Raw genomic sequence first — 57,671 nt, 5'->3', positions numbered from 1 at the left:
AGAGATTTTACGTACGTTTCGCAATAAATTATTTATCTTTTTCTCATTATTAATGCCAGTTATGTTTTATTACATCTTTACAAATGTAGTTCAAGTGCCACAGAACGGAGAAGCTTGGAAAGCACATTATTTAATTTCAATGGCAACTTTCAGTATTGTAGGGACTGCACTTTTTAGTTTCGGTGTGAGACTTTCTCAGGAAAAAGGGCAAGGGTGGACACATCTTTTAAAAATTACACCACTTCCAGAGGGTGCGTATATAACAGCTAAAATTATTGCTCAAACAGTGGTGAATGCTTTTTCAATCTTAGTTATTTTTATAGCAGGAATATTAATTAATCATGTTGAGTTAACAGTAGGACAATGGATTGGTGCTGGGTTATGGTTATTATTAGGCGTGACACCATTTTTAGCGCTCGGAACAGTAATAGGTTCAATTAAGAAGGCAGATGCAGCTGCTGGTCTAGCGAATATTTTAAATATGTGCTTAGCAATTCTTGGTGGCCTATGGATGCCAATTGAAATATTTCCAAAAATATTACGATCTATCGGTGAATGGACACCAACGTATCATTTCGGAAGCGGTGCATGGGATATTGTAGCTGGAAAGTCAATTGGTTGGGAAAATATCGCGGTACTAGGAGGTTATTTCCTTATATTTGTTGTAGTATCAATATATATAAGAAAAAGACAGGAAGCGGTATAAATGATAGAGAAGAAGAGGATTGAGATTTTTCCAAAACATATGGGGTTCTTCCCGTATATGTGGCTTGTGTATTTGTTATTCCCACTTTACCAGTTAACGCAAGTATCCGGCTGGAAGCTTGCGATAGGGAGCGGTATGTTGATACTTTTTATTATCACATACCGTCAACTTTATTTTGTAAATAAGACGTTCGTTTTATGGGCATGTATCCAAATGCTGCTCACCTTATTATTTGCTTTTTATTATAATCCTTTCATGATCTTTTTTGGATTTTTCACGGCGAGTGCGATAGGGTTTGCTCCTAGTAAAAAAGTATTTCGAGTGCTGTTATCTCTGTTAATTGTAATGCTTGGAACTTTTATATTTGTAAACCTTAATCACCTATCAACTACGGATTTAGTGAATATAGTTCCGATGTTTATTTTAATGTTGCTTACACCATTTGGTATGCGCAACTTTAATCAAAAAAAGATGTTAAAGAATCAACTAAACGAAGCAAATGAACAAATTAAAGATTTAGTAAAGCGAGAAGAACGTCAGCGAATTGCAAGAGACCTTCATGATACGTTAGGGCATACGTTATCTCTCATTACTTTAAAAAGTCAGCTCGTTGAGAAGTTAATTGTGAAGAATCCAGAACGCGCAAGTATAGAAGCGAAGGAGATTACACAAACATCTCGCACCGCTTTAAAACAGCTGAGAGAATTAATTTCTGATATGCGTATGATTACAGTAGAAGAAGAGTTGGAGCAAATAAAAGCGATCTTACAAGCGGCTAATATTGAATTAGAAGTGAAGCAAGAAGCTAATTCTAGTTCGTTATCACCAATTGAACAAAATATTGTAGGAATGTGTTTACGTGAGGCAGTGACGAATGTTGTAAAACATAGTAAAGCGACGCGGTGTACAGTCTCTGTATTAGAATCGCAAGGTGAGCTGATTTTGAAAGTAGAAGACAACGGTATCGGTTTAGTGGATCAAAACCATGATGGAAATGGTATCCGTGGTATGAAAGAGCGAATTGCTCTTATTGATGGATTCGTTGAACTAGATACGATAAATTCAGGGACATTGTTAACAGTGAAAGTTCCAATTGTAATTAGAACGGGAAAAGATGAGGTGAGGGCATGATTCGAATTATTATTGCAGAAGATCAACGGATGCTTCGTGGCGCATTAGGAGCCCTACTTGATCTAGAGGATGATATTGAAGTAGTTGGGCAAGCAGCGAATGGGGAAGAGGCGTTAAAATTAATCGAATCGCTAAAGCCTGATATAAGTATTATGGATATTGAAATGCCGATTCAAAGTGGTTTAGATGTTGCTGAAACGTTGGAGAAGGAGAAATCATCTTGTAAAGTAATGATTTTAACGACATTTGCGCGTCCCGGTTATTTTGAAAGAGCGATGAAAGCTGGTGTACACGGATATTTATTAAAGGATAGTCCGAGTGAAGATTTAGCCTCAGCAATTCGAAATGTCATGAAAGGGAAGCGAGAGATTTCGCAGGAGCTAATGTTTGGGTTATGGCAGGAGCAAAATCCGCTATCAGATCGTGAAAAAGAAGTACTTTTACTTGCGAAAGAAGGAAAGACGGCAAATGAAATTGCGAAAGCACTTTATCTTTCACCTGGTACAGTGCGTAATTACATTTCTGAAGTATTAGCGAAGCTCGATGCGAAAAATAGGATTGAGGCAATTACAATTGCAGAAGAGAAGGGCTGGATATAAAAAAGAAGTTTACCTATAAGTGGTAAACTTCTTTTTTTCTTATTTTCCTTGTTGTACTTCTACTACTTTATTAATTTTTGCTAGAGCCTTATATCCATGTGCTTGGAAAGCCTTTTCGAATTCTGTTGATGTCGTATTACCATATAAATCTTTTGCAGCCTGTACAATGTGAGATTGAAGTGATTCAAAATCTTCCGCTGAAGTTGCGTAGTTTTGCAATGCACGCATAACAACTTTGCTTACTTTTTCATTTCCTTGTTTTTGAACAAATATACCGTTATACGTTTTACCTTCAGCTAATTGATATAATACATGGCTAATGATTCCGGAATTTACGTGAGATTCTTGATTATTTCCGTCATTATAGAAATCTTGTAAGTTTGTATATAGTTTGTTGCCACCGTCACCAATTTCCCTTGGGATGTCACGAATTGTTAGGCCACTCAACGTATCGCCCATAATCCAATTTCCTTTATCTTTCTTTACGTAATATTCTATTTGTGTACCCCAGAAATCTGCCAGGCCTTCATTTAGTGCAGATGTTTCAGCACTTGGATATCTCACAATTTTATTTTTTGTTGTACCACTAAATACAGCATGTCCAAATTCATGTGCAGTCACGTCAAGAGCAGAGGTTAATTTTCCGTTTAGGCCGTCACCAAAGACCATTTGATTCCAAGCCGGATGCCAAAATGCATTTACATAGTTTTCTTTTATGCCATCACTAACTTCTGTAGAATCAAATCCGTGGACGCTAGCAACAACTTTTGAGTCTTTATTATCGTAACTTTTTAGATTATGTTCTTTCTTGAAATAGTCGTAAATATAGCTCATGTTTTTCATAACACCAGCTGCTTCTTTATCTGCAAAATTAGGAGTATTACTTGAAATGAGCGTTCCTGGATAGCCAACTTGGCTATCTCCGCCGAGGGAATCAGCATAGTTTGCGTTATAAATATAAATACCACTTCCGCGGGATAGATCAGCTAAATAAAATTTTCCGTCAGAGCCCTTTGCAATATTAAATAATACATTTTCTTGTAGAGCATTTTTTCCAGTTCCTTGCTCTTTAGCTAGGGAAAGGCTAGGTGGTGTTACTTGATTAATAGTTTTATTTTCTTTATTTTTAATGAACTTTTCTTGGAAAAGTACTTTACCTGTTTTTAAATCGATGATGGCATTTCCATTTATCACTTGGTTACTGTTTTCATAAGTAAATGTAAGGATAGTTGCAAACGTATAATGGCCATCTTTTTTCTTATAAACAACGGTTTCATTAGAGAATTCAGTTTCTGTTGCATCGCTTGGAATTTGAAGTGTATTACGTAATGTAGATTTTACTTCATTTTTCGACAAAAAATTTGTTATAGTAAGATTAGGTTGTTGGTCTAAATTTTGGACAACTTTACCACTAACAGTTGTAATTACTCCATTTTTATCTACTTTTACAATGAGATCTTGACCATATACTTTATAGTTTTTGTAAGTTTGTGCAAGGCGTACTTCGGTTTGATTTTCTTTTGTTTCTTTATCTGTAGGTTGAAAATCTACGTTTTTTTCAGTAGTGACTTGCTCTTGTTGAGCTTTAGCCCCGTTTACCTCACCTTTTAAATACTTTTTAGCAATATTCTCTTTCGTATCATTTTGAGGTTTTGTTAATTTCCCGATTGTTAAACCAGGCTGAGCAATTTCAACTTTTACTTCATTTGTATCTAATTCTTGAGCGTGAATAGCTTCTGTTGATAAAGGACAAAGAAGACCGAATGTAACGAACGCACTAGCAAGTTTTCTATAATTCATCTATAACACTCCTAATCTATTGTATGTGAGATGAATTGTATGAGAAATTTGCCGAATTTTATATATATTATGCATTATTTCATATCAAAAATTGTCGAATGCACATTATTGTAGTGGTATGACAACTTAAAAAAATTAGATTGTTATAATGGGATGGTGAGTAAGTATGCACGCAGAAAAATTAGGAAGCGAAATCAAAAAAATTAGGGTTATGAGAGGATTAACACAGAAACAACTATCTGATAATGTATGTCATCAATCGGAAGTGAGCCGAATTGAATCGGGCGCGGTATACCCAAGTATGGATATATTGCAAGGGATTGCGGCGAAGTTACAAGTTCCCATTATTCATTTTTATGAGGTACTCGTTTATTCTGATATTGAAAGAAAGAAGCAGTTTAAAGATAAGATTCAAGTATTGAGTAAGAAGAAACAATATGCTGAAATTTATAAAATCATTTCAAATGAACTTAAGAAAGAAAAGTTCCATCCAGAATTTAATCAGTTCCTTCTTTGGTACTATTACTTATCAGCATATGTTTTGCAAAAAATTGATTTTGAATATTGTATTTTAGAGTTAAAAAAAATTGTACACCAATCATATGGAGGGGTAGATGTATTTCAAAACTTGTATATTGAAAATTCTATTGCAAGTATTTATGCGGAAAATAATCAATTGGATAGGGCAATAACATCATTTCGGACTATTTTAGAACAATTAGAATCACTACATAATGATGAAGCATTTACAGTTAAAGTTCGATATAATTATGCCAAAGCTTTATATTTGAGTGATCGGTTTGAAGAGGCATTGTATCAAGTAAATGAAGCGATTGAGGCTTCTTGCCATATGGGAAGTATGGAGTTAATTGGACAATTATATTACCAACAGGGTGAGTGCCTGGAGAAATTAGATTATTCATCAAATGATATTAAAGAAGTTTATGAAAAAGCGTCTTTCTTTTTTGATTTATTAGATTTACATTCATATAAAGAAACTTTATTAAAGAAAAAGAAATATTTAAATTAAATTTAGTCGGAATATGCATATTTGCATATTTTGTAAGCGTGTTTTTATGGTATATTTACAAAAAAAGAAAACATAGGGTGATAAATATGAAGAAGTTTCTTGCTTGTAGTTTAGTAGTAGTTACAATGCTGGCAGGTGTTGTATTTGGGGTAAGTCAAGAGCAAGCGCAGACAAATCAACAAGAGCAAGTACAGTTAGCTTCAGATTTACCGTTTGAACATTAAAAAAACAACCGTCTGACTTAGACGGTTGTTTTTTCATGGAGTAACATCCACACATCTTTACTAGAAACAGGTTTGCTAAAGAAGAATCCTTGAATGTGGTCACAGTTTTGCTCGTGTAAAAACTTCCATTGTTCATCTGTTTCTACCCCTTCCGCAATAACCTCTAAATTTAATTCTTTTGATAGTGTAATAATGGAAGCGATAATCGCTTCTTCTAACGGGCTATTTGTAATTCCACAAATAAATTCTCGAGCAATTTTTAATGTATTGATTGGATATTTGGTTAAATAAGCTAAAGAACTATAACCAGTCCCAAAGTCATCAATTGAAATTTGAATACCGAGATTTTGAAGTTGTTCTAGTTTAGCAATTACAGAATGATTTTGATTAATCGCGATACTTTCCGTAATTTCAATATCTAGTGCTTCCGGTTTTAGTTCTGTTTCTTCCAAGACTTTTGAAATAGTCGGGATTAAATCTGCACGGTTAAATTGAACAACAGATAAATTTACACCAACCTTTAAGTGAGAAAATCCTTGGTTATGCCACTTCTTTGCTTCTAAGCAGGCAGTGCGTAAAATCCAATTACCAAGTTCAATAATAAATCCTGTTTCCTCCGCGAGAGGGATGAATTGGGCAGGTGATACAACTCCAAGTTTCGGATGTTTCCAACGAATTAATGCCTCAAAACCGATAATTTGTTTTGTTTTTGTGTTTACTTGTGGCTGATATTCAAGGAAAAATTCATTTTGTTGCAGTGCTTTTGAAAGTTCACCTTCTAGGAAGTGTATTTCGTTTTGCGCAATACTCATTTCCTCTGAGAAGAAAACAAATCTGTTTTTTCCATTCGCTTTTGCTCGATACATAGCCATATCTGCATTTTTCATTAATTCGGTTACATCGGTTCCGTATTCCGGATACATTGCAATTCCGATACTTGGTGTAATAGAAAGCTCTTCATCTTTAATGAAGAAGGGCTTATTTAAGATAGTTAAAATTTGTTCGGCTATAAAAGTAGCGCTTTTTTCAGAGTACATATCTGGTAATAGAATTGTAAATTCATCTCCGCCTTGACGAGCAACTATATCTTTTGAACGCAAACATCCACGTAATCTTTTTGCTACTTCAATTAATAATAAATCTCCGACATCATGGCCGAGTCGATCGTTAATTTTTTTAAATCGGTCTAAGTCAAGGAACATGACCGCAACGTCATTTGTGTTATTTTGAGCTGTATTTAAAATCATTTTTAAATCTTTTTCGAATTTTCGACGATTCGGTAGTCCTGTAAGTGCATCATGGAAAGCCAAATGTTCTACTTGTTTTTGTTTTTCATATAAAGTTGTAATATCACGTGCTATACCAAACATCCCAACAACTTCTTTATTTATAAAAGTAGGGATAAGTGTAATGTGCAGGTAATAATAATAGCCCTCTTTTTCTTTTGTACGAACTTCTAGGGTTTGTGGTCTACCTTCTTTTGTAATTTGTAAAGATTTCTTCAATAATTTATGATCTTGCGAATCAATGAAGTGTAGAAGAGAATAGCTTGTTACTTCACAATAGTAGGCTGTAAATAAACTTTCGCAAGCCTTATTAGATTGTTGAAAAATCCCGTTCATATTTAAAGAAAAAACGGCATCAGGATGATCTTCGAATAAAGATTTATAACGTTGTTCACTTTTTGATAGTGCCGATGCACCTTCTTCAACTTTGCCTTCTAGTTGTGTAGTCAACTGTTCGTATGTATCGATTAATACTTGATTGTCTTTCCACATGTAAAGTTGTCGTAGGAATAATAAGATGAGTGATAATATGAGACCAATTAACATGAACTTATCATCCCAAGGCTGAATGACAATAAAGGAAAAAGTAATGATTATACTAAAATAAGGTAGTATAAAGCGTACATAATCGAATCGATAATATTTTGTTTTAGTTTCATGTTTCATTGGTTTATCCAAAATGTACAGTATGGATGATAAACCAATTAATAAAATCGAGGCAGTATGTATTAAATAAGAGACTTCAGAAGAAGTTTCCATTCCTAAGTTTAACTGAAATAGGTGTATATATCCGTAAAAAAGTATGATAGTGAAGCCAATAATTAATGAGATTCTACTAGAAGAATACCGTTCTCTTCTATATAGGCTAATAACGGCGTAAATTACTAATGATTGTGCAATAAAATACCCAATCAAAACCCACGTATCCTTCGTTAACGTACGAAAGCTTGAAATATCTAAAATAAAGGTTAAGGTAAAATAAATATTCATAATAACGATAAAGACGCTATCGAATGAAAATTGAGCAATACCTCTAATGGAGTAATGTTTTATGAACTTTATAGCAAAGCCAGAAAAGAGCAAAATATATTGTATGATGAAAAAAGGTAGTGCTTTATATGAGAATATGCCTTGATCATAAATGGAAAGTGAATGAAGAAATAAAGTTATTTCCATTGTTAGTCCACATAGGCAAGTACATAGTAATAAAACCCAAAATAGTTTATCACCGCTTTTCATCTTCTTAATTGCTTTATATAAACAATAGCAAGAAAAGATTGCTGCAAAACAAAATAAGAATAGAATTCCAATTTCTTTTATATTTAAGTCCCTAGGGATAAGGAATATCCAAAGAGAAAATATAATAATATACATCATGACAAATTGTACATATTTTTTTTGATTAATCATATTATGACTCCGTTTCAATAAAGTTGAATCACAGGTTGAAAATGCTAATTTAAATAATAGCATATAAAATGGAATGTTTTTCATTGTGAAAATTACTTTTTTTGAAAAAAATAGCGCAATGTTACAATTTACCATTGTAACGTTGCGCCGTTTTTTCTTTTTATTCCCCTTATAGAAGAGATTTCATCTATTAATTGAAGAAGTGCTAAATCTTTTTGTTTGCTTTCAATCATAATATCGAAATTATGATCAATTTTTTTTGCAATGTGTAAAAAGGGTTTAATAAACTCTAAATCAATATAATCTGCGTGGGCCCTAAATTCTTTTTTTGATTTAGGAGAAGAGATATGAACTTTAGGAGGGACGTTTGTATGTGACCAAGTTTCAAAAATCGCAGGAAGTAACTCTTCTAGCGGTTCACCACAAAGATTTGCTATGTGATGATGATAATCGAATACGAAAGGGATGGTTTCTTTTTGACAAATAGCCAAAGTTTCAGAAGTGGTATACGTTTTATCATCATTTTCAAGAGTCATTTGTTTTTTTATATGTGAAGGAAGTTTTTTTATGTTTTCATGAAAACGTCCAATTGCACTTTCCTTATTTCCATACGCGCCGCCTACATGAATATTAATGTAGGAGGAATCTGCAATTCCTATAGCGTCTAATACGTTATAATGATAGATCATATCTGTAATTGCATTAGTTGTAATATGTGGTTTGTCGCTTGTAAATAGCGTAAATTGATTTGGATGGAAACTTACGCGCAAATTGTGTTCCTGAATTAATGCCCCTATTTTACGCCAAAGCGGTGCAAATGCTTGAAGATAATTAAATTCGACTTCGGGATGTGTTGCAAGCGGAACGATAGAAGATGATAAACGATATAATGGAATTTCATGTGCAATATTGTAATGAAGGATACGTATTGTATGTTCTAGATTTCGTAGTGTAACATTATATAATTTATCCTCACGCTCTTGTTTTTTGAGTTTTTTCCAGCTTGTAAATGTCATTGTTTTGGCAGGAGAACAGTCCCACAATGCCATAGCATGTGAGACATATCCAAATCGCATTATCATATGTGATGCACCTCTTTAGCTCTTGAAATTTTCCTATAAGAAGAAAGCGAGTATCGTTCCTATCCACTCTTTTCCCCGATCAATAATAGAGAGAGGGCTAACATCTTCAAAGGAGAGCAAGGAGGAGCTTTTCAAATCTTCCTCGAATTTGTTTTTTACTTCTTGTATGAAATGTTTATCATATAAAAGGCAGTTGATCTCATGGTTAACATATAAACTTCTCATATCAACATTAGCGGTTCCGATATCACAAATACAATCGTCTACTATAATAATCTTGGCATGAAAAAATCCTTGTTGAAATGCGTAAATATTACAACCGGCTTGTATTAACTTTCGGCAATATGGAAACTTTGCTTCTCGAACGAGGGCGTGATCAGCCTTTTGTGGAACGAGAATCGTTATTTGAACCCCACGTTTCCGTGCTTTTAATAAAGCGTTCATAATTTCTTTACCGGGAATGAAATACGGTGTACCGATAAAGAGCTCTTCTTTTGCACTTTCGATTAAATGTAAAAATGTATTTTGTAAATAGGCACCATCAGTCGGAATAAAGCGATGTAGAATAGTGCCACGTTGTTGTTCTGGAAAATAAAGAGATGAATCTAATAAATTTTGGTTCGTATCATCAAACCAGTCATGTAAAAACTGTTTTTGCAAATCTTGTATCCCTTCTCCTGTAAGACGTAAATGATAATCCCGCCATAACCCTAGCTTTTGATTGTGCCCTAAATATTCCTCGCCGATATTAAATCCACCAATATAACCAATCTTCCCGTCAATAATTGTAATTTTTCTATGATTTCTTTGGTTTGCAGAAAAGAAAAGAAAAGGAAATTTCACTTTGTGACAAAATGAAAAAGAGACACCATGTTTTTGTAGGGAGTACATCGCCTCTTTTGATAAAGAATGACTTCCAAACCGGTCGAGTAAAAGTCTTACTTCAACCCCCTCTTGTGCTTTATCGATAAGTAACTTTAAAAACTTACGACTTATTTCATCGTTTTTTACAATAAAAAATAAAACGTGCACATGGTGTTTGGCTTGTTTAATATCAGTAAATAGAGCATCATACAAATCTTTTCCATATGTATAAAGGTGAAAATCACTTTGACGCAAAGGGAATGAACGAGAACGTATACGCTTTAAATGAAGAATTCTCCCGTATGAAAGGTCAATTGTAATCCAAAGAGTGGCGCCTATTAACAAGAGAGATAAGAAGAACATGAGTAAATTCCCTCCTTCGCATTCTTTTCACCTTCAGTTTGTTACAAATTAAATTTTCACTTTATAGTTTCACCGAAATAAACAGCTTTATTAAAAAATGTGTTGTTGTATAACAAAAAACTGTTGACTGAATGCTCACTCATTATATAATGGTGGTAGGGGATATAATTCAGAAAATTATATATTTTCGAAGATTCTAAAAAGAAAGAGGGCTTACAAAGAGAGGGGTAGCATAAAAATGAATAGCTTACTAATTATTAATTGGCTGGCTGCCATTGCTGTTATTGCTTATGCGGGATATTTGTTTGTATATCTTATACGAACGAGGATGGCCTACATACAATTAGGAAAAAAGATAGAATTTGACCGTCGTTTTAAAGAGCGTTGGGATCTTCTTAAGGTCAATGTTTTCGGTCAGAAAAAGCTGTTGAAAGATAAAAAGAGCGGTATCATTCACGTTATGTTCTTTTACGGATTTATTCTTGTCCAATTTGGAGCAATCGACTTCGTTTGGAAAGGACTCGCACCAGGATCACATCTTCCACTTGGACCACTATACCCTGCATTTACATTCTTCCAGGAAATTGTCACACTCGTTATTTTAATTGCAGTCTTTTGGGCTTTTCATAGACGTTATGTTGAAAAGCTTGTTCGTTTAAAACGTAATTTCAAATCAGGCCTTGTCCTTATTTTTATCGGTGGTTTAATGCTTTCAGTGCTACTTGGTAACGGGATGGGAATTATATGGCACGGCGAGGAATTTTCATGGAGTGAACCAATCGCTTCTGTAATCGCTTACGTTTTCTCAGGAGTAAATGAAACCGTAGCCATTTCAGTATTTTATTTCTCTTGGTGGGTGCATTTACTAATTTTGTTAACGTTTTTAGTTTATGTACCGCAATCAAAACATGCGCATTTAATTGCTGGACCAGTCAACGTATTTTTTGGACGTCTTTCAAATCCAGGGAAACTTGAAAAAATCGATTTTGAAGATGAAACACAAGAAACGTTCGGTGTTGGTAAAATTGAAGACTTTAGACAAAATCAGCTCGTTGATTTATATGCTTGTGTAGAGTGTGGCCGTTGTACAAATATGTGTCCGGCAACAGGAACAGGAAAAATGTTATCACCGATGGATTTAATTTTAAAACTTCGTGATCATTTAACTGATAAAGGGGCAGCGGTAACATCAAAGGCACCGTGGGTTCCAGTTGTTGCTTTTAATAATACACAAGGCAATCAGTTGGCGATGATGGCAGCTGGAAAAGGACAACAAGAATCAGCGGCTACAGCGTTAGCTTACGATCCAAGTTTAATCGGAGACGTTATTACAGAAGAAGAGATTTGGGCATGTACAACGTGCCGTAACTGTGAGGACCAGTGCCCAGTTATGAATGAGCATGTTGACAAGATTATTGACTTACGCCGCTATCTCGTTTTAACAGAAGGAAAAATGGATGCAGAAGCGCAACGTGCAATGACAAACATTGAACGTCAAGGAAATCCATGGGGTCTAAATCGTAAAGAGCGTGAAACATGGCGCCAAGGTGATGATGAGGTGACCGTTCCAACTGTGAAGGAGAAATCAAAAGCTGGTGAGGAATTCGAATATTTATTCTGGGTTGGTTCGATGGGATCATATGATAATCGCAGTCAGAAAATTGCGATATCGTTTGCGAAGTTAATGAACGAGGCAGGCATCTCATTCGCGATTCTTGGTAATAAAGAAAAGAACTCTGGAGATACACCACGCCGCCTCGGAAATGAATTCGTATTCCAAGAGATGGCGACAAAAAATATTGAAGAATTTGAAAAAGCAGGAGTGAAGAAAATCGTTACGATTGACCCTCATGCTTATAACACCTTTAAAAATGAGTATCCGGACTTTGGCTTGCAAGCAGAAGTCTATCATCATACAGAATTGTTAGCTCAGTGGGTGAAAGAAGGGCGCTTAAAACCTGTTCACCCTATTGAAGAAACAGTTACGTACCATGATTCCTGTTACTTAGGAAGATACAACGAAGTATACGAAGCACCGCGTGATATTTTAAAAGCAATTCCAGGCGTTAACCTTGTGGAAATGGCACGTAATCGTGAAACGGGAATGTGCTGTGGTGCAGGTGGGGGGTTAATGTGGATGGAAGAAACGACAGGCTCTCGTATTAACGTTGCTCGTACAGAACAAGCGCTAGCTGCTAAACCATCAATTATCGGTACAGGATGTCCGTATTGCTTAACGATGATTAGTGATGGTACGAAAGCAAAAGAAGTGGAAGAGCAAGTTCAAACTCTTGATGTAACAGAGATTTTAGAACGCTCTGTTATTGGACAGAAGAAAGAAGCAATGTAGTTTGTAGGAATGCATACAACTTTAGAGAGAGGTGCAATAATTGCACCTCTTCTCAACGTAAGAATACCGAACGAGCGCTCAGCGCTAACAAATGAAATGGGGGAAATGGACATGAGTAAAACAGTTATTTTAAGTGCTGCAAGAACACCGGTTGGAAAATTTGGAGGAACTTTAAAAGACGTAAAAGCAACAGAACTTGGAGGAATCGCAATTAAGGCAGCGCTTGAAAGAGCAGATGTTTCCGCTAGCGATGTTGAAGAAGTTATATTCGGAACAGTTATCCAAGGAGGGCAAGGGCAAATTCCATCACGCCAAGCAGCGAGAGCAGCTGGAATCCCTTGGAAAGTGCAGACGGAAACAGTGAATAAAGTTTGTGCATCAGGGCTTCGCGCGGTTACTTTAGCAGATCAAATTATTCGTACTGGTGACCAATCGCTTATTGTAGCTGGTGGAATGGAATCGATGAGTAACAGTCCTTACATTTTACGAGGAGCAAGATGGGGATACAGAATGGGTCACAACGAAATTATCGATTTAAACGTTGCGGATGGTTTAACATGCGCATTTTCAGGTATACACATGGGTGTTTATGGCGGAGAAGTTGCAAAAGAAGACGGAATCTCTCGCGAAGCACAAGATGAATGGGCATATCGTAGCCATCAACGTGCGGTGTCAGCGCATAAGGAAGGTCGTTTTGAAGAGGAGATTGTACCAGTAACAATTCCGCAAAGAAAAGGCGATCCTATTGTCGTTGCTAAGGATGAAGCGCCACGTGAAGATACAACGATTGAAAAATTAGCGAAATTAAAACCAGTATTTGATAAGACGGCAACAGTAACAGCTGGTAATGCTCCAGGATTGAATGATGGCGGTGCTGCACTTGTATTAATGAGCGAGGACAGAGCGAAGCAAGAAGGAAGAAAGCCATTAGCGACAATTTTAGCGCATACGGCAATCGCGGTAGAATCGAAGGATTTCCCAAGAACGCCAGGTTATGCAATTAACGAATTGCTGAAAAAGACAGGTAAGACAATTGAAGAAATCGATTTATTTGAGATCAATGAAGCATTTGCAGCGGTAGCAATTGCGAGTACAGAAATTGCTGGGATTGACCCGGAGAAATTGAATGTAAACGGCGGCGCTGTAGCGATGGGACATCCAATTGGCGCGAGCGGAGCACGTATTATCGTTACTCTTATTCATGCTTTAAAACAACGCGGCGGCGGCATTGGAATCGCTTCGATTTGTAGCGGTGGTGGTCAGGGCGACGCAATTATGATTGAAGTTCATTAATCAAACGGTGCTGTAAGAGAACGGGTTCTTTAGTCATTAATGATTTGCTTTATTAAAAAGGAGGAAGAAAGAATGGACGTACAAAAAATAGTTGTAATTGGTGCAGGACAAATGGGTTCAGGTATCGCACAAGTGTGTGCAATGGCAGGCTATGACGTGAAAGTACAAGATTTAAAGCAAGAGCAGTTAGACCGAGGATTGGCTGTTATTACGAAAAATTTAGCTCGTCAAGTAGAAAAAGGTCGTATGAAGGAAGAAGAGAAAGAAGCTACATTAAATCGTCTTACATGGACACTCGATTTAAATAGTGTAAAAGAAGCTGATCTTGTTATTGAAGCAGCTGTTGAAAAAATGGATATTAAAAAGAAAATTTTTGCGAATCTAGATGAAATCGCCCCAAAACACGCAATTTTAGCGACGAACACATCATCTCTACCAATTACTGAAATTGCAGCGGTAACGAAACGCCCGGAGAAAGTAATCGGCATGCATTTCATGAATCCAGTTCCAGTTATGAAGCTCGTTGAAATTATTCGCGGTTTAGCAACAGATGATGCGGTATATGAAACGATTGAGGATATTACGAAAAAGATTGGGAAAGTTCCAGTTGAAGTAAATGATTTCCCGGGGTTTGTATCTAACCGTATTTTATTACCGATGATTAACGAAGCGATTTATACGTTATACGAAGGAGTAGCGACGAAAGAAGCGATTGATGAAGTAATGAAACTCGGTATGAATCATCCGATGGGACCTCTTACATTAGCTGATTTTATCGGTTTAGATACGTGTTTATACATTATGGAAGTGTTGCATGAAGGATTAGGAGATAGTAAGTATCGCCCATGTCCATTATTACGTAAGTATGTAAATGCAGGATGGTTAGGACGTAAAACGGGTCGTGGCTTCTACGTTTACGAGTAAATCCCTCCTTATTAATAAAGTAGTGGTCTTACCAAATAGTTAAAAAGATATATAGCAAATGGGGGCGAAGTACATGAATTTTCATTTTACTGAAGAGCAACAAATGATGAGGAAAATGGTTCGAGATTTTGCACAGAAGGAAATAGCGCCCTTTGTTCCTAGTATGGAACAAGGGGTATTCCCAAAAGAAGTTTTACAGAAAATGGGTGAACTTGGCTTAATGGGTATTCCGGCACCAGCGAAGTATGGTGGTGCAGAAATGGACTTTATTTCTTATATTTTAGCTATTGAAGAGCTTTCGAAAGTGAGTGCGACAATCGGTGTTATTTTAGCTGTACATACATCTGTTGGAACGAACCCGATTTTATATTTTGGAACAGAAGAGCAGAAGCAGAAATATGTTTCTAAGCTTGCGACTGGTGAATATTTAGGTGCCTTCGCCTTAACAGAGCCAAATGCCGGATCAGATGCAGGGAGTTTGAAGTCACGTGCTGTAAAGAAAGGCGACCACTACATCATTAATGGATCGAAAGTATTTATTACAAATGGTGGTGAAGCAAGTACATACATCGTCTTCGCATCTACAAATCCAGATGCAGGGAAAAGTGGTATTTCTGCATTTATTGTAGAGAAAGATACACCAGGTTTAATCATCGGAAAAGATGAGCATAAGATGGGGCTTCTTGGCTCTCGTACAGTGCAACTTACGTTCGAAGATATGAAAGTGCCAGCTGAGAATTTACTTGGTGAAGAAGGGCAAGGATTTAAGGTGGCAATGGCGAACTTAGATGTTGGACGAATTGGAATCGGAGCACAGGCATTAGGGATTGCGGAAGCAGCGCTCAAATGCGCAGTTGATTATGCAAAAGAGCGTGAGCAATTTGGAAAGCCAATTGCGGCGCAGCAAGGAATCGGCTTCAAACTTGCAGATATGGCAACAAGTGTAGAAGCAGCGCGACTACTCGTATATAGAGCGGCATCGCTTAGAGCGCAAGGGTTACCATGCGGTAAAGAAGCATCTATTGCGAAGTTATTCGCTTCTAAGACAGCTGTTGAAGTTGCGATTGAAGCAGTGCAAGTATTTGGTGGTTACGGTTATACGAAAGATTATCCAGTGGAGCGATTTTTCCGCGATGCAAAGATTACGCAAATATACGAAGGAACGAGTGAAATACAAAAGCTTGTAATTAGTCGAGCTTTATAAAAAGGGTAAGGGGGAGACTGGAATGCATTTTAAATTATCAGAAGAACATGAAATGATAAGAAAAATGGTTCGGGATTTTGCGAGAAATGAAGTAGCGCCGACAGCAGCTGAGCGTGATGAGGAAGAGAGATTTGATCGAGCTTTATTCGACCAAATGGCAGAGCTTGGTTTAACAGGTATTCCATGGCCTGAAGAGTATGGTGGGATTGGAAGCGATTACTTGGCGTATGTAATTGCCGTTGAAGAATTATCCCGCGTCTGTGCTTCTACAGGCGTAACGTTATCTGCGCATACTTCACTTGCTGGATGGCCGATTTTTAAATTTGGAACAGAAGAGCAGAAACAAAAGTTTTTACGCCCAATGGCTGAAGGAAAGAAAATTGGTGCATATGGTTTAACGGAGCCGAGCTCTGGATCAGATGCTGGCGGAATGAAGACGACTGCAAAACGAGATGGAGACCATTACATTTTAAATGGTTCGAAAATCTTTATTACAAATGGCGGCATTGCTGATATTTATGTTGTTTTTGCATTAACAGATCCTGAGTCAAAGCAGCGCGGCACGAGTGCATTTATTGTGGAGAGTGATACGCCAGGATTTTCGGTTGGGAAGAAGGAAAGTAAGTTAGGAATTCGCTCTTCGCCAACGACTGAAATTATGTTTGAAGACTGCCGTATTCCTGTAGAGAATTTACTAGGAGAAGAGGGCCAAGGATTTAAAGTTGCGATGCAAACGTTAGATGGCGGCCGTAACGGTATTGCGGCGCAAGCGGTCGGCATTGCACAAGGAGCTTTAGATGCTTCCGTAGAATATGCAAGAGAACGTCATCAGTTTGGGAAGCCGATTGCGGCGCAACAAGGGATTGGCTTTAAACTTGCGGATATGGCAACGGATGTAGAGGCGGCACGTCTTTTAACATATCAAGCGGCTTGGCTTGAGTCTGAAGGGCTTCCGTACGGGAAAGAATCAGCGATGTCAAAAGTATTCGCAGGTGATACAGCGATGAAGGTAACGACTGAAGCAGTACAAGTATTTGGTGGTTATGGATATACGAAAGATTATCCAGTAGAGCGTTATATGCGCGATGCAAAGATTACACAGATATATGAGGGAACACAAGAGATTCAAAGGCTTGTAATTTCTCGTATGTTAACGAAATAGGAACAAAAGCGTAGGTATTTTCCTACGCTTTTTCCTTCCAAAAATAATAGAGAGAGGTGAAGGGGATGGTTAAACATAATGTACATGCGTCAGTGAAAGATGAAAAATTAGTTGCGTTAAGGCGTGAACAAATGATTAAAGGTGCAGTGCAACTTTTTAAGCAAAAAGGATTCCCGCGTACAACAACGAGAGAAATTGCGAAAGCGGCTGGATTTAGTATTGGAACACTTTATGAATACATTCGCACAAAAGATGATGTATTATATTTAGTTTGTGATAGTATTTATGAACATGTAAAAGAACGTTTAGAGGAAGTAGTGTGTACAGAGAAGGGGAGTATAGAAAGTTTAAAGATAGCGATAACGAATTACTTTAAAGTGATGGACGAATTGCAAGAAGAAGTATTAATCATGTATCAAGAAGTACGTTTTTTACCGAAAGAATCACTCCCATATGTATTAGAGAAAGAGTTTCAAATGGTAGGGATGTTTGAGAATATTTTAGAACAATGTACGGAAAATGGAACGTTCATATTAAATAAAAAAGAAATACAGCTTCTTGCACATAATATTTTTATACAAGGACAGATGTGGGGATTTAGACGCTGGGCTTTACAAAAACTGTATACGCTCGAGGAATATACAGAAATGCAAATTAGGTATGTGTTGCAAGGGGCACATATGCTTCCGGAATAAGGAAGGGATAAATTATAATTTTATCACCATATAAAAGTTTCACGTTTTTTTTGTAGCATATTTGTGCGACTTTTGTTTATAATGAATAGTATGGATTTTTTTAAGCAGACCGTTATATATAAGGTTATATTTGAAGAAAGGAAGTGCCGCATAAGTGGATTTTAAGCAATATTCACCAGAAGAGCTAAAAGAATGTTCCATGATTGAAGTTGTACATAGTGTGTTAGGGGATAAAAGACAAGCAACGACATTCAACGAGTTGGTTCAAGAAATCGCTCAAGTGCTGGGACTATCTCAAGAGCAAGTTAATGCGAAACTCGCACAATTTTATACAGATTTAAACATCGATGGACGTTTCATTAATTTAGGAGAAAATCGTTGGGGGCTACGCAGCTGGTACCCATATGAGCAAATTGATGAAGAAATCTTACCTCAGCCAAAACCGAAGAAGAAACGTAAAGTTGAAGAGGACGGTTTTGACGACTACATCGAAGAAGATGAAGATGACTTCGACGATGCAGACGGAAATGCAGAAGAAGATGAAGATGATGTAGAAGATTTGGACAAGGTTCTTGAAGACGAAGACGCAGATGATGAAGATGATGATCTTGATGATTTAGAAGAAGATGAAGATGACTTCGCTGAAGAAGAACTTGAGTACGATGAAACTGAAGAAGAAGAAGAGGAAGAATTGTAGTTCTTGACTTTTCATTATCGTCCATGTAGAATCATTTTTGGGCTCTTTAAAAAAGGACGATAATACTTTTTAAGTGTAAATATAAAAGAAAATTGCTCCCTACTTATTACTTTATGTGATGAGGGGAGCAATTTTCTTTTTTGTTTTTTGTTTAGAAAATAAAAAGAGTCTAACAATAAGATAGATACAGTGTTATCTACATACGTTGCGCTTTGCAACGGTGATTATATAACAACAAGGTAGAAGGGAGTATTTTCATGACTAAGTATATTTTTGTAACAGGCGGTGTAGTATCGTCTTTAGGAAAAGGTATTACAGCAGCATCTCTTGGAAGACTTTTAAAAAATCGTGGTTTAAACGTAACTATTCAAAAGTTTGATCCATACATTAACGTAGACCCTGGGACTATGAGCCCATACCAACACGGTGAGGTATTCGTAACAGATGATGGTGCAGAAACGGACTTAGACCTTGGTCACTATGAGCGTTTTATCGACATCAACTTAAATAAATACAGCAACGTAACAACAGGTAAAATTTACTCTTCAGTTCTTCAAAAAGAGCGTCGTGGTGAATATTTAGGAGGAACAGTTCAAGTTATTCCTCACATTACTAACGAAATTAAAGAACGTGTATATCGTTCTGGTCGCGAAACAAACGCGGACGTTGTTATTACAGAAATCGGTGGAACTGTTGGTGATATCGAGTCTCTACCATTCCTAGAAGCAATCCGTCAAATTAAGAGCGACATCGGTCGTGACAACGTAATGTACATTCACTGTACGTTAATCCCGTACTTAAAAGCAGCGGGTGAAATGAAAACAAAACCAACGCAACATAGCGTTAAAGAGCTTCGCAGCTTAGGTATTCAACCAAACATTATCGTTGTTCGTACAGAACTACCTGTTTCTCAAGATATGAAAGACAAGCTTGCATTATTCTGTGACATCGATACAAAAGCAGTTATCGAAGCACGCGATGCAGATACTTTATATGCGGTTCCATTATCTCTTCAAGAACAAAACATGGACCAAATCGTTTGCGATCACTTAAAATTAGACAATCCAGCTGCAGATATGACAGAGTGGACTGCGCTAGTTAATAAAGTACGCAACCTTTCTAAGAAAACAAAAATTGCTCTTGTTGGTAAATACGTAGAGCTTCAAGATGCATACATTTCTGTTGTAGAAGCACTTCGTCATGCGGGCTACTCATTCGACACAGATGTAGAAGTGAAATGGGTAAATGCTGAGCACGTAACAGCAGAAAACGTAAAAGAATTAGTTGGTGATACAGATGGTATCCTTGTACCAGGTGGCTTCGGCGATCGCGGTGTAGAAGGTAAAATCGTTGCAATTCAATATGCTCGTGAAAACAAGGTTCCATTCTTAGGAATTTGCTTAGGTATGCAACTTGCATCAATCGAATTCGCACGTAACGTATTAGGATTAGAAGGAGCTAATTCTTCTGAAATTAATCCTGACACACCTTATGCAATCATCGACTTATTACCAGAACAAAAAGATGTAGAAGACTTAGGTGGTACACTTCGTCTTGGTCTATACCCATGTAAGCTTGCTGAAGAAACAAATGCTTACAATGCTTACAATGAGCCGGTTGTATATGAGCGTCATCGTCATCGTTATGAGTTCAACAATCAATTCCGTCCGGATATGGAAAAAGCAGGATTTGTATTCTCTGGTACAAGCCCAGACGGTCGTCTAGTTGAAATCATTGAGTTAAAAGACCACCCTTGGTTCGTGGCGGCACAGTTCCACCCAGAACTTGTATCTCGTCCAAACCGTCCACAACCATTGTTCCATGATTTCGTAAGAGCATCTATTACGAATAAAGAGAGCAAGTAATAAAAAAAGCGCCTGAAATAGGGCGCTTTTTTTAATATTCATTTAACATTTCATCAATTGTAAACTTCAATCCGTGATAAGCAAATAAAGCTACAATTAAACTTGGGAATCCGTAGCGGTTACCTTCATCGTCTGGAATAAGACCTTTTAACAGTTTTGTATCAATATGTACATCTGTATATTGTTCCAGTGATTCCGTACCTTCTTGAATAGCAGAGATTCCAACGATAGATTGACCTTCTTCTTGAAGATTTTTCGCGATTTTTACAATTTCTTCGTCAGTTGAAAAGCGGCTAATAAGAAGTACACGGTCCGCTGAAGTCACTGTTTCCAGCTCTCCGTTTTCTATTAAACGTTTTGCTTGTTTCATTGGTTCAGCACCGAACAACGCCTCTGAAATAATGCCCTCCATTTCGTTTGTACCATGCAAGTAAATAAAGCCATCGCCAACTAATGCTTGAGCGAGTAGACGGGCGCTATCTTCTAAGCTCATTTCTTCTTTTTGAGAAATTCTAGAGAAATATCCACTTAATTGAGTTGAGAAAATTTTTAACATGTTGTTGCTCCTTTCTTTCGTGTTAGCCGGTTCCCATTATAGCTTATTTTTTTTAGAAAGGGGAAATCGTAGGGTGGCATAACAAAATGGGAAACGGTAAAATAAGAAAGAATAGGAAGGAATTTGGCAAAGAATAGCGAAAATAAATCGATAAGATATAAGAAGCTTTAAATCTTGTATTTACACAGAAAGGTTGGGAGTTATGGAAGGGAAAATTTTAATCGTTGATGATCAATATGGCATTCGTGTGTTATTACATGAAGTGTTCCAAAAAGAAGGTTATCAGACGTTCCAAGCAGCGAATGGATTTCAAGCTTTAGATATCGTGAAAAAGGATAATCCAGATTTAGTAGTGTTAGATATGAAAATTCCAGGTATGGATGGTATAGAGATTTTAAAGCATGTAAAAGAAATTGATGAGAGTATTAAAGTAATTTTAATGACCGCTTATGGAGAGCTTGATATGATCCAAGAAGCAAAAGATTTAGGAGCTTTAATGCACTTCGCTAAACCATTTGATATTGATGAAATTCGTCAAGCGGTGAGAAATGAGCTCGCTGTAGAGGCTTAAAAATGAATTTTTTATAAAAAATATGGAAAAAAGCGTTTACATGGACTATTGAGCAGGTGAATACAGTTGAGTTTTTGAGTACAAGTTGTTATCCTATTGAGTGTAGAAAAAAGTCCGGTATGTAGATATACATATTTTACCTTATTCTGGTCATACTACCAGCGATAAGAACTTATCGGATACAAAAAACGTTTTTTAGGAGGATTCACCATGCCTTTAGTTTCTATGAAAGAAATGCTAAACAAAGCACTAGAAGGAAAATACGCAGTTGGTCAATTCAACATGAACAACTTAGAGTGGACTCAAGCTATCTTAGCTGCTGCGGAAGAAGAAAAATCTCCTGTAATCCTAGGTGTATCTGAGGGTGCAGCTCGTCATATGACTGGTTTCAAAACAGTTGTAGCTATGGTTAAAGCTTTAATCGAAGAAATGAACATCACTGTTCCTGTAGCGATTCACCTTGACCACGGTTCAAGCTTCGAAAAATGTAAAGAAGCAATCGATGCAGGTTTCACATCTGTAATGATCGACGCTTCTCACCACCCATTCGAAGAAAACGTTGAAACTACTAAAAAAGTAGTAGAATACGCACACGCTCGTAACGTATCTGTTGAAGCTGAGCTTGGAACAGTTGGCGGACAAGAAGACGACGTAATCGCTGAAGGTGTAATTTACGCTGATCCTGCAGAGTGTAAGCACCTTGTTGAAGCAACAGGTATCGATTGCCTAGCTCCAGCTTTAGGTTCTGTACATGGTCCTTACAAAGGTGAGCCTAACTTAGGATTCGCTGAAATGGAACAAGTTCGTGACTTCACTGGCGTACCTTTAGTATTACACGGTGGTACTGGTATCCCAACTGCTGATATCGTAAAAGCTATTTCTTTAGGTACTTCAAAAATCAACGTAAACACTGAGAACCAAATTGAGTTTACAAAAGCTGTTCGTGAAGTATTAAACAAAGACCAAGAAGTTTATGATCCTCGTAAATTTATTGGACCTGGCCGCGACGCTATCAAAGCAACTGTTGCTGGTAAAATGCGTGAGTTCGGTTCTAACGGTAAAGCGTAAGAATAAAATTCCGTTTTGGAAACCGTCTAGTCTTTTAGACGGTTTCCTTTCGTTGTATAATGAAAGCGTGAACAAGTCTAAAGATTTTATAAAGTGAATTTTTAGTCTGTAAATATAGAAAATAATGTGCATAGTCCTATTAATAAATGTGATAAGTATCTGAATGGATGAATTTGATTCGATGAATAGTTAATCTTCACCTATTTGTACTACAGGGGAGCTACAGGTGATGGTTTTCTACTTATTGAGTTTTAGGGTGGAAAGAGTGATTGAGATTCTTAAGGGGAATCTTCTACTTATTCTTATAAAGAAGTAGAAGGTAAATACATTCACAAGAAGGGAGCTCAATATGGAAAAATTGCTAATTGAAGGCGGAAGAGCTTTAAATGGAACAATTCGTGTGAGTGGTGCAAAGAACAGTGCTGTTGCACTAATTCCAGCGACGATTTTAGCGGATACTCCAGTAACTATTGGTGGCGTTCCTAATATTTCGGATGTGAAAATGTTAGGAGACTTACTAGAGGAAATTGGAGGGAAAGTAACATATGGGCAGGAGGAAGAGATGGTAGTAGATCCTTCTAACATGGTTGCGATGCCTTTACCAAATGGAAAAGTGAAAAAATTGCGCGCCTCGTATTACTTAATGGGGGCAATGCTTGGCCGTTTTAAAAAAGCTGTTATTGGGCTTCCTGGTGGATGTCATTTAGGGCCGCGACCGATTGATCAGCATATTAAAGGTTTTGAAGCATTAGGTGCACATGTTACCAATGAACAAGGTGCCATTTATTTAAGAGCAGATGAACTACGTGGAGCACGTATTTATTTAGATGTTGTTAGTGTAGGAGCGACGATTAATATTATGCTAGCGGCTGTACGAGCGAAAGGTAGAACTGTTATTGAAAATGCTGCGAAGGAACCAGAGATTATTGATGTAGCTACATTGTTAACAAGTATGGGCGCGCGCATTAAAGGCGCTGGTACAGATGTAATCCGAATTGATGGTGTAGATTCTTTACACGGTTGTCACCATACTATCATTCCAGATCGTATTGAAGCTGGTACGTATATGGTTTTAGGGGCAGCGTCAGGAGGAGAAGTAACAGTTGATAATGTTATTCCTCAGCATTTAGAATCAGTTACTGCGAAGCTAAGAGAAGCTGGTGTTCAAGTTGAAACGAATGATGACCAAATTACAGTGAACGGCAATAGAAGGTTAAAAGTAGTTGATGTAAAAACGCTGGTATATCCAGGGTTTCCAACAGATTTACAACAGCCGTTTACAACGCTTTTAACAAAAGCGCATGGAACAGGAGTTGTAACTGATACAATTTACGGCGCACGTTTCAAGCATATTGATGAACTGCGCCGTATGAACGCGCAAATTAAAGTAGAAGGCCGTTCGGCAATTGTGACTGGACCTGTTTTATTACAAGGTGCGAAGGTGAAAGCGAGTGACTTACGAGCTGGAGCATCCCTTGTTATTGCTGGTTTAATGGCAGATGGCATTACAGAAGTAACGGGACTTGAGCATATTGATCGAGGGTACGAAAATATAGTAGACAAGCTTAAAGGGCTTGGTGCAAACATTTGGCGAGAACAAATGACAAAGCAAGAAATTGAAGAAATGAAGAACGCTTAAAGTGATACTTCCGTTAATGGGGAGCGAAGAATCACTATTGGCGGAAGTATCACTTTATAGAAAAACACGGTTCACAAAATACGGCAGAAATATACAGACTTAAAGGAGAGGGATTATCGTGGAAAGAAGTTTATCTATGGAGTTAGTACGTGTAACAGAGGCTGCAGCATTATCATCAGCGCGTTGGATGGGACGCGGAAAAAAAGATGAAGCAGACGGTGCAGCGACATCAGCTATGCGTGATGTATTTGATACAGTTCCGATGAAAGGTACAGTTGTAATTGGCGAAGGTGAGATGGATGAAGCACCAATGCTATATATCGGAGAGAAATTAGGTACAGGGTATGGACCACGCGTAGACGTTGCGGTTGATCCTTTAGAAGGGACAAACATTGTAGCAGCGGGCGGATGGAATGCACTTGCTGTTATTGCAATTGCAGATCATGGTAATTTGTTACATGCTCCTGACATGTACATGGATAAAATCGCGGTTGGCCCAGAAGCAGTTGGGGCGGTTGATATCGACGCACCTATTATCGACAACTTACGTGCCGTTGCGAAAGCGAAAAATAAAGATATTGAAGATGTTGTAGCAACGGTTTTAAACCGTCCACGTCATCAAGCAATTATCGAAGAAATTCGTAAAGCTGGTGCTCGTATTAAATTAATCAACGATGGAGATGTAGCTGGAGCGATCAATACAGCATTTGACCGTACAGGTGTAGATATTCTATTCGGTTCTGGTGGAGCACCTGAAGGTGTATTAGCTGCAGTTGCATTAAAATGCTTAGGTGGAGAAATTCATGGAAAGCTCTTACCACAAAACGAAGCTGAATTAGCGCGTTGTAAAAAAATGGGCATTGACGATATAAATCGCATCCTTCGTATGGAAGACTTAGTAAAAGGCGACGATGCAATCTTTGCAGCAACAGGTGTAACAGACGGAGAACTATTACGCGGCGTTCAATTTAAAGGTAGCGTCGGAACAACACAATCTCTTGTTATGCGTGCAAAATCAGGCACAGTACGCTTCGTAGACGGACGCCATAGCTTAAATAAAAAACCGAACCTGGTTATTAAATAAAAAGCGTAAGTAGCTCGTTCAGAATGGGAGGGGATGGAGCTTCTGACGTAGAGGTGCTTTTTGCCTCGTAGGAAGACGCGAAGCCACCGACCATTCTAGCTGCTGAAGCTGGATTAAATAAAAAGTGTAAGCGACTCGCTCAGCATCGCAGGACATTGGAGCTCTCGACCAAGAAGCGCCTTTTGCTTCGAACGAGAGAGCGAAATGGCCGGAGATTGTAGCCGTTGAAACTGGATTAAATAAAGGCAGAAATGGCTTATCTATCCTTCCTTAAGATAAGATGAGTAGAAAAAAGAAAGAAATATAAAAAGCGAAGACAAATTTTCTTGTCTTCGCTTCTTGTATTTGTGTTTCAACGTATTGATTAAAACTAGATAAAAGGGTTACAATAGTGAATATTACCCTACTTGAACTTATTGCCTTTCATTATTATTTATTTGCCTTCCGTATTTTTTCCCTTTACCCATGTGAAAAGAGAATAACGTTAAAGTGTGGTGTCTGAATGAATTTGTCAATTGCAGCATTAGAAAACATGAAATTAAAAGAGTTATACGAGCTTGCGAAAGAATTTAAGATTTCGTATTATAGCAAGTTAACGAAAAAAGAGCTAATCTTCGCTATCTTAAAAGCTCGAGCAGAAAAAGAAGGTTTCTTTTTCATGGAAGGCGTATTAGAAATTATTCAATCAGAAGGATTTGGATTTTTACGTCCTATCAACTATTCTCCAAGCTCAGAAGATATTTATATCTCAGCTTCGCAAATTCGTCGTTTCGATTTACGTAATGGAGATAAGGTTTCTGGTAAAGTACGACCTCCGAAAGAAAATGAACGCTATTTTGGATTATTACAAGTTGAAGCTGTAAACGGAGATGATCCAGAATCAGCAAAAGAGCGTGTACATTTCCCTGCATTAACACCGTTATACCCAGATCGTCAAATGAAATTGGAAACGGAAACGAAAAAGTTACCGACACGCATCATGGATTTAATCGCACCAGTTGGATTTGGACAACGTGGTTTAATTGTCGCGCCTCCAAAGGCTGGTAAAACAAGTCTGTTAAAAGAAATTGCACATAGTGTTACAACAAACCATCCGGAAGCAGAATTAATTGTACTTTTAATTGATGAGCGTCCAGAGGAAGTAACAGATATTGAACGTTCTGTTAAAGGTGATGTTGTAAGCTCTACTTTCGATGAAGTACCAGAAAATCATATTAAAGTAGCTGAGCTTGTATTAGAGCGTGCAATGCGTCTTGTAGAGCATAAAAAAGACGTTGTCATTTTAATGGATAGTATTACCCGTTTAGCGCGTGCTTACAACCTTGTTATTCCGCCAAGTGGTAGAACTCTATCAGGTGGTATTGATCCAGCTGCTTTTCATAGACCGAAGCGTTTCTTCGGAGCGGCACGTAATATTGAAGAGGGCGGTAGCTTAACGATTTTAGCAACAGCGCTTGTTGATACAGGATCCCGTATGGATGATGTAATTTATGAGGAGTTTAAAGGAACTGGAAATATGGAACTTCACTTAGATCGCTCATTAGCTGAGCGTCGTATCTTCCCGGCGATTGATATTCGTCGCTCTGGTACGCGTAAAGAAGACCTATTAATTCCGAAAGAACATTTAGACAAGCTGTGGGGTATTCGTAAAACAATGCGTGATACACCAGACTTTGTTGAAAGTTTCTTACGTAAACTTCGTCAAACAAAGACAAATGAAGAATTTTTACAAAACATTGTTGCAGACTCAAAAAGATATGTAACAACTAAGTAAAGGGAAAAGATTGGGACTCGCTTATGTCGTAGTAAGCGAGTTTTTTATGTTTTTAAGGGAATGTTAGAGAGAGTAATATATGGAAATAATTTCGTTTTTTGAGATGAAACTCATATTTGGGGCGAAAGAACCTTAGCTAGTCAGAGCTGAACGAGCCACCTCCACTTTTAGGTGTTATCCAGCTCCAGCGGCTAGAATCCCCGGCCATTTCGCTCTCTCACTCGAAGCAAAAAGCGCTTCAAGGTCGAGAGCTCCAATGTCCTGCGATTCTGGACGAGCCGCTTCCGCTTTTAATTTTAAAAAGACAAAAACAGGTAGTTGCAAAATGGAGTTAGCCTTGTTATAATTTCATCATATGTGTTTCATCAATATAGTTGTGTAAGCAGCTGAAGATGAAAAACTCTGTTTCGAAAATGATTCAGGGCGGAAGGAGATGAAAAGAATGAAAGCAGGAATCCATCCAAATTACAATAAAGTTGTATTTATGGACACGAACACAGGCTTCAAATTCTTAAGCGGGTCTACTAAAGGCTCTAGCGAAACTGTTGAGTGGGAAGATGGTAACACTTATCCATTACTAAAAATTGAGATCAGTTCTGATTCTCACCCATTCTACACTGGACGTCAGAAGTTTGCTACTGCAGACGGACGTGTTGACCGCTTCAATAAGAAATACGGTATTAAGTAATAAAGAACATAAAACAGGCAAGTGTATGTATTCGCTTGTCTGTTTTTTTTGCGAAAATATTAAACCTTTACCCTACTTTGGATTAGGAAAGTAGATGAAAGGAGAGCTCAATGTACTTAATGAATCAAAATGGTTGGATTGAAGTGATTTGCGGGAGTATGTTTTCTGGAAAATCAGAAGAGCTCATCCGCCGTGTGCGCCGTACACAATTTGCGAAACAACATGCAATTGTATTTAAACCATGTATTGATAATCGTTATAGTGAAGAAGATGTTGTATCACATAATGGATTAAAGGTTAAAGCAGTTCCTGTTTCAGCTTCAAAAGATATATTTAATCATGTAACAGAAGAAATGGATGTTATTGCAATCGATGAGGTGCAATTTTTTGATGGGGACATTGTGGAAGTGGTGCAAATATTGGCAAATCGTGGCTATCGTGTCATTGTAGCCGGATTAGACCAAGATTTCCGTGGTCTACCATTTGGACAAGTTCCTCAGCTGATGGCGATTGCTGAACATGTAACTAAATTGCAGGCAGTTTGTTCTGAATGCGGATCTCCAGCAAGTCGTACGCAACGTTTAATTGATGGAGAACCAGCGGCATTTGATGATCCGATCATTTTAGTTGGGGCTTCAGAATCGTATGAACCACGTTGTCGTCATTGTCATGCAGTACCTACAAAACAAAGATAAATGAAACTCGCTATGTAGAGCGGGTTTTTTTCGAAAATAGATGAAGATTGGTGGCTAGCTCTTCGCATCTAAGAACCTTCCGCCCGAAAGGTAAAAAGCACCTTTAGGGCGAAAGAGCCTTAGCTGGTCAGAGCTGAACAAGCCACCTGCACTTTTAAATATAATTTGCGTTTTTTTGATTAAGTACCATATACTATTTGTATTAGATACTAGGATGTAGAGGTGAATGGTGTGTTAGATCGTTTGCAAGCTGTAGAAGATCGTTATGAGAAGTTAAATGAATTGTTAAGTGACCCAGAGGTTATTAGCGATACAAATAAGCTTCGTGAGTATTCAAAGGAACAATCTGATATGCAGGAAACGGTAGAGGTGTACCGTGAGTATAAAGATGTTCGTGAGCAATTAAGAGATGCAAAAGCAATGTTAGAAGATAAGTTAGACGCTGATATGCGTGATATGGTAAAAGAAGAGGTTTCTGAATTAGAGGGACAAGAGAAAACATTATCAGAACGTCTGAAAATTTTACTTGTTCCAAAAGACCCTAATGATGATAAAAACGTTATCGTTGAGGTTCGTGGTGCTGCTGGTGGTGACGAGGCAGCTTTATTTGCTGGTGATTTATATCGTATGTATAGTCGTTATGCTGAGGTGCAAGGTTGGAAAACTGAAATTATCGAAGCGAGCTATACAGAGTTAGGTGGATATAAAGAGATTATCTTTATGATTAACGGTAAAGGTGCTTTCGCGAAGCTGAAATTCGAGAATGGTGCTCACCGTGTACAACGTGTTCCTGAAACGGAATCTGGTGGGCGTATTCATACGTCTACAGCAACGGTAGCTGTGTTACCAGAGGCGGAAGAAGTAGAAATTAATATTCATGAAAAAGATGTTCGTGTTGATACGTTCGCTTCTAGTGGTCCTGGTGGACAAAGTGTTAATACAACGATGTCAGCGGTACGTTTAACGCATTTACCGACGGGTGTAGTTGTATCTTGTCAGGATGAGAAATCACAAATTAAGAATAAAGAAAAAGCGATGAAAGTATTACGCGCACGTGTTTATGATAAGTTTAGACAAGAAGCGCAAGCTGAGTATGATCAAAACCGTAAACAAGCTGTTGGTACGGGAGATCGTTCAGAGCGTATTCGTACGTATAACTTCCCGCAAAACCGTGTTACAGACCATCGAATCGGTTTAACGATTCAAAAGCTAGATCAAATTCTACAAGGTAAGTTAGATGATTTCATCAATGCCTTAGTGATGGAAGATCAGGCGCAAAAGATGGAGGCAGCTGAGTAATGCGTGTCTATGAAGCCCTGAAATGGGCTTCTTCTTTTTTACAGGAAAATGGACGAGATGAAAATGCGGGAGAAATTGTCCTTTGTCATGTATTAAAGACGAACAGAACAGGATTGCTCATGAATATGCGTGAAGAAATAACTGCGGAACAAGAGACAAGTTTTGCGAAATTTATCCACAAGCATGTAGAAGGTATTCCAATTCAATATATGATCGGTTATGAAATGTTTTATGGTAGATCATTCTTTGTAAATGAAGAGGTATTGATACCAAGACCAGAAACAGAGGAACTTATAGTTGGAGTGCTAGAGAGAATTGAGCGTCATTTTGGTAATGAGGAGCTTCACGTAGCAGATATCGGAACAGGTAGTGGAGCGATTTCTATTACGCTCGCTTTAGAAAATAAAAATCTTCATGTGTATACGGTAGATATTGCACAGGAGTCGATTGAAGTTGCAAAAGAAAATGCAAAAACTTTAGGAGCAGAAGTAACTTTCTATCACGGTGATTTACTATCGCCATTTTATGAAACAGATCAGAAGTTAGATGTCGTTGTTTCTAATCCTCCTTACATACCAGAGGAAGATTGGCGTGGCCTTTCTACTGTTGTGAAGGACCATGAGCCGAAGCGTGCGCTTGTTGGCGGCGAAGATGGACTGGATTTCTATCGTCGTTTTATGGAGGAATTGCCGAACGTATTACAGAAAAAAGCGATTGTGGCCTTTGAAATTGGTGTAGGACAAGGTGAAGATGTAAAGATGTTATTACAGCAAACTTTCCCACACGCTCAAGTTGAAGTTGTATTTGATATCAATGGAAAAGATCGCATGGTATTTGCAGAAATAGAGTAAGGCATAAGCCTTACTCTATTTTTTGTATAAAAAAATCGGAACTACTCAGCCATACATTTCATTCAGAAGTTTGGTAAGGAGTATTATTCCAGCGAAAATACGCCCCTTATTACCTATAGAAAGTTATTTTCATGTTTCAGCATATAGATTGCTGCCATGAAGATAAAAATGGACCTACACCTTGCTTGCTACCTTTCTTTGTTTTAAAACTTTGCGCGTGTGGCAGGGAAAGGCCCTGGCCGCTCCTATACATAGCCAGTCCCTCTCGAACATTTAAAAAAATGCTTTTCTGTCGGTTTTTCATAGAGTGGCTGAGTAGTTACAAAAATTCATATAGATTTTGAATTTAATAGTTTAGAAAGATGAAAGTCTGTCCACACTGTTTCTAGAGGGGACGGTGGAGGAAATGAAAAAACAAGTTATTGCTTATTTTCTTTTATTACTAATTGGTGCACAGTTACTTGTGCAGTTTGGATATATGAAAGCTGATGCAAAAGGGCCTGCTGTTATTCCGAAAGAGGCCGTTCGATTACGTATTTTAGCTAATAGTGATTCAGATAAAGATCAGGCGTTAAAACGTAAAGTACGTGATGAAGTAAAAGCGCAAATTGATGGATGGGTAGCAGATTTAACGTCATTTGAAGAGGCTCGAAAAGTAATTCAAAGCCATATTCCAGAAATTGAAAAGACAGTGGCGAATACGCTGAAAAGGGAAGGAAGTAAAGAGGCATTTCAAGTGAAATTCGATAAGAATGTGAAGTTTCCTACAAAGGTATATGGGAATTTTATTTATCCAGCAGGAGAATATGAAGCGGTGCTTATTACAATTGGAAAAGGTGAAGGTGCAAACTGGTGGTGTGTGCTATTTCCTCCAATGTGTTTCTTAGATTTTTCGAGTGGTACAGCTGTAAGGAAAGAAGAACATGTTGTGAAAGCTGAATCTCCTGAAGAGAAGCAGGTGAAACAACCGGAAGAGGATGAAGCAGAAGCTCCAAAGAAAAAAGAGGCTGAAATAAAAGAAACGAAAGTAGTAAAACAAGAGGTAACGAAAAAAGTAACAGCCCAAGAAAAGAAAGTTGTAAAAAATGAAACGCAAGTAGAAGAACAGCCTGTAAGTAAAGAAGAAACAAAAACTGTGGAAAAAGTGGAGAAAAAACAAGAAAAACAAAATGAGTATGTAAAAGTAGAAGAGGAAGCAGAAAAACCAAAGGTGAAATTATTTATTGTAGAAGCTTTCACATCTTTATTCTCTAAATAATAATATTTCTAAATCCCTTCGCATATATAAACATGAGGAGGGATGTATTATGAAGAAGGTGTATTTTGCTACAAAAGCAGATGTGGAAAGCTTGCATTCTTTTTTCGGACAAGCTAATAAAAAAGATGATAAAATAAATGAGTTGTACGCACAATTTATGATTTTAGAAGAGGCGGGAGAAATACGAGCTGTAATTGGGTATGAACAAAGCGAGGGAAATGTGCTTATTCGTTCTTGTTTATTCACACCTAATGTGGATAAACAGACTTTCCTATATTTTTTTGAAATGTTTTTGCAGTATATGAAAGAAAAAAATATTCGACAATTGTACTTACTCACAAATCATCCACAATCTGTGACGATCTTTCAGTTTTTTGACTTTGTCACTATAGAGAAAGAGAAAGTACCAGAGGGGATTCGACAGTTAGAACACTTTTGTAAAAATATAAAAGAGCCGAATGCAATAATACTAAATTGTCAGCTATTCACAAAGTTATCCACGGATTAATTAGGTTTATCCACATTTTGTGGATAAACCTTGTTTGTCTTTTGGATAAATCTCATAGTAAACTAAAAATAGACAAGTATTTCATGGTAGAAAAGGACGTGGAAAAAAATGCATACAAATATGTGGGTTGTGGATAATGTTGTGGAAAGAAAAAAATATTATCCACAATTAAAAGAAGCAGCGAGATTATTAAAAGAAAATGAAGCGGTGGCCTTCCCGACAGAAACAGTATATGGGTTAGGAGCGAACGCAATGGACGATGAAGCGATAGCGAAAATTTTTGAAGCAAAAGGGAGACCGAGTGATAATCCACTGATTGTCCACATAGGCACAAAATCTCAGTTAGATGGCATTGTAAGAGAAATTCCGCCGGTTGCAGAAACATTAATGGAACATTTCTGGCCAGGACCATTAACAATCATTTTACCTAGAAAAGAAGGGATTTCAGAGAAGGTTACGGCAGGGCTGAATACAGTCGGAGTGAGGATGCCTGATCATCCAGTAGCACTTGCTCTAATTGAAGAGGCAAATGTACCTGTTGCAGCACCGAGTGCGAATCGTTCAGGACGTCCAAGCCCAACGTTAGCTTCTCACGTGTATGAGGATTTAAATGGGAAAATTGCTGGTATCGTTGATGGCGGGGCAACAGGAGTAGGCGTCGAATCAACTGTAATTGATTGTACGAGCACAGTTCCGACAATTTTACGTCCAGGTGGAATTACGAAGGAACAATTGGAAGCGGTGATAGGTACTGTTTCTTTGGACCCAGCCTTAAAGGATGAAAAAGAAAAGCCAAAATCACCTGGAATGAAATATACACATTATGCACCGAAAGCACCACTTAGTATTGTTGAGGGATCACGTAAGTTTATTCAACGTCTTGTGGATGAGAAGAAGAAAGAAGGACTTAAAGTAGGTGTATTAACGACGGAAGAGTATCAGCATGTGTATAGTGCAGATGTTGTATTATCTTGTGGTATGCGAAGTGATTTAGCTAGCGTTGCGACTAAATTATATGATGTGCTTAGAACGTTTGATGCAAGTGAAGTGGATGTTATTTTTAGTGAGTCATTCCCTAATGAAGGAATTGGAAATGCAATTATGAATCGTTTAACAAAAGCGGCGGGGCATCATATTATCACTGAATGATAATGTACCTTTACCAAACAGAATATTTCTCCTTGGATAAGCATATTGTGAAGTAGCACGTCCGAGGAGGGACATGAATGACGCTTGAACAGCTAATACCTTTAATAATTATGGCGTTCGCCTTAGGGATGGATGCATTTTCGGTGAGCCTCGGTATGGGGATGGTGACATTAAAGTTAAGACAAATCCTTTATATCGGTATGACGATAGGGATATTTCATATTATCATGCCATTTATCGGAATGATATTAGGACGTTTTCTATCAGAGAGGTATGGGGATGTTGCGAATTTTGCAGGAGCCATTTTATTAATTGGACTAGGATTTTATATTGTATATTCGTCTATTTTAGAAGGTGAAGAGAATAGAACTGCCCCAATTGGAATTAGTTTATTTGTATTTGCATTTGGTGTCAGTATAGATAGTTTTTCGGTAGGTCTTAGTCTTGGAATTTACGGAGCGCAGACGATTATTACCATATTACTTTTTGGATTTATTAGCATGTTGTTAGCGTGGATTGGCTTATTAATCGGTAGACATGCGAAAGGTATGCTTGGTATATATGGTGAAATAGTAGGTGGTATTATTCTTGTTGGGTTTGGATTATATCTCCTTTTTCCTATATAATTTTCATATGAGGATGGAAAATATGAATAGGTTGCTAAAATGGTATGTCGTATGTATAACCTTTTTCCAAGATGGTTACGTAGGCTTATCATTTGGGGCATTGTTTTGCAAATTGCGGTTTTAGGTTGGATTAAATTGATTCGTGAATGGTAAGATAATTCCTTTCTGTACACTTAAATACAATACTCCGCAAATATAGAAAGGGTGTTACAAATGACGAGATTAAAACAAGTTTTTGGTATTATTATTAGTTTTTTTGTTTTTTGGTTTAGTATGCTCGGTGTACAAATGTTTGCTGAGTTTTTAGATATTGAGTCATTAAAATTTGTTGCAGGAAAATCTGAGGCGGCACGTGCGTTTTATTCACCGTATCCATTTTTAATTGTTTTCCTTATCACATTACTTTCTTTATATTTCTTTGTTATAAAGCTTGGTAAATCGAAAAAAGAGAAATTACCTGCATTAGAGGAGAAGAACGAAGAATTACAGTGAAAAAATCCCCCGCTAAAAAGCGGGGGATTTTATGTTTGGATGATGGAAGTGGACGAGCCGCAGCCGCTTTTAAATATATCCAGCTTCAGTGGCTAGAATGGTCGGTGGCTTCGCGTCTTCCTACGAGGCAAAAAGCGCCTTCTGTGCGAGAGAACCTTAGCTGGTCAGAGCTAATCGGGCCCTTCCACTTTTAAAGTGGCCTTACTAATTCAAATTGTTCTCCTAGTTTTGCGTAGTTGTGTCCTGCTAGGCGGCTTACTGGTTTTAGTTCTTCGGCGTGAATGCGGCCGTTTTCGTATAAGTGCTCTGCAACATGGAAACGAACGACGCGACCGATTAGTAAATCACAAGCTGGAGAGTCGTCGGTTCCGCCGAGCGGTATAGCGCGTTCTAATATGCACTCCATTCGAATGTTTGCTTCTTTCACCCCTGGTACAGAAATGACATCGCTATCGATAGGTGTTAGTTTTGCTAATTCGATTTCACTTTCATCAGGAGGTAGGTTGGCTGCTGTTTCGTTGATTGCTTCTACGTAAGATTCATCAGAAATATGTACGACAAATTCCCCTTTTTCTATTGCGTTTCGGGAAGTGTCTTTCGGTTTTCCTTCTTTTCGTTGTACCGAAACCGAGATAAGTGGTGGATTGGCAGCAACGATATTGAAATAACTATATGGCGCGCCGTTTAATACGCCATCTTTAGTTACAGAAGTAACGAATGCAACAGGCCGCGGAATGATACTGCCCGTTAATAATTTATAATTATCTTTTTCGGTTTGTTCGTTTGGGTTAATGGATAACATGTTCGTAATCCCCTTTCTAAATATGAATGCTTATTGTTTGTTTACAAGATAGCAGGGGGAAACTCCTGCTGAAAATAATATTTTGTTACATAAAAAGAACTTACTTCAATCGTAATGAAGTAAGTTCCGTTTAAAGAATCTTGAAGTCGAGATAAAAATCAAAGTAAAACGTATGCACCAGGTCCGATTAAAGCTACACCAACAGCAACAGCGATTAACATTAAATTGTATTCAAATCCGTCCTGTGTTACCCAGTAACCATTTTTTCCATGAACAGTGAAGATTGCCATTAACATTGTTCCGACGATAAATAATGAACCAATTGCAGTGAAAATACCTGATGCGAATAAGAAACCACCCAATAGTTCAGTTGCGCCAGCCATAAATGCCATAAATACACCAGGGCGTAAACCGATTGATTCCATCCAGCCACCTGTTCCTTTCAAACCGTAACCGCCAAACCAACCAAATAATTTTTGGGCACCATGACCCATGAATGTAATTCCTATAATAAGACGAATAATAAGAAGACCGATATCCATCATTTTAAAACCCCCTAAAAGTTATTTACTTATCTTATGTAAGTAATAATAAAATAGTTACTTACTTTAGTCAAGTATGTTTCGGCAAAAAATTAAAAGAAATTTTACAAATTAACAACAAAAGATAAAATGTAGTAAAGACCTCTAGACAAGTAAGCGGAAAAAAGAGAAAATATAAGTAGAAGTTAACTTTCTTATTGCTATTCAGACAATCAGAATTGACTGGAATTTTGCAAAGAGCTACAATAAGAGTCTATTAGTAATGACGTAATTTATTTCGAAAGCGTTTTTACAGTATAACTTTCGAGGTATGAAGTCTTACATGTATCCGATCTTTAATAGAGATTGCCCTATAAACTTTAGGTAAATTATAAGGAGGACTATCCTATGTTTAAAAAATTATTCGGTTTTGGTTCAAAAACAAATGAAGAAACAATCGTAGCTCCATTAACTGGAGCAGTGAAAAATATTGAAGAAGTACCAGATCCAGTATTCGCTGGTCGTATGATGGGTGACGGTGTTGCAATCGATCCTACTGAAGGTGTAGTTGTATCTCCAGTTGATGGTGAAATCGTACAATTATTCCACACAAAACATGCTATTGGAATTAAAACAAAGAATGGTACAGAAATTTTAATTCACGTTGGATTAGAAACTGTTAAAATGGAAGGCGAAGGTTTCGAAGCTCACGTTTCTGAAGGACAAGCTGTAAAAGCTGGAGATAAGTTAATCTCATTCGACTTAGAATTAATCCGTGAAAAAGCGAAGAGCACAATTACTCCAATCGTTATTACAAACACAGATGCAACTGATTCTATTAAGACAACTGTAGGTGTAACAGCTACAAAAGGATCAACAGAAGTAATGAAAGTTACAATGAAATAATTATTGTATAGAAGGAATCCGTTTCATATGAAATGGATTCCTTTTTTTGTTTTGTAGTATGTTCATTATGTATGTTAAAATACTCTAGGCACTTGGAAATAGGGTTTCACATATATGTGGATAAGGCGCATTTTTCTTAGAAAAAATATAAGAAAAATGCGCCTTTTGTATATTCACATTTCTTTTGTTCTATTCTAATGTACGTTATGATAAATGGTAGGAAACAGGAGAAAAGGGGTGGGTTTAGATGAAACGAGTGTTATTTGTTTGCACTGGAAATACATGCCGTAGTCCGATGGCTGAGGCTTTGCTTCGTCATTATGGAGAAGGGAAATTTGAAGTGCAATCGGCTGGTGTTTTCGCCTATCCTGGAAGCGATGCATCGATACATGCGAAGGAAGCTTTAGCTGAAAAAGGAATTTCAATAGATCATGCTTCGCAGCAGGTGAACGAAACTTTGCTTGATTGGGCGGATATTGTAGTAACGATGACGGAAAATCATAAGCAAATTGTATTTGGGCATTATCCGAGTGTTGAAAAGAAATTGGATACATTATATGGATTAACTGAGGGAATAAGTAAGGATATTTCAGATCCATTTGGAGGATCACTTTCTATTTATAAAGAAACGTTAGAAGAGATGGAAAAACTTGTACAAACTTTACTGAAAAAACATTCAGAAGGTTGATGTTTCGTGTATAATACGATATTGGAGATCACTTTGTTCTATTAAGGTAGCGAGTGTGAAATGAAGATAATTGATTGAAACTTTGGAGGGGTAAAAATGAAAGTAGTAGTAGCATCTGATCACGGCGGTATGAATATCCGTAAAGAACTTGTAAGTTTATTAGAAGAGTTAAATATTGAATATATTGATTTAGGTTGTGAATGTGAAGCTGGTTCTGTTGATTACCCTGATTTTGCGTTTCCGGCAGCAGAAATGGTAGCGAATGGTGAAGTAGATCGCGGCATTTTAGTTTGCGGAACAGGCATTGGTATGTCGATCGCAGCAAACAAAGTAAATGGTATTCGTTGTGCGTTAGTTCATGATACTTTCAGCGCGAAAGCAACGAGAGAGCATAATGACAGCAACATGTTAGCAATGGGCGAGCGTGTAATTGGAGCTGGCTTAGCGCGTGATATCGCAAAAATTTGGTTAACAACTGAGTATGAAGGTGGCCGTCACGAAAACCGCGTAGGAAAAATTAAAACGTACGAAACAAAGTAATAGATTCTAACTATACGTAGTATGAAATATAATTTGGTGAACCAACCTGTGAAAGGAAGAGGCGTAATGACAGAAATCGTAAAGGTAAGAGAACAGCTACAAATATCGCTTTCTGATTTCCAAGAACAAGCTTCGTTACAAAGTGGTCAAATTTTTGTAGTGGGGTGTAGCACGAGCGAAGTGCTAGGTGAAAGAATTGGGACATCAGGAACGATGGAAGTGGCAGAGGCGATTTTTTCTGAATTAAAGCAATTTCAAGAGCGAACAGGTATTGAATTGGCTTTTCAATGTTGCGAGCATTTAAATCGTGCTTTAGTAATTGAGAGAGAGGTAGCGATAAAATATCAATTTGAAATTGTAACAGTTACGCCTGTTAGATCAGCAGGTGGTGCATTAGCGACGTATGCGTATCACAACTTTAAAGATCCGGTAATAATTGAGTTTATTAAAGCAGATGCAGGAATGGATATTGGAGATACATTTATTGGTATGCATTTAAAGCATGTAGCTGTTCCGGTTCGTACAATTGTGAAGGAAATAGGGAGTGCGCATGTAACGATGGCAAAAACACGCGGGAAACTAATTGGTGGAGCACGTGCCGTCTATGCGGTAAACGAAGAAACTATGACGTGTCGTTGAAGAGAAAAATAGAAAGTCATCTAAATACTTTATATCGTAAGGTAAAAGGTATGTAGTCTGACCTTATAATAGAAGAAAGAAAAGACCGATTTCGGTCTTTTTTTTTCTTTTATGATATAGAAAGTCGTGTTAGAATGTAGTTGAAAACATGAAGGTTCGAAAGAATTACAACCTGAATTTTCGTTTTTTCTGAATAAATAAGAAAAAACTATTGGGAATTGATGTAATTCGTTCAGAAAAGGGGGATTTTGGTGGATCATTTAAAACGTCAAGATGAAAAGGTATTTGCTGCAATTGAGGCAGAACTAGGAAGACAGCGTTCAAAGATTGAGTTAATTGCTTCGGAAAACTTCGTAAGTGAAGCAGTAATGGAGGCGCAAGGTTCTGTTTTAACGAATAAGTATGCTGAAGGATATCCTGGAAAACGTTACTATGGTGGCTGTGAACACGTAGACGTAGTAGAAGATATCGCACGTGATCGCGTGAAAGAAATTTTTGGCGCTGAGCACGTAAATGTTCAACCACATTCTGGTGCACAAGCGAACATGGCAGTATACTTCACGATTTTAGAGCAAGGCGATACAGTACTTGGTATGAATTTATCTCATGGTGGTCACTTAACACACGGAAGCCCTGTTAACTTCAGTGGAGTACAATATAATTTCGTAGAATATGGCGTGGATGCTGAATCTCACCGTATTAATTACGATGATGTATTAGCAAAAGCGAAAGAACATAAACCAAAATTAATCGTTGCAGGTGCAAGTGCATACCCTCGTGTTATCGATTTCAAACGATTCCGTGAGATTGCAGATGAAGTGGGCGCATACTTAATGGTTGATATGGCACATATCGCTGGTTTAGTAGCAGCTGGTTTACATCCAAACCCAGTACCACATGCACACTTCGTTACAACAACAACACATAAAACATTACGCGGCCCACGTGGTGGTATGATTTTATGTGAAGAGCAATTTGCAAAACAAATTGATAAATCAATCTTCCCTGGTATTCAAGGTGGCCCACTTATGCACGTAATTGCTGCAAAAGCTGTTGCATTTGGTGAAACACTACAAGATGATTTTAAGACATATGCACAAAATATTATCAACAATGCGAACCGCTTAGCTGAAGGCCTTCAAAAAGAAGGACTTACACTTGTTTCTGGTGGAACAGACAATCATTTAATCTTGATCGATGTTCGTAACTTAGAAATTACAGGTAAGGTAGCCGAGCATGTATTAGATGAAGTTGGTATTACAGTAAACAAAAATACAATTCCATTTGAAACAGCAAGCCCATTTGTAACAAGCGGCGTACGTATCGGTACGGCAGCTGTAACATCCCGTGGTTTCGGTTTAGAAGAAATGGATGAGATTGCAGCAATTATTGCTCATACATTAAAAAATCATGAGAATGAAGCTGCATTAGAAGAAGCACGTAAACGTGTAGAAGCGTTAACGAGCAAATTCCCAATGTACACAGATCTATAATAGATTGAAAAAGACTGCTGAGACATAATTGTTTTGGCAGTCTTTTTTTGAGAACATATATTGTTTTTAAAGTATGTATACAAATGATGAATAAATTTTGGCGATATAATGAAGGATACAGCTCCCATAATTGGTAAAGATACTAGATAGATTCATTCTAATTCACGATTTTACCAAATTTGCCCTTGAATATTAGTAGCGTTTTCTTTACAATCGTAAATAGTGCAAAAAAGCGTGTGAAAACGCATGAATATCATCTAAAGGAGAGATTCACATGGGAAAACTGTATGTATTTGATCACCCGTTAATTCAACATAAGATTACATATATTCGCGATAAGAATACAGGTACGAAAGATTTTCGTGAATTAGTGGACGAAGTAGCAAGCTTAATGGCTTTCGAAATTACTCGCGACCTTCCACTTAAAGACATTGAAATTGAAACACCTGTAAGCAAAGCAACAACAAAAGTGATCGCTGGTAAAAAACTTGGTTTAATTCCGATTTTACGTGCAGGTTTAGGAATGGTTGACGGAATTCTGAAATTAATTCCAGCAGCAAAAGTAGGACACGTTGGTTTATACCGTGACCCTAAAACATTGCAACCGGTAGAATACTATGTGAAACTTCCAACGGATGTAGAAGAGCGTGACTTTATCGTACTAGATCCGATGTTAGCTACAGGTGGTTCTGCAGCTGAAGCAATTAATTCTCTGAAAAAGCGCGGTGCGAAACAAATTAAATTAATGTGTATCGTAGCTGCTCCAGAAGGAGTAAAGGTAGTACAAGAAGAGCATCCTGATGTTGATATTTATGTAGCAGCATTAGATGAAAAATTAAATGACCATGGTTATGTAGTTCCAGGCCTTGGTGATGCTGGTGACCGTTTATTCGGAACGAAGTAAGACAACAGACGAGAGGGGGGATTCCCTGCTCGTCTTTTTTTGTGTCATTAGTGTGCGGGGGAGGGGAGACAAATATACAGAGTATATACAACATAAGTTGCATACACATCACATATAATATAGAAGTCTTACGTCTAGAGAACACTATATTATGGAAGGAAAGCGTTATATCTTAAAAACATAATAGTGACAAACTTGTGAACATTCCCTTCTATTATAAAGGGAGAACCGTTAGAAATTGCATATCTCTAACCAGTATTTAGAAGGGGAACGTTTTCATTTTTGGGAGGAAATGACTAATACTCAAATTTTTTGATTTTTTACGATTTCTCGTTGACACTGTTAATACCCTATTGTATGCTAACAACGGGGATAGATGGTAGGGCTTTCAGTGACAAAAATACATCTATTCCGTGACGAAAATGTAAACTTTTTATTTTGTATAGAATTTATGCAGAAAAATGAGTTATTATTAACACATCGTGAATGAGGGTTACATATTGGAGGGATGAATCCTTGCAAAAAAACGATCGCAGCCATATAAAAGCTTATGCTTTAATGTCAGGAATTCTTGCTCAGTTAGTCGGTTCTATTCTTGTTGGAATCTTTGGTGGGCAATGGATTGATAATAAGGTTGGAACGTTTCCACTGTTTCTTATTATAGGGTTATTACTCGGGTTAGGAACAGGGGTATACGCAATGATTCGACTCATTCGACATTACTATTCGGGAGAGCAATGATGATAGACGTACATGGACTTGTCCAAAGACAAAAGAAATATATGTACTACTTGCTTGCGCTTCTAGTGCTAGGATGGGGATTTACCTCTTACAAGGATGTATTTCTTGGGCTGATTATCGGAACGATTTTCAGTTTTCTTAGTTTGCGCATCATTGCACGTAGAACAGACAAGCTATTAGATCGCGTAACAAATGGAGAAAACGTAAAGTTTAAGGCGACAGCGGTAAGTACATATTCAAGATTCGCCACGATTGGGTTATTAATTTTATTTGCAGCCAAATATCAAGAGTTAATTGCGATGTGGGGCTTAGGTGTAGGATTGCTGACAGGATATCTTGTCATGATCATAGATTTTCTTTATTTAGAGTATAAGAGCAGGGAAGAGAGGTGAATTACTAGTGGAACACGGTAAATTAGTTGAATTTCTAGGTTTAACGTTCGATTTGTCATCAGTTATGATGGTTACTGTAGCAGCAGTTATTGTTTTCTTAATCGCTGTTATCGGGACTCGCAGCTTAGCTCTTCGCCCAACAGGAATGCAAAACTTCATGGAATGGGTGTTTGACTTCGTGAAAGGGATTATCAATAGTACGATGGACTGGAAAACAGGTGGACGTTTCTTAACGCTTGGCGTTACGCTTATCATGTTTATCATCGTATCGAACTTTCTTGGTTTACCATTCATGTATTCAGCAACTGAAGCTGGCGAACATATTGCATGGTGGAGATCACCAACGTCTGATCCAGCAGTTACATTAACATTAGCCGTGATGGTAGTTACCCTCACCCATTACTATGGAATTAAGATGAAGGGTACGAAAGAATACGCTAAAGGTTATTTCCAACCTATGAAATTCTTATTCCCATTAAAGGTTATTGAGGAGTTTGCTAACACATTAACGTTAGGTCTTCGTTTATTTGGTAACATTTACGCAGGTGAAATCTTATTAGGATTACTTGCTAAGTTAGGTGGGGCATCATTCCTTGGTGCATTAGGTGCGCTTGTACCGATGTTAGCATGGATGGGATTCAGTGTATTCGTTGGTTCAATCCAGGCATTTATTTTCGTAATGTTAACGATGGTTTATATGGCTCATAAAGTAAGCCATGACCATTAATATAATTTAAGTAAGAAAAAATTTATTTTTTTATAATACAAAGGAGGACAAATTAAATGAGTTTAGGTGTAATCGCAGCTGCAATTGCAATTGGTTTATCAGCATTAGGTGCAGGTATTGGTAACGGTCTTATCGTATCACGTACAATCGAAGGTGTTGCTCGTCAACCAGAATTAAAAGGCGCACTTCAAACAATTATGTTCATCGGGGTTGCTTTAGTTGAGGCACTTCCAATCATCGGTGTAGTTATTGCATTCATCGTAATGAACAAATAAGGGAGACTCCCCTTACATAGATGGCGAAGAGTGTTTTTCCGAACTTTCTTCGCCATTGCTTTATGAACGAAATATATGTCTTTTTTTCATATAGTCAATTTAGAAATCTCGAAGGGAGTGAATCCTTGTGCCAACTTTATTATTAGGAGCTGCCATTCCGTTTGGAACGATTGCTTATACACTATTCGTGTTCCTAGTTTTATTAGTAATGTTACGCAAATTTGCGTGGGGTCCTTTAATGGGCATTATGAAAGAACGTGAAGAGCATGTTACTAATGAAATCGATGCTGCTGAGAGAAGTAATGCAGAAGCGAAAAAATTAGTAGAAGAACAACGTGAAATGTTAAAACAATCACGTGTTGAAGCACAAGAGTTAATCGAAAGAGCGAAAAAACAAGCTGTAGATCAAAAAGATGTTATTGTTGCTGCTGCGAAAGAAGAAGCAGAATCAATTAAAGCATCTGCTGTACAAGAAATTCAACGCGAAAAAGAGCAAGCGATTGCTGCTTTACAAGAACAAGTCGCTTCTTTATCTGTTCAAATTGCTTCTAAAGTAATTGAAAAAGAATTAAAAGAAGAAGATCAAGTGAAGTTAATTCGCGATTATATTAAAGAAGTAGGAGAAGCGCGATGAGCAATGGGATTGTAGCAAAACGTTATGCTGTCGCTCTTTTTAAAATTGCAAAAGAAAAACACGTATTAGAAATGTTTGAAGAGGAATTACGCCTTGTACAAAACGTTTATGTAAAGAACGGAGAACTACATAGCTTTTTAACGCAACCGAACATTTCAAAAGAGCAGAAGAAAACGTTTCTTGCAAACGTATTCGGATCTGTTTCTGAATCTATTTTAAATACGTTATACATTTTAATTGATAACAAGCGCATTGATATCTTACCTGAAATTGCAGATGAATATGTTGTTCTTGCTAATGAAGAACGTAACGTAGCGGATGCAACTGTATATTCTATTCGTCTTCTATCAGAAGAAGAGAAGCTTAACATTGCAGAAGCATTTGCAAAGAGAACGGGAAAAGACGCAATTCGCGTGAAAAATGTTGTAGATGAAGATTTACTAGGCGGCATTAAAGTACGTATTGGAAATCGCATTTATGACGGAAGTTTACAAGGAAAATTAGCACGTATTCAGCGTGAATTAATGAAGAATAGATAGGGGTGAAGCACATGAGCATCAGAGCTGAAGAAATTAGCGCACTGATAAAGCAACAAATCGAGAACTATCAGTCTGAAATCGAAGTTAGTGATGTTGGTACAGTTATCCAAGTTGGTGACGGTATCGCGCGTGCTCATGGTCTTGATAACGTTATGGCTGGTGAACTTGTAGAGTTCTCTAACGGCGTTATGGGACTAGCACAAAACTTAGAAGAAAACAACGTAGGTATCATTATCTTAGGACCTTACACAGAAATCCGTGAAGGTGACGAAGTTCGTCGTACTGGTCGCATCATGCAAGTACCAGTAGGAAAAGAACTAATCGGTCGTGTTGTAAACCCATTAGGTCAGCCAGTTGATGGTTTAGGCCCAATCAATACAACAAACACTCGTCCAATCGAAAGTCCAGCACCAGGTGTAATGGATCGTAAATCTGTTCATGAGCCACTTCAAACAGGTATTAAAGCGATCGATGCTCTTGTACCAATTGGCCGTGGTCAACGTGAGTTAATCATTGGTGACCGTCAAACAGGTAAAACAGCAGTTGCACTTGATACAATCATTAACCAAAAAGATGAAGATATGATTTGTATCTATGTAGCTATCGGACAAAAAGAATCAACTGTACGTAACGTAGTAGAAACACTACGTAAGCACGGTGCATTAGATTACACAATCGTTGTAACTGCATCAGCTTCTCAACCAGCTCCATTACTATACCTAGCTGCTTATGCTGGTGTAACAATGGGTGAAGAGTTCATGTACAATGGTAAACACGTATTAGTAGTATATGATGACTTATCAAAACAAGCAGCGGCTTACCGTGAGCTGTCATTACTATTACGTCGTCCTCCAGGTCGTGAAGCATATCCAGGGGATGTATTCTACTTACATTCTCGCTTATTAGAGCGTGCAGCAAAATTAAGTGATGCAAGAGGCGGCGGTTCTTTAACTGCACTACCTTTCATCGAAACACAAGCAGGGGACGTATCAGCTTACATCCCAACAAACGTAATTTCTATTACGGACGGACAGATCTTCTTACAATCTGACTTATTCTTCTCTGGTGTACGTCCAGCGATCGATGCAGGTACTTCTGTATCTCGTGTTGGTGGATCTGCTCAGATTAAAGCAATGAGTAAAGTATCAGGTACACTTCGTCTTGACCTTGCATCTTACCGTGAGTTAGAAGCGTTCGCTCAGTTCGGTTCTGACCTTGATAAAGCAACACAAGCGAAACTAAACCGTGGTGCTCGTACAGTTGAAGTATTAAAACAAGGATTACACAAACCGTTACGTGTAGAGAAACAAGTTATCATTCTTTACGCTTTAACACGTGGATTCCTAGATGATATCCCAGTAGCAGATATCACTCGTTTCGAAGAAGAATTCCATGCTTGGTTAGATTCAAATGCAGCTGACTTATTAAGCGAAATCCGCACAACTAAGAAACTTGCGGATGACGACAAATTTGCAGCAGCAATTAACGGATTTAAAAAAGTATTCGTAGCTTCTGAATAATAAAAGCATAAGCGGCTCGTCCTGAATGTGAGGGGGATGGAGCTTCTGACGAAGAGGCGGTCTTTGCCTCGTAGGAAGAAGTGAAGCCACCGAGCATTCAAGCCGCTGGAGCTAGATAATATAAAAAGGCAACTCAAGTTTTGAGATTGCTGACGGTTATGTAAAGGAAAAGAGTAGGTGTACCTATTCTTTTCCTTCAATCATGAGCAAGAATATCTTGCAACCTAGATTAGGAAGAGGATTCTTACTAATCGTGCCAACTTCCGGAAAAAAGGTGGTGAAAACCTGTGGCATCTTTACGCGATATAAAAGCGAAGATTAACTCGACAAAGAAAACGAGTCAAATTACGAAAGCGATGGAGATGGTATCTGCATCTAAGTTAAACCGTGCAGAGCAAAATGCTAAATCTTTCGTTCCGTATATGGAAAAGATTCAAGAAGTAGTAGCGAGCATTGCGCAAGGAAGTAAAGGGATTAATCATCCAATGCTAAATGCGCGTCCTGTAAAGCGTACGGGATACATCGTTATTACATCTGATCGCGGACTAGCAGGTGGTTATAACAGTAACGTATTACGTACAGTAAGTAACGTAATTCGTGAACGTCATAATATGGATTCAAACCAATATTCAATTATTGTGCTTGGACGACTAGGACGTGATTATTTAAAACGTCGCGGCTTTAACATCATTGATGAAGTAGTTGGATTATCTGACCACCCATCATTTACTGATATTAAAGATCTTGCTTCTCGAGCAATTGCGATGTTCGCAGATGGTGCTTATGATGAGCTGTATATTTACTACAATCATTATGTAAGTAAAATTTCACAAGAAGTAACGGAAAATAAAATTTTACCGCTTACGGATGTGGCGTCTGATAAACCGACGACAGCCTATGAATTCGAACCTTCTGAAGAAGAAATTTTAAAAGTATTATTGCCACAATACGCAGAAAGCTTAGTGTACGGTGCATTACTAGACGGTAAAGCAAGTGAGCACGCGGCGCGTATGACAGCAATGAAGAGTGCTACAGACAACGCAATGGAAGTTATCGATTCACTTACACTTTCATTCAACCGTGCGCGTCAAGCAGCGATTACGCAAGAGATTACGGAAATCGTTGGTGGAGCAGCAGCGTTAGAATAGTAATAAAAAGCGGAAGCGGTTCTTTCAGGAGAACCGCGTAAGCTAAACTAATAAAAATTAAAAGCCGACTTCTCTTAGAAAGTGGGCTAATTAAAAGAAAGCTAGGAGGGAACCCGATGAATAAAGGGCGCGTTACGCAAATCATGGGTCCGGTTGTAGACGTTAAGTTTGATGGCGGAAAGCTACCAGAAATCTACAACGCCCTTACGGTAAAACAAAGCAACGAAAACGGAGCAAACATTAACTTAACATTTGAAGTTGCACTTCATTTAGGTGATGATACAGTTCGTACAGTTGCGATGTCTTCCACAGATGGACTTGTTCGTGGCACAGAAGTAGAAGATACTGGTAAAGCAATCTCTGTACCAGTTGGTGATGTAACACTTGGTCGTGTATTCAACGTATTAGGTGATGCAATTGACTTAGATGATGAAGTTCCTGCGGATGTACGTCGTGATCCAATTCACCGTCAAGCACCTGCATTCGAAGAATTATCTACTAAAGTAGAAATTCTTGAAACTGGTATTAAAGTAGTAGACTTACTTGCTCCTTACATTAAGGGTGGTAAGATCGGTCTATTCGGTGGTGCCGGTGTAGGTAAAACAGTATTAATTCAGGAATTAATTAACAACATCGCACAAGAGCACGGTGGTATCTCTGTATTCGCTGGTGTAGGTGAGCGTACTCGTGAGGGTAATGACTTATACCACGAAATGAGCGATTCTGGCGTAATTAAGAAAACTGCGATGGTATTCGGACAAATGAACGAGCCACCTGGAGCACGTCAACGTGTTGCATTAACAGGTTTAACAATGGCTGAGCATTTCCGTGATGAGCAAGGACAAGACGTACTACTGTTCATCGATAACATCTTCCGTTTCACGCAAGCAGGTTCTGAAGTATCTGCCCTTCTTGGTCGTATGCCATCTGCGGTAGGTTACCAGCCAACACTTGCAACAGAAATGGGTCAATTACAAGAGCGTATTACATCTACAAATAAAGGGTCTATCACGTCTATCCAAGCGGTATATGTACCAGCCGATGACTATACTGACCCAGCACCAGCTACAACGTTCGCTCACTTAGATGCAACAACAAACTTAGAGCGTCGTTTAACACAAATGGGTATTTACCCAGCCGTAGATCCATTAGCATCTACATCTCGTGCACTTTCTCCAGAAATCGTAGGAGAAGAGCATTATGAAGTAGCTCGTCAAGTACAGCAAACTTTACAGCGTTATAAAGAGCTTCAAGATATCATCGCTATCTTAGGTATGGATGAGTTATCTGAAGAAGATAAGTTAGTTGTACATCGTGCTCGTCGTATTCAATTCTTCTTATCACAAAACTTCCACGTAGCGGAGCAGTTTACAGGTCAAAAAGGTTCTTACGTACCTGTGAAAAATACAGTTAGTGGTTTCAAAGAAATTCTAGAAGGAAAATATGATGACCTTCCAGAAGATGCATTCCGTCTTGTTGGTAGCATTGAAGAAGTTATTGAAAACGCGAAGAAAATGATGGCGTAAGGCCTTAGGAGGGACGAATTATGAAGACATTTCCAGTCAGTATTGTAACTCCTGATGGACCGGTTTACGAAAAAGAAGTAGAAATGGTAAGTGTAAAAGCAGAGAGTGGGGAAATGGGGATCTTACCAGGTCACATTCCGACTGTTGCACCATTAAAAATTAGTGCAGTTCGTCTGAAAAATGGTGGACACACTGATTATGTAGCAGTAAGCGGTGGCTTTATCGAAGTTCGTCCAGATAAAGTAACTATATTATCATCATCTGCTGAAGAAGCAAACCATATCGATATCCATCGTGCAAATGAAGCGAAGCGTCGTGCTGAGCAACGTATGCAAGATAAACAAGCACATGTTGACTTTAGACGTGCAGAAATGGCCTTGCAGCGTGCTGTGAACCGTTTAAACGTTTCCGATATGAAGTAAAAAAACGTAAAGGCCTCGCCTTTACGTTTTTTTTTTTATAGAGATAAATGAAAAGAACTGCAGGTTAGTTTTTTGTTATGCATAGCTGTGTTCTACTCAAATGTCGAAAATGAATTAAACAGATAGAATAAACTAACAAAATTGGTATAATTATATTATTGCTTGTATAAGTAGAGAATATATAACAATTTATATTTTATAAAGGAGATGAATAGATGATCGGTGAAATGAAGCAAGAAGCATTGCACTCTTTAAAGGGAAAATGGGGACTAGGTGTTGGATCAACGATTTTATATTTTATTTTAAGTTATGTTGTTGCACTGGCTGCAATGCTTATACTTTTAATTCCAGGCCTTATTATATTTTTCGTAATTGCTGGTTTAACTGGTTCATTTGAAGAGGAAACAATTTCAATTGGGGCAGGTATTACATTTGGAATTCTTTATTGCATAATGATGATTTTGAGTAATGCATCTTATGGTATTACATCATATGGTTATACGAATGTGTTGCTACAAATTAGTAAAAGAGACGATGCTAGAGTAGATTATTTATTTGAAGGATTTCGTGGCTTTAAAAGAATGATGAAAACAATGTGGGCTATGCTTGCGATTTTATTATATACAGGTACATGGATCCCAGTGCTATTAATAGGTTTATTCTCGTTTTTTGGTGAGGAAGGGAATGTATCGTTAATAATTGCGTTCTTCGTACTATTAGCTATTTCAGTCGTTGTAATGATTGTGACGTATTTTTCTTATGCGATGACATATTATGTTATGATTGAAAATCCAGATTATAGCGTTTCACAGGCGATGAAAGAAAGTAAGAACATCATGAAGGGGCATAAGCTAGATCTATTTCTTTTATGGCTTAGCTTCATAGGATGGGCTATTTTAGCGATGCTTACATTTGGAATAGGATTTCTTTGGCTTAGTCCATATATGGGTACAACTACAGCGCATTTTTATCGCTACATTTCAAAAGGTGAATTGCAGTAGGAACGTGCTATACTAATAGAATTATTACGTATAGGAGGCTCTAATTATGATTAGTGATTTAAAAGGAGAAGCACTAGATTCTCTAGAAGGAAAATGGGGAGTAGGCGTAGGGGCTACATTACTTGTATGGGTTCTTACATCAGCTTTTGGTTTTAGTATCCAGTTTGTTTTTTCGCAAGCGTGGGGCTGGGAAGAAGCGAATAAATCACTTTCGCTAGACATTATTACAATGTTTCTGGTTGGTCCATTGACGCTAGGAGGCTATTATTTAGCACTACATATCATTCGTGAAAAAGAAGTTCGTATTGGACAGTTATTCAGATGGTTTACAGAAGGTAATAAATTTATAAAGTCATTTTTAGTATATTTGTTGGTCAATATTTATCTTATTTTATGGTCTTTACTTTTCATTATTCCGGGCATTATTAAATCGTTCTCTTATGCGATGACGTATTTTATTTTAAATGATCATCCTGAGTATTCAATGAACCAAGCCATTACAGAAAGCCGTCGTATGATGAATGGGCATAAAATGGAGTATTTCATATTATGTTTAAGTTTTATTGGTTGGTTTATATTAAGTGTTATTACAATAGGAATTGGATTCTTATGGTTAACTCCATATTTTTATACAACGAAAGCAGCGTTTTATAAAGAAATTGCAGAAGAATACTATGAGAAAAAAACTCCTGTACTATAAAAGCACCCAGTGTGAATTAATTATTCATACTGGGTGTTTTTTGTAGAAATTTTATAAACTGTTTACTGCCTAACGGTTTACTGAAATAGTAACCTTGCATATATCTACAGTTATTTTTCTGTAAAAATTTAAGCTGTTTTTCTGTTTCAATTCCTTCGGCAACGACAGAGAGGTTTAAAGTGTTTGCAAGAGAGAGAATGGTTGAAACAATGGCCCTTTCCTCTGCCCAATGATCGGCTAGTTGTGTAAATTCTCTTGGCACTTTTAATGTATCGATAGGGAAAATCGACAAATATGCAAGAGAAGAGTAACCGGTACCGAAGTCATCAATAGATGTTTGAATACCATACTCTTTTAATTGTTTTAGTCTTAATAACGTTTCTTTTTCATCAATCATTGCAATTCGTTCTGTTAATTCAAGTGTTACATATTTAGGATCAACACCAACGTCTTTTAGTATGTGTGCAATATTCTCGAGTAACTGATCTTGTTGAAACTCTTTTGCTGATAAGTTAACGCTCATCTTTAAATCTTTGTAGCCAAGGGTTTGCCATAGTTTTAGTTGGCGGCAAGACTCTCGTAACACCCAATGACCGAGCGGTATGACTTGCGGAGTCTCTTCTACAATTGGAACGAACTCACACGGTGAAATTTCACCTAACAGAGGATGCTTCCAGCGTATTAAAGCTTCGGCACCAATGACCTTATTCGTTGTAATATCAACTTGTGGTTGATAGACGAGAAAGAATTCTTTATTTGCTAAAGCGAGTGGTAAATCTTTTTCGATTCGGGCTTTTCGTTCCATTTTTTTATATAGTTCTTTTGTATAAAGCGAGCTACCATTTTTTCCTTTGTTTTTTGCTTCGTACATGGCCATATCAGCATGTTGCAAAATAGACAACGGATCTTCGCCTGCTTCAGGGTATATGGCAATCCCGATACTTGACGAGATTTGTAAATGTTGATTTTCAATTTCGAATGGTTCATTCATAGATACTACAATCATATCAGCTATTTTTTGTACATCTTTATCTTTTTTATAATCTTCTATTAGAATTGTGAACTCATCCCCAGCTAACCGAGCAAGTTTCATATTGGGTGTCGATATTCGTTCTAGCCTTTTTGCTATAGCAATTAAAAGTAGGTCTCCTATTCGATGGCCAAGAGTATCGTTAATAACTTTAAAGCGGTCTAAATCGAGAAACATAACAGCGAAAGGCCTTTTTGATGTTTTTGCTCGTATAATTGCTTTTTCCAATTGTTGATGAAACGAACGGCGATTTGCAAGTTCAGTTAATGTGTCATGATATGCTAGGAAATTAATTTGTTCTTGTTGCTGTTTAGTTTCTGTAATATCTTTAATCATTAAATAAACTCCAGAAATATGTTCCTTTAAAAAGATGGGAACAGCTGTCACATTCAAGTAGTAAATATCTCTATTTTTATGATATGCCCGTATTTCTAAAGAAATAGATTTCCCTTTTTTCACGTGATGAAAGGCAGTAATGATTTCTTCCAAATCTTCTTCATACATAAGTGAGTAGTATGGCTGATTTAATAATTCATTCGTTTGATAACCGAGTAAAGTAGTTCCAGCGTTGTTTACATTAAGAAAATTACCGTATAAATCTAATGTGAAAATTGGGTCTGGATGATGTTCATATAAAGATTTAAACATTTGCTGATTATGATATAACTCATTTTTTTGTTCTACTAAATCTTCTGTACGTAGTTCAATTTGCTTCTCGAGTTCCGAATTGAACTGCATTTGTGCTAGTAATAATACTTTATTTTGTCTTCGAACTAACATATGGCGTATGAGAACGAAGAAGAAAGTTAACATAAGCCCAATTACTACAATAGGTGCAAAAACGTTTTCGGCTAATATAAAAACAATAAGTGCCACTACAGAAATATACGGTAACGATAATCGGATTGATTCACCGACTTGAGGCGTTAGTAGTACTTGTTCTTGTTTCTCAGGCTCTTTTGTATGAAGTATACAAGCGATTGCTACCATTACTAAGGTCACTTGATATAACGGAGCAACGGTGAACATAGAGTATTCTGGTATGAAGTATTTTATATAAGCATAAATAGCGTCCGTAGTAGCATACAAAATTAAAGAACTACCGAGAAGAGCTCCAACCGGTTTTGGTAATAGAGCTAGTGGTCGGAATAAAAGGTTGATTCCTATTAAAAGGAAGAGTAAATCAGCCATTGGGTAAGTGAGTTGAACAAATATGTCGATATATGATGTTGTAAAAATATGAATGGTCCGTTCAATGAGCAAATAGTAACTTAAAGTAAATTGAGCTGTAACAATAATGCAAATATCACATATTGTAAAAAGCTGTTCCAATAAGTCTCGGTTATAAATAATTTCATATAGAAAGGCAAATGCAAAACTAATTAAAAATAATAAGTAAAAAAAATCGGATGGATCAACGAATGTAAAGTAGTCATGCAAAATTAAGCGTTGATAAGTAACTACTATATCACCGATGAAATAAGAGAAGGATCCGATAGTTAATATTATCCAAAACAAACGAGATAACCCTTGTTTTATATTTGAAAAATAAAATATATAACTACAAACTGTAATATCAATTAATATGGTACTTATTCCAGTTAATATTTGAAATGGAAGTGAATATTCATATAAAAAGGACATTGATATGTAATGAATAGCCATATACAACAATGAAATGCTTATAAGAATACTTACATGTGTTTGTTTTTTCATTTATATCACCCACTGTATATACATATAAACCATCTTTTGTATTTTATGTTTTTTAGGATTGTTTGCAAAACATATATCATTTCTATGTTTATTTTACACATTTATAATGAGTTGTAATAATAGATTTTCTTAGTAATTATTAATTGTTGTTTCTGTTCCCAATATATCGACATAGGAATTTGAAGTTTGCTATAATGATTAAAATAGTTTCATTATTTAGAAAAATTTAAAAATAATAAATGATGCAAGTAAGACATATTGTTTACTATGTGAACTTGTTCTTAATTCAGGGGGGAGGGTTTCACAATGGCAAGTGTATATGAAAATAGTTATATGATCGTTTTGATTTTCTTGCTATTAGGTATATTGCTGCCGGTAGTGGCTCTTACATTAGGAAAAATGCTGCGTCCAAATAAACCGAGTGCAGCGAAAGCAACGACGTATGAGAGTGGAATTGAGCCTTTTCATGATGCGAATATTCGGTTTCATGCTCGTTATTATATTTTCGCTTTATTGTTTGTCATCTTTGATGTAGAAACTTTATTTTTATATCCATGGGCTGTTGCATATGACAAGCTTGGCTTATTTGCACTGATTGAAATGCTCATTTTTGTTGTGATGTTGTTGGTTGGATTAGCGTATGCTTGGAAAAAGAAGGTGTTACAATGGTTATAAATTTTGAGGAATTACACCCACAGGAGCGGGCGGAATTAGAAAGGAATATCTTTTTTTCTACATTGGAACAGTTGAAGGGATGGGCGCGGAGCAACTCTTTATGGCCGATGACATTTGGACTGGCATGCTGTGCAATTGAAATGATGGGAGTAGGTTCATCGCATTACGATTTAGATCGATTTGGGTCCTTCTTTCGGACTTCACCAAGGCAATCGGATGTCATGATTGTGTCAGGAACAGTAACAAAGAAAATGGCTCCTATTGTTCGTCGTTTATATGATCAAATGCCTGAGCCGAAGTGGGTAATTGCCATGGGCTCTTGTGCAACAGCTGGTGGTCCGTATGTGAATTCGTATGCTGTTGTGAAGGGTGTAGATCAAATCGTACCAGTTGATGTGTATATTCCAGGATGTCCGCCGAACCCTGCAGCTTTAATTTATGGAATCAATAAATTGAAAGAGAAAATTCGTTACGAGGCGAAGACTGGGAAGCAGGTGACGAATAAATGAGTGATCCAAATAAAGATTTAGAGGATATGAAAAGAGAGGCAGCTAGACATGCGAAAGAGGAGGCCCGAAAACGACTGGCCGCGAAGCATGGCGAGGAAATGTCTAAACTTGAAGGAGAATATCGAGAAAAAGAGAAAGCGCTGCCAAAAGATAGGGAGATTGATGTAGAAGAAGCGAAACGTCTAGCCGCAGCAGCCGCAAAAGCAAAAGCAGCGGCATTGGCGAAGCAGAAGAGAGAAGGAAACGAAGAAGTACCAGACGAAGAAAAAGCCAAAGCGAAGGCGAAAGCCGCAGCAGCCGCAAAAGCGAAAGCAGCGGCATTGGCGAAGCAGAAGAGAGAAGGAAGCGAAGAAGTATCGGACGAAGAAAAAGCCAAAGCGAAGGCAAAAGCTGTAGCAGCCGCAAAAGCGAAAGCAGCGGCGTTAGCGAAGCAGAAAGCCTCACAAGGTGATGGGGATTCTGGAGATGAAAAAGCAAAGGCCATTGCAGCAGCGAAGGCGAAAGCGGCTGCAGCTGCAAGAACAAAGGGAGCTGTAAGTAAGAAGGAAGATGAAGCGAAGCAGGAAGAACCGTCAATTAACCAGCCATATTTAAATCGCTATGTGGAGGTTGTTAAGGAGAAGGTAGGAGAATATGCATTAGCAGATTCCTATATTAATAAGCTTTCAAAAGATGTTCCAACGCTTGTGGTAGAGCCTTCTAAATATTATGAAGTGATGGAATTGCTAAGATTCCATGAGGGACTTGCTTTTGATTATATGTCAGAGCTACATGCGACGGATTTTGTGACACATATGGAAGTGTATGTTCATTTATTTTCATATGGAAAGAAACAGTCAGTAGCGGTGAAGGTAAAGCTTGATAGGGAGGCGCCGCAAGTAGAATCGGTGACGCCGCTTTGGAAAGGAGCGGATTGGCCGGAACGTGAAGCATATGATTTGCTCGGTATTATATTTAAAGGTCATCCTAATTTATCTCGCATTTTAATGCCGGATGATTGGGTAGGGTATCCGCTTAGGAAAGATTATGAACCGTATGATGTGGAGGTGTAGCTTATGATCCGTACGGAAGAAATGCTCTTAAATGTAGGGCCGCAGCACCCGAGTACGCATGGTGTGTTTCGGCTTGTAATTAAAATTGACGGGGAAATTATTAAAGAGGCTACACCGGTTATTGGATATTTGCATCGCGGGACAGAAAAGATTGCTGAGAGCCTGCAATATACGCAAATTATCCCATATACAGATCGAATGGACTATCTATCAGCGATGACGAATAATTACGTCATTTGCCATGCTGTAGAGACGATGATGGGGCTTGAGATTCCAGAGCGTGCTGAATATTTACGGGTGCTTGCGATGGAGCTTGGGCGGGTTGCGAGTCATCTCGTTTGGTGGGGAACGAACCTTCTTGATATAGGAGCGGTTAGTCCATTTCTGTATGCGTTTCGTGAACGAGAAATGATTATTAATTTATTAAATGAATTGTGCGGTGCACGGCTTACTTTCAACTATATGAGGGTCGGCGGCGTGAAGTGGGATGCGCCGGACGGATGGATTGAAAAGGTGAAAGAGTTTGTTCCGTATATGAGAGAGCAATTGGAAGGGTATCACGACCTTGTTAGCGGAAATGAAATTTTCCTAAATCGTGTGAAAGGCGTTGGTATATATAACGCGGAAGAGGCGATCTCATATTCTTTAAGCGGAGCTAATTTGCGGTGTACGGGAGTGAACTGGGATCTTCGCAAAGATGAGCCATACTCTATTTATGATCGTTTTGATTTTAATATTCCTGTTGGGAGCGTGGGTGATGCTTGGGATCGCTACGTTTGCCGGATGGAAGAAATTGAGGAGTCATTAAAAATTATTGAGCAAGCAGCTGAGCAGTTCCCTAAAGATGGAGCCGTCATAGCAAAAGTGCCGAAAATTATTAAGGCACCTAAGGGAGAAGCATTCGTCCGTATAGAATCGCCGCGGGGAGAGATTGGTTGCTATATTGCTAGTGATGGAAAGAAAGAGCCGTACCGCTTGAAATTTCGCAGACCGTCTTTTTACAATTTGCAAATTTTACCGAAGTTATTGAAAGGTGAAAACATCGCCAATTTAATTACGATTTTAGGTGGGGTTGATATTGTACTTGGGGAGGTTGACGGCTAATGATTGAGACGCTCTTACAATCACCTTCAAGCTGGACGAATTTCTTCATTTTTTTCGGATTAGCGGTGCTTCTATTATTTGCAGTCCTTGGCTTCGTTACATACGGTATTTTGGCAGAACGGAAAGTGATGGGATTTATGCAAGGACGGATTGGACCAAACCAAGTTGGGGGCCGATTCGGTTTACTACAAACGGTAGCTGATGTTTTGAAACTATTATTAAAAGAAGATAGCATTCCGAAAGCCGCGGATAAACCGTTGTTTATATTAGCACCTGTTATTGCATTCGCACCAGCATTTATGGTACTTGCGGTTATCCCGTTTACTGATAAATTTCAGTTCGCGGATATTGGAGTAGGGTTACTTTATTACATTGCTGTTTCTGGAATTACGACGATTGGCGTCGTAACCGGGGGATGGGCATCAAATAATAAATATTCCCTTTTAGGAGGGATGCGTGCGGCGGCGCAAATGATTTCTTATGAGATTCCGCTTGTAATGAGTGTGATTGGCGTCGTTTTGTTA

59 protein-coding genes (2 of these 59 cut by a window edge) are annotated in these 57,671 nt (G+C 37.8%); 51 read left to right on the top strand and 8 right to left on the bottom strand.

Annotated features, from left to right (window positions below):
• The 3 genes in view from ACTFQM_RS21415 to ACTFQM_RS21405 are tightly spaced (each overlapping or abutting the next) and all read left to right on the top strand, a layout consistent with a single transcriptional unit that may run on beyond the window.
• A protein-coding gene (locus ACTFQM_RS21415; protein WP_440036172.1) for an ABC transporter permease crosses the window boundary here: on the top strand, positions 1 to 706 show its 3' portion. The gene continues 29 nt to the left of window position 1, outside the view; 706 of the gene's 735 nt are visible here — the last part of the coding sequence; its start codon lies off the left edge, out of view; it ends in the stop codon at positions 704 to 706.
• On the top strand, positions 707 to 1,837 hold the full coding sequence (locus tag ACTFQM_RS21410; protein ID WP_440036171.1) for a sensor histidine kinase: 1,131 nt from the start codon (positions 707 to 709) through the stop codon (positions 1,835 to 1,837).
• Positions 1,834 to 2,436 carry a response regulator transcription factor gene (locus tag ACTFQM_RS21405; RefSeq protein ID WP_327903878.1) on the top strand — a complete coding sequence of 201 codons (603 nt, stop codon included), beginning with the start codon at positions 1,834 to 1,836 and terminating at the stop codon, positions 2,434 to 2,436. Before ACTFQM_RS21410 ends, ACTFQM_RS21405 begins: the two co-directional genes overlap by 4 nt.
• 39 nt (positions 2,437 to 2,475) lie before the next feature.
• Here ACTFQM_RS21405 and ACTFQM_RS21400 read toward each other — a convergent pair whose 3' ends face one another.
• Positions 2,476 to 4,236, bottom strand: coding sequence for a M4 family metallopeptidase (locus ACTFQM_RS21400; protein WP_440036169.1), 1,761 nt, complete (start codon positions 4,234 to 4,236; stop codon positions 2,476 to 2,478).
• Positions 4,237 to 4,402: 166 nt separating this feature from the next.
• On the opposite strand from ACTFQM_RS21400, the gene ACTFQM_RS21395 reads away from it, so the two are divergent.
• Complete coding sequence (locus ACTFQM_RS21395; protein ID WP_002174386.1) at positions 4,403 to 5,266, top strand: helix-turn-helix domain-containing protein; 864 nt, start codon at positions 4,403 to 4,405, stop codon at positions 5,264 to 5,266.
• Between the two features lie 86 nt (positions 5,267 to 5,352).
• Positions 5,353 to 5,490, top strand: coding sequence for a quorum-sensing peptide PapR (locus tag ACTFQM_RS21390; protein ID WP_002174385.1), 138 nt, complete (start codon positions 5,353 to 5,355; stop codon positions 5,488 to 5,490).
• A gap of 17 nt (positions 5,491 to 5,507) precedes the next feature.
• On the opposite strand, the gene ACTFQM_RS21385 is transcribed toward ACTFQM_RS21390, so the two are convergent.
• The 3 genes from ACTFQM_RS21385 to cls form a co-directional block, all read right to left on the bottom strand.
• The gene (locus tag ACTFQM_RS21385) at positions 5,508 to 8,186 is read right to left on the bottom strand and encodes a DUF4084 domain-containing protein (RefSeq protein ID WP_440036166.1); all 2,679 of its coding nucleotides are present in this window, start codon (positions 8,184 to 8,186) and stop codon (positions 5,508 to 5,510) included.
• Positions 8,187 to 8,314: 128 nt separating this feature from the next.
• Entirely contained in the window at positions 8,315 to 9,268 is a 954-nt protein-coding gene (gene uvsE / locus ACTFQM_RS21380; RefSeq protein WP_440036165.1) for a UV DNA damage repair endonuclease UvsE, read from the bottom strand.
• A gap of 33 nt (positions 9,269 to 9,301) precedes the next feature.
• A complete protein-coding gene (cls, locus tag ACTFQM_RS21375; protein ID WP_440036164.1) occupies positions 9,302 to 10,495 on the bottom strand; it encodes a cardiolipin synthase in 1,194 nt (397 codons plus the stop codon).
• Positions 10,496 to 10,733: 238 nt separating this feature from the next.
• Between cls and ACTFQM_RS21370 the strand changes: the two genes are divergently transcribed.
• From ACTFQM_RS21370 to pyrG, 8 genes are all read left to right on the top strand, one after another.
• Positions 10,734 to 12,845: a heterodisulfide reductase-related iron-sulfur binding cluster gene (locus ACTFQM_RS21370; RefSeq protein WP_002174381.1), complete on the top strand. Its 2,112-nt coding sequence runs from the start codon at positions 10,734 to 10,736 to the stop codon at positions 12,843 to 12,845.
• Positions 12,846 to 12,854: 9 nt separating this feature from the next.
• Complete coding sequence (locus ACTFQM_RS21365) at positions 12,855 to 14,138, top strand: acetyl-CoA C-acetyltransferase (protein WP_440036161.1); 1,284 nt, start codon at positions 12,855 to 12,857, stop codon at positions 14,136 to 14,138.
• A 72-nt stretch (positions 14,139 to 14,210) separates the two neighbouring features.
• Positions 14,211 to 15,062: a 3-hydroxybutyryl-CoA dehydrogenase gene (locus ACTFQM_RS21360; RefSeq protein ID WP_440036159.1), complete on the top strand. Its 852-nt coding sequence runs from the start codon at positions 14,211 to 14,213 to the stop codon at positions 15,060 to 15,062.
• Between the two features lie 73 nt (positions 15,063 to 15,135).
• Positions 15,136 to 16,266: an acyl-CoA dehydrogenase gene (locus ACTFQM_RS21355; protein ID WP_440036158.1), complete on the top strand. Its 1,131-nt coding sequence runs from the start codon at positions 15,136 to 15,138 to the stop codon at positions 16,264 to 16,266.
• 22 nt (positions 16,267 to 16,288) lie between these two features.
• Positions 16,289 to 17,428, top strand: a complete 1,140-nt coding sequence (acdA, locus tag ACTFQM_RS21350) for an acyl-CoA dehydrogenase AcdA (protein WP_002174376.1) — start codon at positions 16,289 to 16,291, stop codon at positions 17,426 to 17,428.
• 65 nt (positions 17,429 to 17,493) lie between these two features.
• Positions 17,494 to 18,123 (top strand): TetR/AcrR family transcriptional regulator, encoded by a 630-nt coding sequence (locus tag ACTFQM_RS21345; protein ID WP_002174375.1) that lies wholly within the window; start codon positions 17,494 to 17,496, stop codon positions 18,121 to 18,123.
• 154 nt (positions 18,124 to 18,277) lie between these two features.
• Positions 18,278 to 18,820 (top strand): DNA-directed RNA polymerase subunit delta, encoded by a 543-nt coding sequence (rpoE, locus tag ACTFQM_RS21340; RefSeq protein ID WP_071717966.1) that lies wholly within the window; start codon positions 18,278 to 18,280, stop codon positions 18,818 to 18,820.
• A gap of 257 nt (positions 18,821 to 19,077) precedes the next feature.
• Positions 19,078 to 20,685: a CTP synthase gene (gene pyrG / locus ACTFQM_RS21335; protein WP_002174373.1), complete on the top strand. Its 1,608-nt coding sequence runs from the start codon at positions 19,078 to 19,080 to the stop codon at positions 20,683 to 20,685.
• A gap of 31 nt (positions 20,686 to 20,716) precedes the next feature.
• Here pyrG and ACTFQM_RS21330 read toward each other — a convergent pair whose 3' ends face one another.
• Positions 20,717 to 21,241 carry a DUF2529 domain-containing protein gene (locus ACTFQM_RS21330; protein WP_440036156.1) on the bottom strand — a complete coding sequence of 175 codons (525 nt, stop codon included), beginning with the start codon at positions 21,239 to 21,241 and terminating at the stop codon, positions 20,717 to 20,719.
• A 202-nt stretch (positions 21,242 to 21,443) separates the two neighbouring features.
• Here ACTFQM_RS21330 and spo0F point away from each other — a divergent pair, with 202 nt between their 5' ends.
• The 14 genes from spo0F (at position 21,444) to ACTFQM_RS21260 (ending at position 34,943) form a co-directional block, all read left to right on the top strand.
• Positions 21,444 to 21,812, top strand: a complete 369-nt coding sequence (gene spo0F, locus ACTFQM_RS21325; RefSeq protein ID WP_000398594.1) for a sporulation initiation phosphotransferase Spo0F — start codon at positions 21,444 to 21,446, stop codon at positions 21,810 to 21,812.
• Positions 21,813 to 22,022: 210 nt separating this feature from the next.
• Positions 22,023 to 22,880, top strand: a complete 858-nt coding sequence (locus ACTFQM_RS21320; protein ID WP_001131852.1) for a class II fructose-bisphosphate aldolase — start codon at positions 22,023 to 22,025, stop codon at positions 22,878 to 22,880.
• A gap of 349 nt (positions 22,881 to 23,229) precedes the next feature.
• The gene (gene murA / locus ACTFQM_RS21315; protein WP_002174370.1) at positions 23,230 to 24,519 is read left to right on the top strand and encodes a UDP-N-acetylglucosamine 1-carboxyvinyltransferase; all 1,290 of its coding nucleotides are present in this window, start codon (positions 23,230 to 23,232) and stop codon (positions 24,517 to 24,519) included.
• A gap of 118 nt (positions 24,520 to 24,637) precedes the next feature.
• Entirely contained in the window at positions 24,638 to 25,603 is a 966-nt protein-coding gene (gene glpX, locus ACTFQM_RS21310) for a class II fructose-bisphosphatase (RefSeq protein ID WP_025147040.1), read from the top strand.
• A gap of 502 nt (positions 25,604 to 26,105) precedes the next feature.
• A complete protein-coding gene (gene rho, locus ACTFQM_RS21305) occupies positions 26,106 to 27,377 on the top strand; it encodes a transcription termination factor Rho (RefSeq protein ID WP_002174368.1) in 1,272 nt (423 codons plus the stop codon).
• Positions 27,378 to 27,819: 442 nt separating this feature from the next.
• Positions 27,820 to 28,065: a type B 50S ribosomal protein L31 gene (locus tag ACTFQM_RS21300; protein ID WP_000643447.1), complete on the top strand. Its 246-nt coding sequence runs from the start codon at positions 27,820 to 27,822 to the stop codon at positions 28,063 to 28,065.
• A 110-nt stretch (positions 28,066 to 28,175) separates the two neighbouring features.
• Complete coding sequence (locus ACTFQM_RS21295) at positions 28,176 to 28,760, top strand: thymidine kinase (protein WP_002174367.1); 585 nt, start codon at positions 28,176 to 28,178, stop codon at positions 28,758 to 28,760.
• A gap of 231 nt (positions 28,761 to 28,991) precedes the next feature.
• On the top strand, positions 28,992 to 30,059 hold the full coding sequence (gene prfA / locus ACTFQM_RS21290) for a peptide chain release factor 1 (protein ID WP_002174366.1): 1,068 nt from the start codon (positions 28,992 to 28,994) through the stop codon (positions 30,057 to 30,059).
• Positions 30,059 to 30,910, top strand: coding sequence for a peptide chain release factor N(5)-glutamine methyltransferase (gene prmC, locus ACTFQM_RS21285; RefSeq protein WP_002174365.1), 852 nt, complete (start codon positions 30,059 to 30,061; stop codon positions 30,908 to 30,910). Before prfA ends, prmC begins: the two co-directional genes overlap by 1 nt.
• Positions 30,911 to 31,316: 406 nt before the next feature.
• On the top strand, positions 31,317 to 32,168 hold the full coding sequence (gene spoIIR, locus ACTFQM_RS21280) for a stage II sporulation protein R (RefSeq protein ID WP_440036155.1): 852 nt from the start codon (positions 31,317 to 31,319) through the stop codon (positions 32,166 to 32,168).
• 49 nt (positions 32,169 to 32,217) lie between these two features.
• Positions 32,218 to 32,676 carry a hypothetical protein gene (locus ACTFQM_RS21275; RefSeq protein WP_002174363.1) on the top strand — a complete coding sequence of 153 codons (459 nt, stop codon included), beginning with the start codon at positions 32,218 to 32,220 and terminating at the stop codon, positions 32,674 to 32,676.
• 108 nt (positions 32,677 to 32,784) lie between these two features.
• Positions 32,785 to 33,825, top strand: coding sequence for an L-threonylcarbamoyladenylate synthase (locus tag ACTFQM_RS21270; protein ID WP_002174362.1), 1,041 nt, complete (start codon positions 32,785 to 32,787; stop codon positions 33,823 to 33,825).
• Positions 33,826 to 33,902: 77 nt separating this feature from the next.
• Entirely contained in the window at positions 33,903 to 34,451 is a 549-nt protein-coding gene (locus ACTFQM_RS21265; protein ID WP_002174361.1) for a manganese efflux pump MntP, read from the top strand.
• A 213-nt stretch (positions 34,452 to 34,664) separates the two neighbouring features.
• Positions 34,665 to 34,943 (top strand): DUF3935 domain-containing protein, encoded by a 279-nt coding sequence (locus ACTFQM_RS21260; protein ID WP_002174360.1) that lies wholly within the window; start codon positions 34,665 to 34,667, stop codon positions 34,941 to 34,943.
• A gap of 190 nt (positions 34,944 to 35,133) precedes the next feature.
• Here the strand turns inward: ACTFQM_RS21260 and ACTFQM_RS21255 are convergent, their stop codons facing one another.
• Together ACTFQM_RS21255 and ACTFQM_RS21250 are read right to left on the bottom strand one after the other, a co-directional pair.
• A complete protein-coding gene (locus ACTFQM_RS21255; protein WP_440036153.1) occupies positions 35,134 to 35,745 on the bottom strand; it encodes a flavin reductase family protein in 612 nt (203 codons plus the stop codon).
• A 158-nt stretch (positions 35,746 to 35,903) separates the two neighbouring features.
• Complete coding sequence (locus ACTFQM_RS21250; RefSeq protein ID WP_002174357.1) at positions 35,904 to 36,290, bottom strand: DoxX family protein; 387 nt, start codon at positions 36,288 to 36,290, stop codon at positions 35,904 to 35,906.
• Between the two features lie 384 nt (positions 36,291 to 36,674).
• Between ACTFQM_RS21250 and ACTFQM_RS21245 the strand changes: the two genes are divergently transcribed.
• From ACTFQM_RS21245 to ACTFQM_RS21155, 19 genes are all read left to right on the top strand, one after another.
• The gene (locus ACTFQM_RS21245; RefSeq protein WP_440036151.1) at positions 36,675 to 37,172 is read left to right on the top strand and encodes a PTS sugar transporter subunit IIA; all 498 of its coding nucleotides are present in this window, start codon (positions 36,675 to 36,677) and stop codon (positions 37,170 to 37,172) included.
• A 247-nt stretch (positions 37,173 to 37,419) separates the two neighbouring features.
• Positions 37,420 to 37,860, top strand: coding sequence for a low molecular weight protein arginine phosphatase (locus ACTFQM_RS21240; protein ID WP_098305867.1), 441 nt, complete (start codon positions 37,420 to 37,422; stop codon positions 37,858 to 37,860).
• Positions 37,861 to 37,956: 96 nt separating this feature from the next.
• Positions 37,957 to 38,400: a ribose 5-phosphate isomerase B gene (gene rpiB / locus ACTFQM_RS21235; protein WP_002174354.1), complete on the top strand. Its 444-nt coding sequence runs from the start codon at positions 37,957 to 37,959 to the stop codon at positions 38,398 to 38,400.
• A 21-nt stretch (positions 38,401 to 38,421) separates the two neighbouring features.
• Complete coding sequence (locus tag ACTFQM_RS21230) at positions 38,422 to 39,039, top strand: TIGR01440 family protein (protein ID WP_440036150.1); 618 nt, start codon at positions 38,422 to 38,424, stop codon at positions 39,037 to 39,039.
• A 251-nt stretch (positions 39,040 to 39,290) separates the two neighbouring features.
• On the top strand, positions 39,291 to 40,532 hold the full coding sequence (glyA, locus tag ACTFQM_RS21225; protein WP_002174352.1) for a serine hydroxymethyltransferase: 1,242 nt from the start codon (positions 39,291 to 39,293) through the stop codon (positions 40,530 to 40,532).
• Positions 40,533 to 40,806: 274 nt separating this feature from the next.
• On the top strand, positions 40,807 to 41,436 hold the full coding sequence (upp, locus tag ACTFQM_RS21220; protein ID WP_000517539.1) for a uracil phosphoribosyltransferase: 630 nt from the start codon (positions 40,807 to 40,809) through the stop codon (positions 41,434 to 41,436).
• A gap of 376 nt (positions 41,437 to 41,812) precedes the next feature.
• Positions 41,813 to 41,926: a DUF4024 domain-containing protein gene (locus ACTFQM_RS21215; RefSeq protein WP_033712414.1), complete on the top strand. Its 114-nt coding sequence runs from the start codon at positions 41,813 to 41,815 to the stop codon at positions 41,924 to 41,926.
• A 26-nt stretch (positions 41,927 to 41,952) separates the two neighbouring features.
• On the top strand, positions 41,953 to 42,177 hold the full coding sequence (locus ACTFQM_RS21210; protein ID WP_001171223.1) for an AtpZ/AtpI family protein: 225 nt from the start codon (positions 41,953 to 41,955) through the stop codon (positions 42,175 to 42,177).
• Entirely contained in the window at positions 42,177 to 42,569 is a 393-nt protein-coding gene (locus tag ACTFQM_RS21205; RefSeq protein WP_000567600.1) for an ATP synthase subunit I, read from the top strand. The genes ACTFQM_RS21210 and ACTFQM_RS21205 overlap by 1 nt, the downstream gene beginning before the upstream one ends.
• Before the next feature lie 7 nt (positions 42,570 to 42,576).
• Positions 42,577 to 43,296: a F0F1 ATP synthase subunit A gene (gene atpB, locus ACTFQM_RS21200; RefSeq protein WP_328064675.1), complete on the top strand. Its 720-nt coding sequence runs from the start codon at positions 42,577 to 42,579 to the stop codon at positions 43,294 to 43,296.
• A gap of 56 nt (positions 43,297 to 43,352) precedes the next feature.
• The gene (gene atpE / locus ACTFQM_RS21195) at positions 43,353 to 43,571 is read left to right on the top strand and encodes a F0F1 ATP synthase subunit C (RefSeq protein WP_000052064.1); all 219 of its coding nucleotides are present in this window, start codon (positions 43,353 to 43,355) and stop codon (positions 43,569 to 43,571) included.
• A gap of 127 nt (positions 43,572 to 43,698) precedes the next feature.
• Positions 43,699 to 44,205, top strand: a complete 507-nt coding sequence (gene atpF / locus ACTFQM_RS21190; protein ID WP_071717959.1) for a F0F1 ATP synthase subunit B — start codon at positions 43,699 to 43,701, stop codon at positions 44,203 to 44,205.
• Positions 44,202 to 44,744, top strand: coding sequence for a F0F1 ATP synthase subunit delta (atpH, locus tag ACTFQM_RS21185; protein WP_000064682.1), 543 nt, complete (start codon positions 44,202 to 44,204; stop codon positions 44,742 to 44,744). The genes atpF and atpH overlap by 4 nt, the downstream gene beginning before the upstream one ends.
• Positions 44,745 to 44,755: 11 nt before the next feature.
• Complete coding sequence (gene atpA, locus ACTFQM_RS21180; protein WP_071717958.1) at positions 44,756 to 46,264, top strand: F0F1 ATP synthase subunit alpha; 1,509 nt, start codon at positions 44,756 to 44,758, stop codon at positions 46,262 to 46,264.
• A 287-nt stretch (positions 46,265 to 46,551) separates the two neighbouring features.
• Positions 46,552 to 47,412, top strand: coding sequence for a F0F1 ATP synthase subunit gamma (gene atpG / locus ACTFQM_RS21175; protein ID WP_000157696.1), 861 nt, complete (start codon positions 46,552 to 46,554; stop codon positions 47,410 to 47,412).
• A 116-nt stretch (positions 47,413 to 47,528) separates the two neighbouring features.
• Entirely contained in the window at positions 47,529 to 48,938 is a 1,410-nt protein-coding gene (atpD, locus tag ACTFQM_RS21170; RefSeq protein WP_440036149.1) for a F0F1 ATP synthase subunit beta, read from the top strand.
• A gap of 20 nt (positions 48,939 to 48,958) precedes the next feature.
• Positions 48,959 to 49,360, top strand: a complete 402-nt coding sequence (gene atpC / locus ACTFQM_RS21165; protein WP_098250863.1) for a F0F1 ATP synthase subunit epsilon — start codon at positions 48,959 to 48,961, stop codon at positions 49,358 to 49,360.
• Positions 49,361 to 49,575: 215 nt separating this feature from the next.
• The gene (locus tag ACTFQM_RS21160; protein WP_440036147.1) at positions 49,576 to 50,361 is read left to right on the top strand and encodes a DUF975 family protein; all 786 of its coding nucleotides are present in this window, start codon (positions 49,576 to 49,578) and stop codon (positions 50,359 to 50,361) included.
• A gap of 46 nt (positions 50,362 to 50,407) precedes the next feature.
• Positions 50,408 to 51,061, top strand: coding sequence for a DUF975 family protein (locus ACTFQM_RS21155; protein WP_048374850.1), 654 nt, complete (start codon positions 50,408 to 50,410; stop codon positions 51,059 to 51,061).
• 16 nt (positions 51,062 to 51,077) lie between these two features.
• On the opposite strand, the gene ACTFQM_RS21150 is transcribed toward ACTFQM_RS21155, so the two are convergent.
• Positions 51,078 to 53,807 (bottom strand): putative bifunctional diguanylate cyclase/phosphodiesterase, encoded by a 2,730-nt coding sequence (locus tag ACTFQM_RS21150; RefSeq protein WP_440036145.1) that lies wholly within the window; start codon positions 53,805 to 53,807, stop codon positions 51,078 to 51,080.
• A 306-nt stretch (positions 53,808 to 54,113) separates the two neighbouring features.
• On the opposite strand from ACTFQM_RS21150, the gene nuoA reads away from it, so the two are divergent.
• The 5 genes in view from nuoA to nuoH are tightly spaced (at most 3 nt apart) and all read left to right on the top strand, a layout consistent with a single transcriptional unit that may run on beyond the window.
• Entirely contained in the window at positions 54,114 to 54,482 is a 369-nt protein-coding gene (nuoA, locus tag ACTFQM_RS21145; protein ID WP_000179270.1) for an NADH-quinone oxidoreductase subunit NuoA, read from the top strand.
• Complete coding sequence (nuoB, locus tag ACTFQM_RS21140; protein WP_000236333.1) at positions 54,473 to 54,991, top strand: NADH-quinone oxidoreductase subunit NuoB; 519 nt, start codon at positions 54,473 to 54,475, stop codon at positions 54,989 to 54,991. The genes nuoA and nuoB overlap by 10 nt, the downstream gene beginning before the upstream one ends.
• On the top strand, positions 54,988 to 56,043 hold the full coding sequence (locus ACTFQM_RS21135) for an NADH-quinone oxidoreductase subunit C (RefSeq protein ID WP_440036143.1): 1,056 nt from the start codon (positions 54,988 to 54,990) through the stop codon (positions 56,041 to 56,043). The genes nuoB and ACTFQM_RS21135 overlap by 4 nt, the downstream gene beginning before the upstream one ends.
• Positions 56,044 to 56,046: 3 nt before the next feature.
• Positions 56,047 to 57,147 (top strand): NADH-quinone oxidoreductase subunit NuoD, encoded by a 1,101-nt coding sequence (gene nuoD / locus ACTFQM_RS21130; protein ID WP_025147054.1) that lies wholly within the window; start codon positions 56,047 to 56,049, stop codon positions 57,145 to 57,147.
• A protein-coding gene (nuoH, locus tag ACTFQM_RS21125; RefSeq protein WP_048370068.1) for an NADH-quinone oxidoreductase subunit NuoH crosses the window boundary here: on the top strand, positions 57,147 to 57,671 show its 5' portion. The gene runs 477 nt beyond the window's last position; the window shows 525 of its 1,002 coding nt (coding positions 1-525); its start codon is at positions 57,147 to 57,149; its stop codon lies beyond the right edge, outside the window. Before nuoD ends, nuoH begins: the two co-directional genes overlap by 1 nt.

The sequence above is a fragment of the Bacillus cereus group sp. MYBK30-2 genome, assembly GCF_051915945.1.
GTDB lineage: Bacteria > Bacillota > Bacilli > Bacillales > Bacillaceae_G > Bacillus_A > Bacillus_A paramycoides.
The sequence above is the reverse complement of the archived record's forward strand: the minus strand, read 5'-3'. Positions and strand labels throughout refer to the sequence as shown.

What these genes read in the sequence shown, in the direction of transcription:
- atpH (WP_000064682.1), top strand. Translation starts at nt 44,202, where the DNA reads ATGAGCAATGGGATTGTAGCAAAACGTTATGCTGTCGCTCTTTTTAAA.
- ACTFQM_RS21400 (WP_440036169.1), bottom strand. Translation starts at nt 4,236, where the DNA reads ATGAATTATAGAAAACTTGCTAGTGCGTTCGTTACATTCGGTCTTCTT.
- atpC (WP_098250863.1), top strand. Translation starts at nt 48,959, where the DNA reads ATGAAGACATTTCCAGTCAGTATTGTAACTCCTGATGGACCGGTTTAC.
- upp (WP_000517539.1), top strand. Translation starts at nt 40,807, where the DNA reads ATGGGAAAACTGTATGTATTTGATCACCCGTTAATTCAACATAAGATT.
- ACTFQM_RS21135 (WP_440036143.1), top strand. Translation starts at nt 54,988, where the DNA reads ATGAGTGATCCAAATAAAGATTTAGAGGATATGAAAAGAGAGGCAGCT.
- ACTFQM_RS21300 (WP_000643447.1), top strand. Translation starts at nt 27,820, where the DNA reads ATGAAAGCAGGAATCCATCCAAATTACAATAAAGTTGTATTTATGGAC.
- ACTFQM_RS21155 (WP_048374850.1), top strand. Translation starts at nt 50,408, where the DNA reads ATGATTAGTGATTTAAAAGGAGAAGCACTAGATTCTCTAGAAGGAAAA.
- ACTFQM_RS21205 (WP_000567600.1), top strand. Translation starts at nt 42,177, where the DNA reads ATGATAGACGTACATGGACTTGTCCAAAGACAAAAGAAATATATGTAC.
- spoIIR (WP_440036155.1), top strand. Translation starts at nt 31,317, where the DNA reads ATGAAAAAACAAGTTATTGCTTATTTTCTTTTATTACTAATTGGTGCA.
- ACTFQM_RS21245 (WP_440036151.1), top strand. Translation starts at nt 36,675, where the DNA reads ATGTTTAAAAAATTATTCGGTTTTGGTTCAAAAACAAATGAAGAAACA.
- ACTFQM_RS21270 (WP_002174362.1), top strand. Translation starts at nt 32,785, where the DNA reads ATGCATACAAATATGTGGGTTGTGGATAATGTTGTGGAAAGAAAAAAA.
- ACTFQM_RS21265 (WP_002174361.1), top strand. Translation starts at nt 33,903, where the DNA reads ATGACGCTTGAACAGCTAATACCTTTAATAATTATGGCGTTCGCCTTA.
- ACTFQM_RS21385 (WP_440036166.1), bottom strand. Translation starts at nt 8,186, where the DNA reads ATGATTAATCAAAAAAAATATGTACAATTTGTCATGATGTATATTATT.
- nuoA (WP_000179270.1), top strand. Translation starts at nt 54,114, where the DNA reads ATGGCAAGTGTATATGAAAATAGTTATATGATCGTTTTGATTTTCTTG.
- murA (WP_002174370.1), top strand. Translation starts at nt 23,230, where the DNA reads ATGGAAAAATTGCTAATTGAAGGCGGAAGAGCTTTAAATGGAACAATT.
- ACTFQM_RS21320 (WP_001131852.1), top strand. Translation starts at nt 22,023, where the DNA reads ATGCCTTTAGTTTCTATGAAAGAAATGCTAAACAAAGCACTAGAAGGA.
- ACTFQM_RS21355 (WP_440036158.1), top strand. Translation starts at nt 15,136, where the DNA reads ATGAATTTTCATTTTACTGAAGAGCAACAAATGATGAGGAAAATGGTT.
- ACTFQM_RS21365 (WP_440036161.1), top strand. Translation starts at nt 12,855, where the DNA reads ATGCATACAACTTTAGAGAGAGGTGCAATAATTGCACCTCTTCTCAAC.
- ACTFQM_RS21395 (WP_002174386.1), top strand. Translation starts at nt 4,403, where the DNA reads ATGCACGCAGAAAAATTAGGAAGCGAAATCAAAAAAATTAGGGTTATG.
- ACTFQM_RS21330 (WP_440036156.1), bottom strand. Translation starts at nt 21,241, where the DNA reads ATGTTAAAAATTTTCTCAACTCAATTAAGTGGATATTTCTCTAGAATT.
- ACTFQM_RS21215 (WP_033712414.1), top strand. Translation starts at nt 41,813, where the DNA reads ATGGTAGGGCTTTCAGTGACAAAAATACATCTATTCCGTGACGAAAAT.
- cls (WP_440036164.1), bottom strand. Translation starts at nt 10,495, where the DNA reads ATGTTCTTCTTATCTCTCTTGTTAATAGGCGCCACTCTTTGGATTACA.
- ACTFQM_RS21275 (WP_002174363.1), top strand. Translation starts at nt 32,218, where the DNA reads ATGAAGAAGGTGTATTTTGCTACAAAAGCAGATGTGGAAAGCTTGCAT.
- ACTFQM_RS21230 (WP_440036150.1), top strand. Translation starts at nt 38,422, where the DNA reads ATGAAATATAATTTGGTGAACCAACCTGTGAAAGGAAGAGGCGTAATG.
- acdA (WP_002174376.1), top strand. Translation starts at nt 16,289, where the DNA reads ATGCATTTTAAATTATCAGAAGAACATGAAATGATAAGAAAAATGGTT.
- ACTFQM_RS21295 (WP_002174367.1), top strand. Translation starts at nt 28,176, where the DNA reads ATGTACTTAATGAATCAAAATGGTTGGATTGAAGTGATTTGCGGGAGT.
- spo0F (WP_000398594.1), top strand. Translation starts at nt 21,444, where the DNA reads ATGGAAGGGAAAATTTTAATCGTTGATGATCAATATGGCATTCGTGTG.
- atpD (WP_440036149.1), top strand. Translation starts at nt 47,529, where the DNA reads ATGAATAAAGGGCGCGTTACGCAAATCATGGGTCCGGTTGTAGACGTT.
- uvsE (WP_440036165.1), bottom strand. Translation starts at nt 9,268, where the DNA reads ATGATAATGCGATTTGGATATGTCTCACATGCTATGGCATTGTGGGAC.
- ACTFQM_RS21345 (WP_002174375.1), top strand. Translation starts at nt 17,494, where the DNA reads ATGGTTAAACATAATGTACATGCGTCAGTGAAAGATGAAAAATTAGTT.
- ACTFQM_RS21255 (WP_440036153.1), bottom strand. Translation starts at nt 35,745, where the DNA reads ATGTTATCCATTAACCCAAACGAACAAACCGAAAAAGATAATTATAAA.
- prmC (WP_002174365.1), top strand. Translation starts at nt 30,059, where the DNA reads ATGCGTGTCTATGAAGCCCTGAAATGGGCTTCTTCTTTTTTACAGGAA.
- ACTFQM_RS21160 (WP_440036147.1), top strand. Translation starts at nt 49,576, where the DNA reads ATGATCGGTGAAATGAAGCAAGAAGCATTGCACTCTTTAAAGGGAAAA.
- ACTFQM_RS21370 (WP_002174381.1), top strand. Translation starts at nt 10,734, where the DNA reads ATGAATAGCTTACTAATTATTAATTGGCTGGCTGCCATTGCTGTTATT.
- atpE (WP_000052064.1), top strand. Translation starts at nt 43,353, where the DNA reads ATGAGTTTAGGTGTAATCGCAGCTGCAATTGCAATTGGTTTATCAGCA.
- rho (WP_002174368.1), top strand. Translation starts at nt 26,106, where the DNA reads ATGAATTTGTCAATTGCAGCATTAGAAAACATGAAATTAAAAGAGTTA.
- nuoD (WP_025147054.1), top strand. Translation starts at nt 56,047, where the DNA reads ATGATCCGTACGGAAGAAATGCTCTTAAATGTAGGGCCGCAGCACCCG.
- atpA (WP_071717958.1), top strand. Translation starts at nt 44,756, where the DNA reads ATGAGCATCAGAGCTGAAGAAATTAGCGCACTGATAAAGCAACAAATC.
- ACTFQM_RS21360 (WP_440036159.1), top strand. Translation starts at nt 14,211, where the DNA reads ATGGACGTACAAAAAATAGTTGTAATTGGTGCAGGACAAATGGGTTCA.
- ACTFQM_RS21410 (WP_440036171.1), top strand. Translation starts at nt 707, where the DNA reads ATGATAGAGAAGAAGAGGATTGAGATTTTTCCAAAACATATGGGGTTC.
- nuoB (WP_000236333.1), top strand. Translation starts at nt 54,473, where the DNA reads ATGGTTATAAATTTTGAGGAATTACACCCACAGGAGCGGGCGGAATTA.
- ACTFQM_RS21150 (WP_440036145.1), bottom strand. Translation starts at nt 53,807, where the DNA reads ATGAAAAAACAAACACATGTAAGTATTCTTATAAGCATTTCATTGTTG.
- pyrG (WP_002174373.1), top strand. Translation starts at nt 19,078, where the DNA reads ATGACTAAGTATATTTTTGTAACAGGCGGTGTAGTATCGTCTTTAGGA.
- ACTFQM_RS21260 (WP_002174360.1), top strand. Translation starts at nt 34,665, where the DNA reads ATGACGAGATTAAAACAAGTTTTTGGTATTATTATTAGTTTTTTTGTT.
- rpiB (WP_002174354.1), top strand. Translation starts at nt 37,957, where the DNA reads ATGAAAGTAGTAGTAGCATCTGATCACGGCGGTATGAATATCCGTAAA.
- ACTFQM_RS21390 (WP_002174385.1), top strand. Translation starts at nt 5,353, where the DNA reads ATGAAGAAGTTTCTTGCTTGTAGTTTAGTAGTAGTTACAATGCTGGCA.
- ACTFQM_RS21250 (WP_002174357.1), bottom strand. Translation starts at nt 36,290, where the DNA reads ATGATGGATATCGGTCTTCTTATTATTCGTCTTATTATAGGAATTACA.
- ACTFQM_RS21240 (WP_098305867.1), top strand. Translation starts at nt 37,420, where the DNA reads ATGAAACGAGTGTTATTTGTTTGCACTGGAAATACATGCCGTAGTCCG.
- ACTFQM_RS21405 (WP_327903878.1), top strand. Translation starts at nt 1,834, where the DNA reads ATGATTCGAATTATTATTGCAGAAGATCAACGGATGCTTCGTGGCGCA.